Origin of the sequence: Haloferax chudinovii, assembly GCF_042663345.1 — an archaeon.
Lineage (GTDB): Archaea > Halobacteriota > Halobacteria > Halobacteriales > Haloferacaceae > Haloferax > Haloferax chudinovii.
This window is the reverse complement of record NZ_JBHTAB010000008.1, coordinates 111101-168771: the sequence shown is the minus strand read 5'-3', so window position 1 is coordinate 168771 and position 57671 is coordinate 111101. Positions and strand designations below refer to the sequence as shown.

At 55.4% G+C, this 57671-nt stretch carries 54 protein-coding genes, 1 tRNA gene and 4 pseudogenes (2 of these 59 running past the window's edge); 24 read left to right on the top strand and 35 right to left on the bottom strand.

All coding sequences use genetic code 11. The features are described from left to right. Nucleotides 1-810: the 5' portion of an ABC1 kinase family protein gene (locus ACFQI8_RS14665; protein WP_390246034.1), read on the bottom strand. Its footprint begins 606 nt before the window's first position; only the first 810 of its 1416 coding nucleotides appear in the window; the start codon lies at nt 808-810; its stop codon lies off the left edge, out of view. Nucleotides 811-1066: 256 nt separating this feature from the next. Between ACFQI8_RS14665 and ACFQI8_RS14660 the strand changes: the two genes are divergently transcribed. From ACFQI8_RS14660 to ACFQI8_RS14640, 5 genes and pseudogenes are all read left to right on the top strand, one after another. After that, complete coding sequence (locus ACFQI8_RS14660; RefSeq protein WP_390246032.1) at nt 1067-1210, top strand: YHS domain-containing protein; 144 nt, start codon at nt 1067-1069, stop codon at nt 1208-1210. Nucleotides 1211-1327: 117 nt separating this feature from the next. Next, nucleotides 1328-2374 (top strand): annotated as a pseudogene (locus ACFQI8_RS14655) (VIT1/CCC1 transporter family protein). Nucleotides 2375-2765: 391 nt separating this feature from the next. After that, entirely contained in the window at nt 2766-4355 is a 1590-nt protein-coding gene (locus tag ACFQI8_RS14650) for a transposase (protein ID WP_390246030.1), read from the top strand. Between the two features lie 445 nt (nt 4356-4800). Beyond that, nucleotides 4801-6036, top strand: a complete 1236-nt coding sequence (locus ACFQI8_RS14645) for a phage integrase SAM-like domain-containing protein (RefSeq protein WP_390246028.1) — start codon at nt 4801-4803, stop codon at nt 6034-6036. 398 nt (nt 6037-6434) lie between these two features. Further along, nucleotides 6435-6725, top strand: a complete 291-nt coding sequence (locus ACFQI8_RS14640) for a methyltransferase family protein (protein ID WP_390246059.1) — start codon at nt 6435-6437, stop codon at nt 6723-6725. Nucleotides 6726-6807: 82 nt separating this feature from the next. Here the strand turns inward: ACFQI8_RS14640 and ACFQI8_RS14635 are convergent, their stop codons facing one another. Then, nucleotides 6808-7620: a hypothetical protein gene (locus ACFQI8_RS14635; RefSeq protein WP_390246026.1), complete on the bottom strand. Its 813-nt coding sequence runs from the start codon at nt 7618-7620 to the stop codon at nt 6808-6810. 101 nt (nt 7621-7721) lie between these two features. Here ACFQI8_RS14635 and ACFQI8_RS14630 point away from each other — a divergent pair, with 101 nt between their 5' ends. Further along, on the top strand, nt 7722-8132 hold the full coding sequence (locus tag ACFQI8_RS14630; protein WP_390246024.1) for a CopG family ribbon-helix-helix protein: 411 nt from the start codon (nt 7722-7724) through the stop codon (nt 8130-8132). Between the two features lie 223 nt (nt 8133-8355). Here the strand turns inward: ACFQI8_RS14630 and ACFQI8_RS14625 are convergent, their stop codons facing one another. After that, nucleotides 8356-9474, bottom strand: coding sequence for a hypothetical protein (locus tag ACFQI8_RS14625; RefSeq protein ID WP_390246022.1), 1119 nt, complete (start codon nt 9472-9474; stop codon nt 8356-8358). Between the two features lie 169 nt (nt 9475-9643). Between ACFQI8_RS14625 and ACFQI8_RS14620 the strand changes: the two genes are divergently transcribed. Then, nucleotides 9644-9778: a hypothetical protein gene (locus tag ACFQI8_RS14620; protein WP_390246020.1), complete on the top strand. Its 135-nt coding sequence runs from the start codon at nt 9644-9646 to the stop codon at nt 9776-9778. A 15-nt stretch (nt 9779-9793) separates the two neighbouring features. Here ACFQI8_RS14620 and ACFQI8_RS19535 read toward each other — a convergent pair. From ACFQI8_RS19535 to ACFQI8_RS14605, 4 genes and pseudogenes are all read right to left on the bottom strand, one after another. Beyond that, nucleotides 9794-10114, bottom strand: a pseudogene (locus ACFQI8_RS19535) (hypothetical protein); the annotation flags it as partial. A 40-nt stretch (nt 10115-10154) separates the two neighbouring features. Continuing rightward, nucleotides 10155-10229, bottom strand: a tRNA-Glu gene (locus tag ACFQI8_RS14615). Between the two features lie 401 nt (nt 10230-10630). Continuing rightward, a complete protein-coding gene (gene cydB / locus ACFQI8_RS14610) occupies nt 10631-11635 on the bottom strand; it encodes a cytochrome d ubiquinol oxidase subunit II (RefSeq protein ID WP_390246018.1) in 1005 nt (334 codons plus the stop codon). Then, entirely contained in the window at nt 11628-13052 is a 1425-nt protein-coding gene (locus ACFQI8_RS14605) for a cytochrome ubiquinol oxidase subunit I (protein ID WP_390246016.1), read from the bottom strand. The genes cydB and ACFQI8_RS14605 overlap by 8 nt, the downstream gene beginning before the upstream one ends. Nucleotides 13053-13239: 187 nt before the next feature. On the opposite strand from ACFQI8_RS14605, the gene ACFQI8_RS14600 reads away from it, so the two are divergent. The 4 genes and pseudogenes from ACFQI8_RS14600 to ACFQI8_RS14585 form a co-directional block, all read left to right on the top strand. Continuing rightward, on the top strand, nt 13240-13491 hold the full coding sequence (locus ACFQI8_RS14600) for a hypothetical protein (protein WP_390246014.1): 252 nt from the start codon (nt 13240-13242) through the stop codon (nt 13489-13491). Beyond that, on the top strand, nt 13451-13828 hold the full coding sequence (locus ACFQI8_RS14595; RefSeq protein WP_390246057.1) for a plastocyanin/azurin family copper-binding protein: 378 nt from the start codon (nt 13451-13453) through the stop codon (nt 13826-13828). The genes ACFQI8_RS14600 and ACFQI8_RS14595 overlap by 41 nt, the downstream gene beginning before the upstream one ends. 59 nt (nt 13829-13887) lie before the next feature. After that, nucleotides 13888-15282, top strand: coding sequence for an arylsulfotransferase family protein (locus tag ACFQI8_RS14590; RefSeq protein ID WP_390246012.1), 1395 nt, complete (start codon nt 13888-13890; stop codon nt 15280-15282). A 179-nt stretch (nt 15283-15461) separates the two neighbouring features. Further along, nucleotides 15462-15730, top strand: a pseudogene (locus ACFQI8_RS14585) (zinc ribbon domain-containing protein); the annotation flags it as partial. A gap of 15 nt (nt 15731-15745) precedes the next feature. Here ACFQI8_RS14585 and ACFQI8_RS14580 read toward each other — a convergent pair. Then, nucleotides 15746-16393, bottom strand: coding sequence for a CPBP family intramembrane glutamic endopeptidase (locus tag ACFQI8_RS14580; protein ID WP_390246010.1), 648 nt, complete (start codon nt 16391-16393; stop codon nt 15746-15748). A 410-nt stretch (nt 16394-16803) separates the two neighbouring features. On the opposite strand from ACFQI8_RS14580, the gene ACFQI8_RS14575 reads away from it, so the two are divergent. The 3 genes from ACFQI8_RS14575 (at nt 16804) to ACFQI8_RS14565 (ending at nt 18869) form a co-directional block, all read left to right on the top strand. Next, nucleotides 16804-17766, top strand: a complete 963-nt coding sequence (locus ACFQI8_RS14575; RefSeq protein ID WP_390246008.1) for a transcription initiation factor IIB — start codon at nt 16804-16806, stop codon at nt 17764-17766. Between the two features lie 450 nt (nt 17767-18216). After that, a complete protein-coding gene (locus ACFQI8_RS14570; protein ID WP_390246006.1) occupies nt 18217-18594 on the top strand; it encodes a helix-turn-helix domain-containing protein in 378 nt (125 codons plus the stop codon). Beyond that, on the top strand, nt 18591-18869 hold the full coding sequence (locus tag ACFQI8_RS14565) for a DUF7521 family protein (protein ID WP_390246004.1): 279 nt from the start codon (nt 18591-18593) through the stop codon (nt 18867-18869). Before ACFQI8_RS14570 ends, ACFQI8_RS14565 begins: the two co-directional genes overlap by 4 nt. Before the next feature lie 337 nt (nt 18870-19206). Here ACFQI8_RS14565 and ACFQI8_RS14560 read toward each other — a convergent pair whose 3' ends face one another. Genes ACFQI8_RS14560 through ACFQI8_RS14550 form a run of 3 tightly spaced genes read right to left on the bottom strand, consistent with a single transcriptional unit; the run spans nt 19207 to nt 23290 of the window. Then, the gene (locus ACFQI8_RS14560; protein ID WP_390246002.1) at nt 19207-20142 is read right to left on the bottom strand and encodes a cation diffusion facilitator family transporter; all 936 of its coding nucleotides are present in this window, start codon (nt 20140-20142) and stop codon (nt 19207-19209) included. Nucleotides 20143-20163: 21 nt separating this feature from the next. Continuing rightward, entirely contained in the window at nt 20164-20601 is a 438-nt protein-coding gene (locus ACFQI8_RS14555) for a hypothetical protein (RefSeq protein ID WP_390246000.1), read from the bottom strand. 1 nt (nt 20602) lies between these two features. Further along, nucleotides 20603-23290 (bottom strand): heavy metal translocating P-type ATPase, encoded by a 2688-nt coding sequence (locus ACFQI8_RS14550; protein WP_390245998.1) that lies wholly within the window; start codon nt 23288-23290, stop codon nt 20603-20605. A 487-nt stretch (nt 23291-23777) separates the two neighbouring features. On the opposite strand from ACFQI8_RS14550, the gene ACFQI8_RS14545 reads away from it, so the two are divergent. Beyond that, nucleotides 23778-25046, top strand: a complete 1269-nt coding sequence (locus ACFQI8_RS14545; RefSeq protein WP_390245996.1) for an RNA-guided endonuclease InsQ/TnpB family protein — start codon at nt 23778-23780, stop codon at nt 25044-25046. A gap of 196 nt (nt 25047-25242) precedes the next feature. On the opposite strand, the gene ACFQI8_RS14540 is transcribed toward ACFQI8_RS14545, so the two are convergent. The 4 genes and pseudogenes from ACFQI8_RS14540 to ACFQI8_RS14530 form a co-directional block, all read right to left on the bottom strand. Next, entirely contained in the window at nt 25243-25446 is a 204-nt protein-coding gene (locus ACFQI8_RS14540; RefSeq protein ID WP_390245994.1) for a hypothetical protein, read from the bottom strand. 152 nt (nt 25447-25598) lie between these two features. Further along, nucleotides 25599-26890, bottom strand: a pseudogene (locus tag ACFQI8_RS14535) (RNA-guided endonuclease InsQ/TnpB family protein). A gap of 106 nt (nt 26891-26996) precedes the next feature. Then, nucleotides 26997-27188: a DUF7333 family protein gene (locus ACFQI8_RS19530; protein WP_465261723.1), complete on the bottom strand. Its 192-nt coding sequence runs from the start codon at nt 27186-27188 to the stop codon at nt 26997-26999. An 18-nt stretch (nt 27189-27206) separates the two neighbouring features. Continuing rightward, the gene (locus ACFQI8_RS14530) at nt 27207-27611 is read right to left on the bottom strand and encodes a DUF7541 family protein (protein ID WP_390246055.1); all 405 of its coding nucleotides are present in this window, start codon (nt 27609-27611) and stop codon (nt 27207-27209) included. Between the two features lie 309 nt (nt 27612-27920). Here ACFQI8_RS14530 and ACFQI8_RS14525 point away from each other — a divergent pair, with 309 nt between their 5' ends. Both ACFQI8_RS14525 and ACFQI8_RS14520 read left to right on the top strand, forming a co-directional pair. After that, a complete protein-coding gene (locus ACFQI8_RS14525; protein ID WP_390245992.1) occupies nt 27921-28181 on the top strand; it encodes a DUF7520 family protein in 261 nt (86 codons plus the stop codon). Between the two features lie 585 nt (nt 28182-28766). Then, nucleotides 28767-30278 carry a hypothetical protein gene (locus ACFQI8_RS14520; protein ID WP_390245990.1) on the top strand — a complete coding sequence of 504 codons (1512 nt, stop codon included), beginning with the start codon at nt 28767-28769 and terminating at the stop codon, nt 30276-30278. A gap of 63 nt (nt 30279-30341) precedes the next feature. On the opposite strand, the gene ACFQI8_RS14515 is transcribed toward ACFQI8_RS14520, so the two are convergent. From ACFQI8_RS14515 to ACFQI8_RS14505, 3 genes are all read right to left on the bottom strand, one after another. Further along, complete coding sequence (locus ACFQI8_RS14515) at nt 30342-31412, bottom strand: iron transporter (RefSeq protein WP_390245988.1); 1071 nt, start codon at nt 31410-31412, stop codon at nt 30342-30344. A gap of 221 nt (nt 31413-31633) precedes the next feature. After that, nucleotides 31634-32695 carry an iron transporter gene (locus ACFQI8_RS14510; RefSeq protein ID WP_390245986.1) on the bottom strand — a complete coding sequence of 354 codons (1062 nt, stop codon included), beginning with the start codon at nt 32693-32695 and terminating at the stop codon, nt 31634-31636. Further along, nucleotides 32682-33989: a DUF7405 family protein gene (locus tag ACFQI8_RS14505; protein WP_390245984.1), complete on the bottom strand. Its 1308-nt coding sequence runs from the start codon at nt 33987-33989 to the stop codon at nt 32682-32684. The genes ACFQI8_RS14510 and ACFQI8_RS14505 overlap by 14 nt, the downstream gene beginning before the upstream one ends. A 329-nt stretch (nt 33990-34318) precedes the next feature. On the opposite strand from ACFQI8_RS14505, the gene ACFQI8_RS14500 reads away from it, so the two are divergent. The 5 genes from ACFQI8_RS14500 to ACFQI8_RS14480 all read left to right on the top strand — a co-directional run bounded on the left by ACFQI8_RS14500 (nt 34319) and on the right by ACFQI8_RS14480 (nt 38273). After that, entirely contained in the window at nt 34319-35020 is a 702-nt protein-coding gene (locus ACFQI8_RS14500; protein WP_390245982.1) for a metal-dependent transcriptional regulator, read from the top strand. 3 nt (nt 35021-35023) lie between these two features. Next, entirely contained in the window at nt 35024-36286 is a 1263-nt protein-coding gene (locus ACFQI8_RS14495; protein WP_390245980.1) for a multicopper oxidase domain-containing protein, read from the top strand. Beyond that, nucleotides 36287-37522: a ZIP family metal transporter gene (locus tag ACFQI8_RS14490; RefSeq protein WP_390245978.1), complete on the top strand. Its 1236-nt coding sequence runs from the start codon at nt 36287-36289 to the stop codon at nt 37520-37522. A gap of 133 nt (nt 37523-37655) precedes the next feature. Beyond that, nucleotides 37656-37961, top strand: coding sequence for a plastocyanin/azurin family copper-binding protein (locus tag ACFQI8_RS14485; protein ID WP_390245976.1), 306 nt, complete (start codon nt 37656-37658; stop codon nt 37959-37961). Nucleotides 37962-38051: 90 nt separating this feature from the next. Beyond that, a complete protein-coding gene (locus ACFQI8_RS14480) occupies nt 38052-38273 on the top strand; it encodes a DUF8025 family protein (RefSeq protein ID WP_465261722.1) in 222 nt (73 codons plus the stop codon). A gap of 205 nt (nt 38274-38478) precedes the next feature. On the opposite strand, the gene ACFQI8_RS14475 is transcribed toward ACFQI8_RS14480, so the two are convergent. The 9 genes from ACFQI8_RS14475 to ACFQI8_RS14435 form a co-directional block, all read right to left on the bottom strand. Then, a complete protein-coding gene (locus ACFQI8_RS14475) occupies nt 38479-39045 on the bottom strand; it encodes a TATA-box-binding protein (protein ID WP_390245974.1) in 567 nt (188 codons plus the stop codon). Nucleotides 39046-39130: 85 nt separating this feature from the next. Next, nucleotides 39131-40078, bottom strand: coding sequence for an ArdC-like ssDNA-binding domain-containing protein (locus tag ACFQI8_RS14470; protein WP_390245972.1), 948 nt, complete (start codon nt 40076-40078; stop codon nt 39131-39133). A 141-nt stretch (nt 40079-40219) separates the two neighbouring features. Further along, on the bottom strand, nt 40220-40663 hold the full coding sequence (locus ACFQI8_RS14465) for a hypothetical protein (protein ID WP_390245970.1): 444 nt from the start codon (nt 40661-40663) through the stop codon (nt 40220-40222). Continuing rightward, complete coding sequence (locus ACFQI8_RS14460; protein ID WP_390245968.1) at nt 40660-41178, bottom strand: DUF7342 family protein; 519 nt, start codon at nt 41176-41178, stop codon at nt 40660-40662. The genes ACFQI8_RS14465 and ACFQI8_RS14460 overlap by 4 nt, the downstream gene beginning before the upstream one ends. A gap of 533 nt (nt 41179-41711) precedes the next feature. Further along, complete coding sequence (locus ACFQI8_RS14455) at nt 41712-41975, bottom strand: DUF7389 domain-containing protein (protein ID WP_390245966.1); 264 nt, start codon at nt 41973-41975, stop codon at nt 41712-41714. Nucleotides 41976-42143: 168 nt separating this feature from the next. After that, complete coding sequence (locus tag ACFQI8_RS14450; protein ID WP_390245965.1) at nt 42144-42635, bottom strand: hypothetical protein; 492 nt, start codon at nt 42633-42635, stop codon at nt 42144-42146. Nucleotides 42636-42804: 169 nt separating this feature from the next. Beyond that, nucleotides 42805-43743 (bottom strand): transcription initiation factor IIB, encoded by a 939-nt coding sequence (locus ACFQI8_RS14445; RefSeq protein ID WP_390245963.1) that lies wholly within the window; start codon nt 43741-43743, stop codon nt 42805-42807. Nucleotides 43744-44265: 522 nt separating this feature from the next. Continuing rightward, complete coding sequence (locus ACFQI8_RS14440) at nt 44266-44694, bottom strand: SWIM zinc finger family protein (RefSeq protein ID WP_390245961.1); 429 nt, start codon at nt 44692-44694, stop codon at nt 44266-44268. Nucleotides 44695-44956: 262 nt separating this feature from the next. Beyond that, nucleotides 44957-45427, bottom strand: coding sequence for a hypothetical protein (locus tag ACFQI8_RS14435; protein ID WP_390245959.1), 471 nt, complete (start codon nt 45425-45427; stop codon nt 44957-44959). Nucleotides 45428-46195: 768 nt separating this feature from the next. Here ACFQI8_RS14435 and ACFQI8_RS14430 point away from each other — a divergent pair. Further along, the gene (locus ACFQI8_RS14430; protein ID WP_390245957.1) at nt 46196-47518 is read left to right on the top strand and encodes a hypothetical protein; all 1323 of its coding nucleotides are present in this window, start codon (nt 46196-46198) and stop codon (nt 47516-47518) included. Nucleotides 47519-48257: 739 nt separating this feature from the next. Here ACFQI8_RS14430 and ACFQI8_RS14425 read toward each other — a convergent pair. From ACFQI8_RS14425 to ACFQI8_RS14405, 5 genes are all read right to left on the bottom strand, one after another. After that, nucleotides 48258-49109, bottom strand: coding sequence for a DNA-binding protein (locus ACFQI8_RS14425; RefSeq protein WP_390245955.1), 852 nt, complete (start codon nt 49107-49109; stop codon nt 48258-48260). A 462-nt stretch (nt 49110-49571) separates the two neighbouring features. After that, the gene (locus ACFQI8_RS14420; protein WP_390245953.1) at nt 49572-50954 is read right to left on the bottom strand and encodes an ATP-binding protein; all 1383 of its coding nucleotides are present in this window, start codon (nt 50952-50954) and stop codon (nt 49572-49574) included. Nucleotides 50955-51343: 389 nt separating this feature from the next. Next, nucleotides 51344-51679 (bottom strand): DUF8158 family protein, encoded by a 336-nt coding sequence (locus ACFQI8_RS19525; RefSeq protein ID WP_465261721.1) that lies wholly within the window; start codon nt 51677-51679, stop codon nt 51344-51346. Between the two features lie 4 nt (nt 51680-51683). Then, entirely contained in the window at nt 51684-52043 is a 360-nt protein-coding gene (locus ACFQI8_RS14410) for a DUF8105 family protein (protein WP_465261720.1), read from the bottom strand. 138 nt (nt 52044-52181) lie between these two features. Next, on the bottom strand, nt 52182-52433 hold the full coding sequence (locus ACFQI8_RS14405) for a hypothetical protein (protein WP_390245947.1): 252 nt from the start codon (nt 52431-52433) through the stop codon (nt 52182-52184). 1434 nt (nt 52434-53867) lie between these two features. Here ACFQI8_RS14405 and ACFQI8_RS14400 point away from each other — a divergent pair. After that, nucleotides 53868-54419 (top strand): hypothetical protein, encoded by a 552-nt coding sequence (locus ACFQI8_RS14400; protein WP_390245945.1) that lies wholly within the window; start codon nt 53868-53870, stop codon nt 54417-54419. Between the two features lie 181 nt (nt 54420-54600). Here ACFQI8_RS14400 and ACFQI8_RS19520 read toward each other — a convergent pair whose 3' ends face one another. From ACFQI8_RS19520 to ACFQI8_RS14390, 3 genes are all read right to left on the bottom strand, one after another. Continuing rightward, entirely contained in the window at nt 54601-55035 is a 435-nt protein-coding gene (locus ACFQI8_RS19520; RefSeq protein WP_465261719.1) for a DUF8030 family protein, read from the bottom strand. Between the two features lie 73 nt (nt 55036-55108). Continuing rightward, complete coding sequence (locus ACFQI8_RS14395; RefSeq protein ID WP_390245943.1) at nt 55109-56365, bottom strand: phage NrS-1 polymerase family protein; 1257 nt, start codon at nt 56363-56365, stop codon at nt 55109-55111. Nucleotides 56366-56699: 334 nt separating this feature from the next. Then, nucleotides 56700-57671, bottom strand: partial view of a conjugal transfer protein gene (locus ACFQI8_RS14390; protein ID WP_390245941.1) — the 3' end only. 3003 nt of this gene lie beyond the right edge of the window; 972 of the gene's 3975 nt are visible here — the last part of the coding sequence; its start codon lies beyond the right edge, outside the window — the gene reads right to left on this strand; its stop codon occupies nt 56700-56702.

The following is a 57671-nucleotide window of genomic DNA, read 5'->3' as shown; positions in this document are numbered from 1 at the left end:
ATCGACGTTCCGATTGACAGCAGCGAGATAGAGATTCACGACGCTGTTCTGCATCGCCGGCGTGAATCGACCACTCATCCCGAAGTCGTAGAAAACGATACGTCCCTCCTCGTCGACGGCGAGGTTGCCGGGATGGGGATCCCCGTGGTACACACCGTGTTCGAGCCCCATCGTGAAGTACGCGTTCGCCACGTCTCGAGCGACCTCGCTCGGGTCGTGTCCCTCGGCTTCGAGTTCGTCGACATCGGTGACCTTCGTCCCCTTAACGTAGGCCATGGTGAGAACGCGCTCCGAGGACACGTCGTGATAGACACGGGGGACGACGACCGTCTCGTTCTCGTCGGCTTCGAAGTTTGCCCGAATCTCTGCCATCATTCGAGCTTCGCGCTCAAAGTCGAGTTCCTCTAGAATGATGCGCTCGAAGTCGTCAGCCATGTTTCGGAGCGAAAACTGGAGGCGCTCCGGGGCAAGCAGCATTACCAGCGGGATGAGGCGGCGGATGATGCGAAGGTCAGTCTCGATGAGATCGTTGATGCCAGGTCGTCGAACCTTCACGACGACGTGATTGCCCTGATACGTCGCTCGATAGACCTGCGCCAGCGACCCACCCGCAATCGGTTCCGGATCGAAGTCATCGTAGGAGTGATAGCCGACATCATCTGCAAGCGCAGGGATCATCTCGCGATACGGCCCCGTTGGGACCGCATCCTGCAGCGTAACGAACTCCTCGGCGTACACTGGTGGAACGACGTCGGGGCGAGTCGAGAGGACCTGTCCGATTTTCACGAACGTTGGCCCGAGATCTAGCATTACGTCGCGAAGCTTGCGAGCCCGCTGTTCGTGCGCCTCACGAGAGATCGAACGGGAACGTCCGAAGAGCAAAAACCGACGCCGGTCGCGGAGGAAGAGAATCACAAACGGAACGAGTTTGCCTAGGATCCGGCAGAGTCGAAGAGAAAATCGAACCATCAGAGTCACCAGCGAATTCGCTCGTCGTTCCCTAATAGATACGTGTTGGAGGCGTTCCGAAATCATCATTCGGATGGGGGCCAAACCGGTCGCTTAGATGCCGATTGATCCGGTCTGTGGGATGGAACTCTCGCCTAGCGATGCAGTCTCTACTGTCCAGCACGGCAGGACGACGTACTATTTCTGTAGCGAAGAGTGTCAGCAACGGTTTGAAGAACAGCCAACAATATACACGGAGTAATCCAGCTACTGCTCGCGCTTTCGGTCGGACGGAAGCCGCAGTCTCACAAACAATTCTGAAGCCTGTACTGTTTCGACCCCTAGTATCACTAAGACTCTCTACATCGAAATCTGGACAATGAGCGCACGTGACGATGTTACGCGGTATCGTCGAAATATACAGGACGAAATAGACAGTGCGACCGTCTACGAGGCCATGGCCACAGCGGAATCTCAACCGCAGCTCGCCGACGTGTATCGACGCTTGGCGGCGACCGAGCGTGAACACGCGGAGTTCTGGGTCGAGAAACTTCGCGAGGCTGGCACCGATATGTCTACTCCACGACCGTCTTGGAGAGCTCGTGTTCTCGCGTGGCTCGCCCGACGGTTCGGTCCTGACGTCGTCGCCCCGACGATGCGTGCCGGAGAAGCAACTGGTGGTGCAGGATACGCCACGCAACCGGAAGTCGAAGAAACGGGGATGGTGGCTGACGAACGATCCCACGATCGCCTGCTTACAGCAATCGCCGAGGCACCCGGCCGTGGCGCAGAAGGGGACGTCCTCGCCCGCCTCGAAGGGCGACATCGCGCAACGAGTGGTAACGCCCTCAGGGCGGCCGTTCTCGGTGCGAACGACGGCCTCGTGTCGAACCTGAGTCTCGTGATGGGTGTCGCAGGGGCCGCTCTCAACGCGACAGCCATCCTCATCACTGGATTAGCCGGGCTCCTCGCCGGTTCCGGGTCGATGGCGATGGGCGAGTGGCTCTCCGTCCAGAGTTCGCGGGAATTCTACTAGCGCCAGATCGACATCGAGGCCACTGAACTCGCTGAAGTTCCCGAAGAGGAGGCAGAAGAGCTGGCGCTTATCTACGAAGCGAAAGGCCTCTCCAGAGAGCACGCAGAGCAACTCGCAGAGCGACTGGTAGCAGACGAGGCCACAGCGCTCGATACACTTGCTCGTGAGGAGTTAGGCATCGATCCCGAAGAATTGGGCGGGTCTGCCTGGGAGGCTGCAGGTGCGTCATTCATCCTCTTCGCACTGGGAGCGATCATCCCCGTCACCCCGTTTTTCGCATTCACCGGAATCACTGGCTGTCGGGGCGTACCTGCCAGCGTTCACGGCGATAATCCTCATTGCGATGGGTATTGGATTCATCCTATAAATCTTCTAATAGGCTGGTTCTGAGCCATCCTATAATCATGTTGGAGAAGTCTCACTCGTTATGCGGGCAGTCCAGAAAGCTATGGTGAGATACCTACGAGAGTGGAGATCTCAACCGTCTTCATAGTATCCCAACTCCACGTGACTCCTTTTCAGTGGAGTCCAAACTCTCGGTCAGAGAGGACACTACCTCGAGCGAAACAGCACTTCCCTCGAAATGCCAGTTTTCACTACGAATCAGAACTAAACAATCGATAAAGTAACCACTCTCGCTAGTTACATGTGAGCTCTATGTCCTTATGATTTACTCTTGAGTATGAGGTGTCGTTGATCAATGTCACGAGAGAGCTAAGCCCATGGGAAGTAAAAGAAAGAACCATCACTGCCGTTGATTATCTCTCGATAAGACGATTTGATGGAACAGCGTGGCCGCCGATTGACCGACGCATTTGTTGCTGCTCTCGAACTCCGCAAGCACCTCCGTAAAGGAACAGCGTTCTGCGGTGCGCTCACCGACCTCAAGCTCCAGATCGAGACGTTGGATGACGGTTACCCGGAGTGGCACCCCGCACCGTATCCATTCCATGGGATGCTTAAGCTCTTCATCTATCTGGAAGTCACTGGGGACAGCTATCGGTCCCTCACCCGCCACCCAGAACTGGCTGACGTATTCGGGCTTGACCGCATTCCTGATGAATCAGTCCTCTCTCGGACGTGGCGCAACCGCTTTGATGACGATATTCGAGGGTATATCACCGCCAGTGCACACTGTTTAGTCAAGGAGGTCCACAACGAGGATCTCTCTGTTCCCGAAGTTCGACCACTGGAGGAGGTGAAACAATCGTCCGAAGACGCATCTGAAGTTCCTGAGGGTCCTACCGAGTTCTCCGATGAAGAGATCTACCAAACCACCCGCCTCGCTCGTGAGCATGGCTTCAGCCCGTTTGATTCTAAAAGAGCGCAAAACGCGACCTACGAAGATACGCGGTTCTTCGAACTCCAGACGTTCATCGGAATGGTCGGGTGTGGTACTCCACAGGGTGCGGCCCGGTTCAAGTTCCGTCGCGGGAAGGAGTACGGTCCCCACGGAGACACCCACCTTCGAGCTGTCAAGAAATTTGATCCTGAGAGCCTACTTGATGGATTTCAACAGGCGACAGAACGGTTGCTTTCGGTGATTCAATCGGACTCCTCGTTTCGTCGCCCAGTCACTGTCGCGATCGACATCACAACCATCGGCTACTTCGGTGACGTGGAAGGAATGCCGATGGTGAGCGGGACGAAGGACAGCGAAGGAAGAGCGTTCAAGTTCGCCACTCTCTCGATTGTCGGATGGAACATCCCGCTGATTCTCGCTGTCGAACCTGTCCGTGAGAGTTCGCCGTGGGACCAGAACCCACCGAATCGGGTCCATCGTATAGTCCGACGGCTCGTTCGACGCGCACAGGAGCACGTGCCGATTGAAATGGTGCTGTGCGACCGGGAGTTTGACTCGAAAGCGGTGTATCAGACGCTTTCGAACCTCAACGTAAACTACCTCATTCCGAAGCGGATTCACAGTGCTGAGCGAGGGGCTATTGAGGCAATGAACGAAGACAGGCAAGAAGTCGCTACTGAGTCAGCAACTGTTCACGTCGATCACGGTTCGCACGCGATGCAGTTTCTCTACGTGCCCTCGACGAAAGGAGAGGGGACAGCGGTCTTTGCGACGAACCTCTCAGTCGGCCCCAAGGAAGCTGAGACGTTCTGCCGCCGCTACAGTCGTCGCTGGCAGATCGAGAACGAGTACAAGAGCATCAAGAACGACTTCTTGGCGAAGACCTCCTCGAAAGATTACCGAGTGCGGTTGTTCTACTTCGTGTTCGCCGTCCTCCTCTACAACATCTGGCGGCTCACGGACTTCCTCTTGAAAGCGGGCGTCGATGGTGAGATGGACTACGCGCCGGTCCTGACCGCGGGCGAGTGTGTCGAGATCGTCGCCTCGGGATTGATACCGCCTGACTGAGCGACCGATTTCCTATTGGGTTCGCCGCTTGGGAGTGGCGACGCTCTGTAGGAGCACCCAAATCCGCTCAATATCCCATGGTCGCTCGATTATCTCGTTCAGCATAGGCAGAAATCGAGCACTTCGTTGGGAGATGGACCCGAACCGGCGGAGATCCCACCCGAAACTGGCCTATCCTCCGAAACTGTGAACTCCCACCGGCTCAGTTTTAGTATAGCGGAATATGGTTTATTAATTGGATTTCTTGGCTATTAGCACTGCTACTACCGGAATTCGGCACTTCGGGCAGATATCCAGTTGGACGTGATTACACTGGTAATCACGACCACTTTCAAGTACCCCGACGCCGTCGGTGAAGCACGAATGCTGCAACCGCCTCAGGACGGCGCTTCCCCCGGGGTAGAGGCACCGAGACCGGGCCCGCAGGACGGTGGAGGGCCGGTGAATGCCTGATCGAGCGCTTTCGACGCCGCTCGACGATAGCTTCGAGCGTTACCTCCAGGACAAGGGGAAAGGCCGCGGTGGGGACGGTGGGAACTATCGACGCAACGCAGCCCGCGAGCTCGAGCGGTTCGCCGAGTGGGCCGCCGGCGACCGCGGCGACGACGACTGGACCGGGATCGTCCCCGACGACGTCGACCGCGAACCGACCTTCGACGATCTCGACGAACGCGTGTTCCGGGAGTACGCCCGGCATCTTGGTGGGGATCGAGGACTCAAGCAGAATACGGTACAAACCTATTACCGCTATATCTCTGCGTGGTGCGGGTGGTGCGTCAACGAGGGATATCTCGAGGCGCATTACGCGCAGCGGGCGAGTGCGATGGCGCCGCTGCCGGAGGACGACGGCCGCAAGCCCGGTGACCAGCAGGCCTGGACGTCGGAACAGCGCCACGCCCTCACCCGTCACGTCGACGAACGGGCCCGCGACGCCATCGAGACGTACACGACACTCCCGGAGGATACTGACCCCCTCGACAAGCAGCGAGCCCGCTACGCGGCGTTGAAAGCCGCTCGTGACCGCGCCCTCGTATTCGTCCTCGCGTACACAGCTGTCCGCGTTGGCGAACTCCTTCGAGACCCGAATGACCCGCGCCGGCGCGGCGTCCGCTGGGAGGACCTCTCGCTCGACGACGGGAGTATGGACGTCTACCGGAAGAAACAGCAGTGGGACGCTGCTAGCCTCCCCGATCCGGTGATCTCGCCGCTGCGGAGCTACCGGAAGCTGATGGCCCCCCCAGCCGAGCGCTGGCCGGTGTTCCCGACATTCGACCAGCGGACGCTCGCGGAACTCGTGCAGGAGGAGCTAGCCGACCGGGGAGAGCGGCCAGCTGCGATTGATGAACGACGTAATGAGTACGCTCGCGACCTCCTGCTGGCACTCGATGAGGATATCCGCCCGCCGTCGATCACGACGGACGGCGCCCGGTCGATTCTCCAGCGACTCACTGAAGCCGCAGAGATCGACATCGACCACCCGAAACACGACTATCTTGCACCGCACGGTGGTCGACGAGGAATGGGAGAGGTCCTCGTCAGAGCGTTCGGCTACACGGTTGCAGCTCGATATCTCGACAACTCGGAGGAAATGGTTCGCGAGCGGTACTCACATATTGAGGCTGGGGAACTCGGGGATGTGGCGACTGAGGCCCTCCAAGAAGTGGATAGTATCGTAGGCTAATGCCTTTGGGATCCTTAGCCAGTTCGTGAGCTGCCGAGACCTGTGTTACTCTCACCAACTGGGTGGGATTTCATCTGGCTCTTTGCAAAACAGTCGACTATGTCCTCGCGTGCAGATCGCGCTCTCCTCGCGATCATTATCGCGGATGCCAGCCTAATCGTCTGATACATGGTGAGTGCCCTCCGCCCCGACGACCGCGTGTGGCCGATCGGAGAACATTCGTGGAGATGGTGGTTCAATTGGTCTGCACTCTCGGTCGTGTTTGCTGGGTTCCCCGTGCTGACTATTCTTGACCGTGATTCGTTCGTGTTCGATAGTATTCGAAGCAAGCTCGCTGGAGGAGCCATCGCAACGCTCGGGATAGGTTTGCCCTCTCCGCGCTCTTGGAACTCGGATGGATGGAGAGCAGCGGGCGGGAAGGTGAGCTCCGAACTGACGGGATTTATGGGTACACCCGAAATCCGCAGAGTGTAGGGTTCATCCCGTTCGTCGTCGGCACAATTATCGCGACGAACTCGCGAAAACTCGCCATCCACGGCATATTGACCATCATCATCATCTACGTATTGTTCCCGTTCGCTGAAGAGCCATGGCTGCGTGAACAATACGGCGAGACCTATGACGAATTCTGTGAACAGACGCCTCGGTTCTTCAGTCTGGAGTCGCTGAAAGAGCTTCTTCGCTCGTAGGGACCGTTAGTGTAGGGAGAGATCTATCTCGACGTGAGTAATCTGGGTCCCCGATACCTGGAACGTGAATGCTCTCTGCTGGTTAGAAGACGCCCAGAATGAACCCGAATCCCATAACGATGAGAATTGTTGCGGTGAACGCTGGCAGGTACTCTGCGTAGTCTTCAAGGCGGTCTTCGTATCGCTGGTACCCAGCCACGAGTAACAGCGTCACACCGACGAGTGACGTGATGACGGCCAGTGAGTAGAGGAGCATCAATTCGAGACAATAGGTTGAGCCGGTGCAGATAGCGATGATATCGAATTCCTCGTTGTGCGTGAACCCGAGAGCAAACGCGAGAGCTGCCATTCCGTAGAGTCCACGATCCGGCGTCTCGTCGAGGTGATCGTGAGAATGTGAATGGTCGGAGTGGCCCACGAACGGAACTATTCGCCGGACTCGAGCAACCCATCCTTGGCTCTCGTCGCCGTGGTTGTGATGGTGGTCGGAGGCGTGATCATCGTCGTGACTGTGATGGGTGTGATCGTGATCGTGGCCATCGTGTTCGTGATGCCCACTGTGGTCGTCACCGTGATTCGGCGTGGTGTGGTCGTGCCCATTGAAGTATTGCCAGATACCCAATGCAATGAGTAGTATCCCGGCGACGTAGTTCATCCAGGGAATCTGGGTAATATCGAAATACGAGAGCGCCCAGAAGTACACGACCACCATCGCGATGCTACTGATAAGGTGGCCGACACCGAGAATAAGGCTCGATGCGGCGGCATAGAACCATTTGTTTTGTTTGTCGAGCGCATAACTCGCCGCGATTGCCCATCCGTGCCCCGGGGCGAGGCCGTGGGTGAGACCGAGAGCAGTTGCCCCGAGTGCAAGCCCGAGAATTCCGGTCGCCATATACTCGATAGGGGTACTGGATGGCTCATAGGGGTTGTTATGACCCGATTCGGGAGTTCGTAATAATCACGCTCTTGAGGGCTGCCGTCTATGGCTTGCGTATGAGAACGAGTTTGAACATTCCGCAAGAGGTCCTCGAGTCGTTCGATGCGACGTGGCAAGACGAAGGATTGGAATCACGTTCCCGTGCTGTCCGTGAGGCGATTCACGAATACATCGAGCGTCACACGGAACTCGAAGGATTGGAAGGCCCTGCCGTCGCAGCGCTGGCGTTCGATTACGAGCACACACTCGTCATTGGTGAACTCCATACCGTCCAGCATGAGTTCGAGGATGTCATCAGTACCACCCAACATATGCACCACGGGGAGTGGTGTCTGGAGACGCTCTTTTGCCAGGGCTCTGCAGCACGAATTCGGGAGTTGGTATACCATCTCCGAGATTTCGATGCCGTGGGACGTGTAAACGTTATGTTTCTCCAACCGGAACCCTCAGAGCACACTGAGGATTGAGTTAGTTCCACCGACCGGGAGAAGTCTCAATACAGCTCTACTGCCAGTGGTGGCCGTTCGACTGAGGTCGGAGCCCACCCCGTAGTCAGAGTTGAACCTCGCTTCGCCCCTGTGATACGCTGTATACCGCCATTAGTCGAAAAAAAAACGCCTTGGCAACAGTTGTTCTTCAAATATTGGATGTCGGCCCCGCAGCTATCACGTTTTCACGGAGGAGATGACTTCAGTCGGCCGGGATGATAGACGACGATTGCTCGGGCTGTCGAGCAGCTTGGACCGAGTAGATTAGGCTCCCAGTGAAGAGGAGGAAGCTCACAACGATGAATACTGCACTGAGTGGCGAAGCCGAATCAACGAATACCCAGTAGAGGGGTGCAGCAATCGATGGTCCGGCAGCAAGCACCGCTATCTTCGCAACGAGTGGCCCACAGCACCCACAGGTACACGTCCCGACGATTGCAGCACTCCCGGCGGTCCCTTCGGTCATACCGGCTCGTTCCTCAACGCGCCAGTGACGGGCAATGAGAGCAGCGTTCAACCCGATGAGAGCGCTCAGCATCCCGACGACGATGACCTGGCCAGGTGACAGGGCCAGGAAGAACGGGATATGTACGAACGGGAGATGCGGAATCGCGATTTCGAGCGTCGGCCACGATACCAGCTGATAGATTGCGGGCAGAACGACGACCGTCACCTCCTCGGGGAAGCCTTCTTCGGGGAAAAACGAGAGGTAGCCCGTCACGGTAACAAAAAAGAGTGCTAACACGACACCGACGCCGATGCCGAAGCGACGCGCAACCGGATCACGCATGACTGCGCGAATGACACTCCCAGCATCCTTCCAGATGACATAGCCGATCAGGATTGGCGTGCCAAGGACGATAGCGTACCCGAGTGGATGCGTATCGCTTGCCAGACCTGGAAGGAGGTAGGGGTACGAGATCCACAATCCCATGAGAATGCCGAGGAACGTGTACCGTGGTCGCGATGGCCAGCGAAGCCACCCAACGACGAAGCTCGCGACCATGATGCCCAAGCCACTCAGCAGCGCCAGTGGCTGATACCACGCACGGGGAAACGGCATCGAGCTCGCGGTATATGTCGGATCCGGCGAGAGTCCTTCGAAGAGAACAGCTCCGAGTGCAGTGATTGCGATCCCGACGAATACACCGTAAAGAGCGGTTGTCGGCGTGACTCGATCGAACCGTTTGAGGAGGACGAATCCGCCGAGGATAACGGCACCGACGAGAGCAAGAATGAAACCGTGTCCTTGCGAGAGTCCACCGCTTCCGGTTGTCCCGTGGGCGGACGCAACGGGAACCTGAGTGAGCGTAACAATCACTGCGAGAAGTACAGAGAGTGGCCGAATAGATCCGATTCGAGAGGTCTGTCCACGGGGGGTTTCCTCCCGAGGTGGACGCTCTTCCGGAGACATTATTCAGTCTTGGACAGGGAGCCACTTCTACCTGACTGATTCACCTCTCTATCCTGGATTTGACTGTCGTTGGATCATGCTGGGTGTGGAAATATCCTCCTCCGAACGTATGACCGGCACGGTGAATTCACTCGCCGTCCAGAAACACGAGGAACTGTATATGCTTGAGGAACCAGACTGGAAGAACGGCCCCAACCCCTACAGCGAGTAGGAGATTATTCGACACTGTCCACACGATTTGCCCGAGGACGGTGCCAATAATCAAGACGCCGTTGTATGCGATCGCATTCACCGCTAAATCGCCTCTCGACTCAGGCCGGGGCCACTTGATGAGACTGAGCTTGACCGCTGATGTCCGGCCGGAAGCTATTGCGACAAGCAGTCCGAGTAAGCCGGATACAAACCATCCGAGTACAGCCGGTGGCCAGCTATATACGACCGTGGCGGCGGCAAGAACAAACAGACACGGGCTAGTGAGTGTACCGATCTCTACGGAGACATAGCGGGTCAAAATGTGTTCCCCGGTTTCTTGTTGTGAGGTGGCCATCTGTGACAGTTATGAGTAGAGCAGTGGAACGGATCAGGGATGCTCCGTCGAGGAGTTGAACCCCGGTCCTCGACGAGAGATGCCGAGATGATTGGCCGGGCTACACTAACGGAGCATCTTGAACTCGCTGGTCACTCCTGTTAGGCCTGACCACTTCATCAAACGGTTCGACATACTCAGACGACTACGTGGTATCTGCATTACAGATCACCCATTCACCCATTGTTTGATGAACTCGTTCACGTTGTAAAAGAGAATTCCAACCGAGACGAGGGTTGTGACAAAATATATAATCAATCCTGGCGGGCCACCAATCGATGTGCCAATTGCACCTCCACCGAATCCGACAACTGTGAGTTCGACCCACGTCACTACGATACGAGACAGCAATCGGGGTTCCGAATTGGACTGTGTTGATGGCATCGTCTCAGGTCACCACATTCACGAACTGATGTTGATTTCTCATTGGACTCTATCTCCACAACTCAACGACACGATGTTGCCTGATTGTGCGTTTCATCCGTATGCTTCCTCAGTATCGACGGGACCACTGAACGCTGAATAGAGCACGGCGAAGTAGCCGAGCACGATTGGAAGCAGAACACTCGCCATGATCGACATGAGATTGAGCGGAAGCGTCGAGATGATCGCCTCTCGGATGGTGAGTCCTGCGGTCCGATCGACGAAGGGAAACAGAAGGATCGCAACGAGCCCTACGAGTCCGAAGACGAGTGCGGCTGTCGCCGCGAACGCGGCGTAATACCGACGTCTGCGGAGCGCGACGACGTAGATACCCGTCAGGGTAGCAGTGAGAACCACAAGTGCGACGATGAGTGGTGATCGGAATGAGGAGCGCAGCCCTGGTTCAGTCACGTATATCGCTCCAAGAGTGATGATCGCTCCACCAAGATAGCCCCCGGCAGCTCGGACACCGTAGTTCCGCATCTCGTCTCGCAGCGCGCCACGGGTTTTCAGCCCGAGGAACGCCGCCCCGTCGACGATCGTGAGGACGAGGACTGTGAGACCACCGAGGACCCCCACTGGGGTGATGAGGCCGGTCGCTCCGGTCAGCCAGTTCATGACGAACAGCCCCAGCAGAAACGGCGTACCGGTACTCCCGATGACGAACGAGTAGCCCCAGAGTGTCCGCCACCGGTCGTCTTCACGTTCTTCGTACATTTCTGGGGCGAGTCCTCGGAGCCCGAGTGCGGCCAAAATCGCGAACATCAACAGATAGTACCGACTAAAGAGATTCGCGTACACGGACGGAAATGCCGCGAATAGCGCTCCACCGAATACGACGAGCCAGACCTCGTTCCCGTCCCAGAACGGCCCGACAGCCGCTAACAGCTGTTCTTTTTCGTGATCATCGTTACGGGTCGCAAATAGGACGCCCACGCCGAAGTCGAAGCCGTCGAGAAAGAGGAACATCCCGAAGATGAAAAACAGCAGCGCGAACCAGAGCTCGGCAAGTGGTAATCCGAATAGCGGCTTCGTGGCCAGCGATTCCACGTTAGTCACCGGACGTCACCTCCGATTCTGAGATGCGGGCAGAATTGCTCTGCCTGAGCTCGTCTTTCGATGGCGGCCCCGCTCGAATAATACGACTAACGACGTATGTGTAGAGACCCAGTAACAGGATGTACCCGGTGACGAATCCGAGGAGTGTGAACGTTGCTTCGGCGCCTGTGAGATTTGGAGAGACGCCGGCACTCGTCTTCATTACCCCCTGAATGACCCACGGTTGTCGCCCGACCTCGGTGACGATCCAGCCCACCTCCACGGCGAGGAACCCCAAGAGAGACGAGGCCATCAACGCCTTGTGTAACAGATCGTCCTCGAAGAGTTCGCCGCGCCACCATCGATAGACACCCCAGACGGCCAGCAGGATGAACCAGAAGCCGAGCGCGACCATGATTCGGAACGCCCAGAAGACGATCGCCACTGGTGGGGCTTTCGTCGAGAAGGATTCGAGTCCACGTATCGTTGCCTGTGGGTTTCCGCCACTCGCGAGCCAAGATGCTCCACCCGGGATTCCGATACCGAAGAGCTCCTTCGTCCGTGGGTTCAGCAGGTCGTTGACGTCCGTCGGGAACGCGACGATATACTCGGGAACGTAGGAGTCGGTTTCCCAGACGGCTTCCATCGCGGCGAATTTCTGGGGTTGAGTTTCAGAGACGTGGCGGGCATACTCATCGCCCTGAATCACCTGCAGTGGGGCCGTGATGAGCAGGACGACGAGCGCGATTTTGAGCGTCTTCTCCCAGACATCGATGTGTTCAATCGGGTAGCCCCAGACGTGGTGCCGGAACACGTAGTAGGCAGCAACGCCGGCCATGAAGAGCGCGACCGACTCGACAGCCGCGTTCTGCATATGGATGAACATATAGGAGAACCTCGGATTGAGGTAGGCTGCGAGCGGGTCGGTAAGCTTCACAATTCGCTGGCCGTTCTCGACGACGATTTCGAACCCACGCGGTGTCTGCATCCACGAGTTCGCGATGAGGATCCAGACGGCCGAGAGCCACGTACCGAGCCCGACGGCAATACTCGACAAGAAGTAGAGCCGGTCTGAGACCCGGTCGCGGCCGAAGACGAAGATGCCGAGGAACGTGGCTTCGAGCATGAACGCCATCATCCCTTCGAGGGCGAGCGGTCCGCCGAACAGCTCCCCGGCGGTCGTCGAGAACGCGGCGAAGTTCGTTCCGAATTCGAATTCGAGGACGAGCCCGGTCACTGTGCCAACGACGAAGCTGACCGCAAAGATGCGGGTCCAGAACCGGCGCAGTTGTTCGTACACTGGCTGTTTGGTGCGAATCTCTTTCCATGTGAAATAGATGAGAAACGGTGCAAGTCCCATACTCATCACTGGGAAGATAATGTGAACGATTGTGGTGAGCGCAAACTGGAGTCGGCTCGCAAGAACGGGATCAACCACCGGTCTCACCTCGACAGATGTCGATAGTGGTCTGAACGATGATTCGCAGATTGGGTGAAAAATGGCCCGTCCTCGGATAGAATGCCATCACCCCAACTTTGCGACTGCGGTACGTCAAACGAAGGCGGTGTCCTATGTATTGGGAATCCGCCCTCGGCCCTTATACCGGGGGGTTTGATATGTGGGTATGGAGCGTCGACAGGTCCTAAAGACAGCTGGAATTCTCGCAACAGGCGGCGTGACCAGTCTCGCAGGATGTAGTAGTTCAGGAAACGGTGATGGTAGCGGTGAGCCGACTACGACCGAGACAGAGGAGACAACTGGCGATTCGGGAGAGGAGACAACCGACGGCTCGGGGGGGTCGAATACGGTCATGATGGTCACCGAGGGTAGCGAGTATTATTTCGATCCGATCGGTCTTTTTCGTCGAATCTGGTGATACCGTCACGTTTGAAATCCAGAGTGGGAGCCACTCGGCGACCGCTTACAAAGAAGGAACGAGCACAGCCTCGGTAAATCGGATTCCCGAGGGAGCAGAACCGTTCAATAGCGAAATTCTAAGCGAACAAGGCGCGACCTACGAACACACGTTCGAAACCACGGGGACGTACGATTACTTCTGTATCCCGCATAAGACCCTGGGGATGGTCGGTCGGATCGTTGTCGGCGAACCCGGCGGTCCCGCGGAGGGGAGTATGCCGCCGGACGGAGACGTTCCTGAAAGCCAGACTATCGTCGACCAAGGCAGCGTCTCGTACAGTGAGTTCACGGAATAATACTGCCTCGAATTCTTAGCATCCGTATAACCAACTAGAATCTGTTCAGAGATTCTACCGTGACAACCAAGGCCTATCTCCGTGTGTTTTTCGTCATCATTATCGGTTTATCTAGTATTGGCCTAGCCTACGGATACACAGTTGGGGCAACCAACGATACCTTCGAGAGCCACCTCACGAACCAAGGGGTTGCGAACCCACAGCAACAGGCCGCCGAACCTCGCGGCAACATCACGGTTATCGCGACCGATTCGAATTCGTGGCGAGGCGAGGCGAGTAGTGGGCCTCGTGCCCGAGCGGAACTCGTCGCGTTCAACCCGGACGGAAGCATCCTCTACTACAACGACTCACACACGCGGTATTGGGATGTCGATCCGGTACCTGAAACGAGAACCACCGTTGAGTATATGTTCGCGGACCACCTCGAGCCGTCGGCATGTCCGGACACCAGTAACTTCGCCCAGCGCCGAGTTGACGAGGGGGTCTGGAACGAATACGAGGCTGCTCGCTCGACCAACGCCTGTACGCGCAACGGATATGAGCGAGTCAACTTGACGACCGGCGAGGTGACGCGCGTCTGGAGCGAAACCACTCCTGGGAAAGAAGCAACACGCTACCATGATGCCGACCGGCTCAACGAGACACACTTGGCTGTCGCGGATATCTACCTCGACCGGGTATTCGTCGTGAACACCACCTCCGGCCAGACCGAGTGGACGTGGAACGCCAGCAACGGGTTTGTCCGGGATACGGGTGGTCCGTACCCCGAGGACTGGACGCACATCAACGACATCGAGGTACTCGAGGATGGCCGACTCATGGTGAGCGCCCGTAACCAGGACCGGGTCGTGTTCCTCAACCGGAGTGGACTCATCGACGAGTGGACGCTCGGTGCGGAGGACGACTACAGTATCCTCTACGAACAGCACAACCCGGACTACATCCCTGAAGCCAACGGCGGCCCCGCGGTCCTGGTCGGGGATTCGGAAAACAACCGCGTCGTCGAGTACCAACGGACGGAAGACAGGTGGGAACAGTCGTGGGTGTGGCGAGACGCGCGGATGCAGTGGCCACGGGACGCCGACCGACTTCCAAATGGTCACACCTTGGTAACAGATTCGAACGGGAATCGTGTATTCGAAGTTGACAAACAAGGAGAGGTTGTCTGGAGCGTCAATATCGCCTTCCCATACGAGGCGGAACGTCTCGGGACTGGAGACGAGAGTGCAGGTGGCCCAAGTGCGACGCAAGCAAGTCTTGACTCACGGACGGGCAGTTTGAGTGACCGTGTCCTGACTTTCGGTAAACAACTCATCCCCGGGAAGTACTTGAATGGACTTATGTACATCACACCGGTCTGGATGGGATTCGTAGAAGTGTTTGAACTCATGATGCTCCTCGGTACTGGCCTCCTCTGGGGTGGAGTTGAGGTAGTCTGGAGACGCCAGGGCTGATACTCAGGTGTCTCCCTCGGTCACAGTGAGAAGGCGAACGTTCATGTCCTCAATGAGGCATTCCGAGTGGTGGCTACGCGGAGTCGCCGGCGTACTCCATAAGCGGGTTGAAGATATCCGTATCCATGACGGACCGATAGACTACGCCGATTCGTAGCCTTCGGAACCAACTCGGTAGGACGACCAAGGAGTACGCCGCGTGTGGCACTTCGGTGGAGAAGCCGTTGTGGGCCCGCAAACATTCCTGTCCGTCTTGTGGATTCGAAGCGGACAGAGATGCGAACGCGACTTGGAACATCCTTTCTTGCGGTTTCGATGAAGTAGGAGTGGGACACTCCTGATCAAAGCCTGTGGAGACTGCGCTCCCTGTGGGCACGCCCGTATCTGCAAAGCGTGTCGTGGAAGCAGAAGCCCTACCCTCAAGGAACGAACGGCGTCAGCCGTTACGAGTAGGGTGGGTAGTTCACAGTCCGCCCGTCGCCGTCAGATAGGCTCCTGCAAACTGCACCGCGTTATACGTCCCGTGAATCACAGCCGGTACTGCGAGATTGTCCGTGTACTCATATGCTGCACCCAGTACTAGGGCCAAGACAAATGCGATACCGATGTACACCAGTTTGCCGTCCCCTGACAACGAGAAGAGATGGATCGACGCAAACAGAGCACTTGCCAGAATAATTGCACGGGCTGGATGGAGATTTTCACGTAGGGTGCCTTGGACGAGTCCCCGAAACAACAGTTCTTCTCCTGGACCGACCAGCAGGAATTGGAGGGGGATCAGAACAAGGAATACACTCGGGTTTTGCTGTCCGACCTCGGCGATCTGGTTCTGGGCCGAATTCAGACCAAGGGCCGTGATTACAGAGGACGCCACAAAGAGCAGGCCCAAGAGCGCAATACACCCCCCGACAATCACTGCCCCATCACGTTTGTCAGGTAGACGAACTGGAACGAATCCGAATCCGAGATCACGGCCTTTGAGGTAGAGGACGGCAATGCCGCCAAACGCCACCCCTTGGAGGAAGAACGTGCTCAAAATCACCCTGAGGGCTGGACGCGACGCGAGGTCGACTCCGAACAGCCTGATGACCGCCGCGACAGCAAAGATCACGATACCCCCCGCGGCGTATGGTCCGTACGTGAGACCAATAGCCGAGGCGACAGATTGGAAGCGAGATGTCGACGACATTAATCAGACGTGGTTGTAGGGCTCTACCCTACAAGTTGGCTTCGATAGGTCGATTCCGGCGCTATTCATTCCAAGATATCTCCCGGTAGTGATTTTGTTCATGGCTGACGTTCAGGTTCGACGAGGTACGATCCAGCGAGGACTGTAAGCTTGAAAAATGTAATTTGGATAGGGACTCCAACTCACGGTGTGCCGAGTTGATGTCTCGGAGACAAAGCGTTAGGCCGGATTCCCAGTGAGTGGGACTCCGCCAACTATTCATTGAGGAGCCGTCCCACGGCACTATTAAGATGGCCCATGGTTTGTAGGGAAAACCTCTATACGCCGATAGTATGATGGCTCAAGAACATACCCAGGAACGATCAATAGATGAACGCGACTGTGAGGTGAAGTCTGCTAACGACAACATATGTCCCGAGTGTCAGGGACATATTATCCTGAACAGCGATAGACATGAAGCAACCTGCGAAAGCTGTGGGTTGGTTTTTGAAGACGACCCCATCGACCACGGCCCGGAATGGCGTGCATTCACGTCGGATGAACGCGATGAAAAGAGTCGGGTCGGTGCTCCGACGACGCAGCTGATGCACGACAAGGGGCTGAGTACGACTATCGGCTGGCAGGACAAGGACGCCTACGGACAGGCCATATCCGGTCGCAAACGTGCTCAATTACAGCGCCTTCGGACGTGGGACGAGCGGTTCCGGACGAAAGATGCTCACGAGCGGAATCTCAAGCAAGCGCTTGGAGAGGTCAGCCGCATGGCGTCCGCTCTCGGGCTTCCGGAATCGGTACGGGAAACAGCCGGTGTTCTGTATAGGCGTGCTGTGGAGAAGAGTCTGCTACCTGGTCGATCGATCGAGGGAATGTCAACGGCGTCGTTGTATGCAGCTGCCCGACAGCACGGAATACCCCGGCCGCTGACTGAGTTCGCCGACGTGAGCCGTGTCGAAAAAATTCGGATTCAGCGAGCATACCGATATCTGTCCCGTGAACTCGGTTTAGAAATCGAGCCGGAAAATCCCACTCAATATATTCCACAATTTGCGTCGTCGCTTGATGTGAGCGACGAAGCAGAACGGCGTTCTCGGGAACTTCTTGAGGTGGCAACAAATAATGCTGTCCACAGTGGGAAGAGTCCGGCAGGAATGGCGGCCGCCGCTCTGTATGCTGCGACTCATCTCACGAACGAACAGCTCACACAGGAGACGGTGAGTGAGGTGGCCCACGTCAGTCAAGTAACGATTCGAAACCGATATCAGGAACTTCTCGAGGTGTACGCGGAGCATGACTGACCGGGCGGCCTCTGCGGACGGAGTACAGCTACTAATTCACCTATGACCCGACTTCAACTATGAGCAAGTACTCGATACAGACCGAGATGGATGTATTAGAAACGCTTGCTGATCGGTCACCTCTTCATGTGATGGAAATCGCTAACGCGGTCGATGGGCATCCGATCACTGTTGACCAGACCTGTGCCCACCTCAATAGTGACGAGTGTATCCGTCCATTTGGCCGAGGCCTCTACGAAATCACTGAAGAGGGAGAACAACGGCTCGAAACTCAACGTCGGCCATAATACCCCGCTACCAGTGTCACTATGTTAATGCTCGTCTTGCGGTTTTTTCGACTGCGCGTTCGTTATGATCTAAGTGTTGTACTCTGCCTTGAATTTGTACTGTCGAGAGAACTCTCGAAGGACAATCGGACATCATATCCCGACGAACACGTATAATCAAATAATGGGAGACAATTCAGTGTCGTCCGAGGACACACCGGCGTTACAGGACGTCCTTGATGCACTGGATGATCCCGAGTGCCGGGCCATTCTCAGCAAAACCGTTGAACCCATGACAGCGAACGAACTCATTGACGCCTGTGACATCCCTAAGTCGACGATGTATCGCAAATTAGAACTGCTTAGTTGCGCGTCTCTCGTGCAAGAGCGGGATACGATCAACCCGGGTGGGGGACGAGTCACCCACTACGAACGGTCGTTCGATGACGTAATGATCTCTATGGACGACACAGGCGAGTTTTCCGTGAGTGTCGAACGACCACCGCAGTCTACTGATAAACGACTTGCAGACATTTGGTCGATGATGGGAGACGAGGTATGAACGGAGTCATAACCGCGATTGCGGTGGTTAAGTTCGCCATCCTACTTCTCGGGGGTGGAATTACCTACATCGCGTTCAAAGCCTATCGTCGAACGGGTGAGAAATCGCTCCGGCTTTTGGGTATCGGATTCGGTGTCATTACACTCGGCGCACTACTGACAGGCGTGGCTAATCAATTCTTTTCCGTCTCGCTAGCACACGGTGTACTCATTAACAGCGTATTCGTCGCGCTTGGCCTTGCAGTTATTATGTACTCTCTCCGCATCCAGAAATGACACAGGGTTCGGGTTTCGTTATATTTGATGCTTGCCGTGGTAGCTACCTGACTCTTCTGGGAGTGCTTCTTCTTTTAATAACACTCCTCCCTCGGTAGGGTTGACCGTAGTCGAAATTAATCAATTCCCCGTACCTTTCTCGACCACGTCCTTGAAGTATTCCAACTCGACGAGAGTGTGTTCGTAGGCTTCCCGTTCGATGTCCCCATAGAGAGCCAGCACCCTTTCAGCGACTTTCCCCAGTACTGTCGGTGGCACGCGGGCCCAAACGCAATGAGGTTCTCGTTCGTCTCGTCCAACACCTTGAACATTTGATCGGGTGCTGTGTGGGACATCGTTAGTGGGAGTGATTCGTCGTACCGACAGAGTCAGTTTCGGTGTCGGTATGTCCGACGAGCTCAACGGTCGCGTGATCGATCCCTCGATCCGTGAGATGGTCGTGGACCCGCGACCGGGTCGCCCGTTGCTCTTCGAGTGTGGCCGCCGTGTCTGTCAGCCGGACGGTCGCAACGGTGAGCTGACTACAGATCTGCCAGACGTGAAGATCCTCAATCTGGTCGACGCCGTCGAGTGCAGTCAATTCCTCTCGGAGTTCTCCGGACGACACCGGGCTCCGTTCAAGCAGGATAGAGGTGCTTTCTCGGAGGACGTTGCCAGCCGATGCCAGCACCAGCAGTCCGATGAGTACTGCTGCGACCGGGTCTGCGATAGGGAGGTCGAAAATTGCGACGGCAGCGGTCGAGACGATTACCGCAACAGAGCCACCGGCGTCACCGAGCAAGTGGTAGAACGCGCCCCGTTCGTTGAGGCTCATTTCGTCACCCTGCAACACGTACACGGAACCGACGTTGACCAGGAGACCACCCGTCGCGATGATTAACGTGAGTACCGGATCGATTGCGACCGGGTCGAGGAATCGCTGATAGGACTCCCAGAGGATGTACCCGACCATCGGCAACAGTAGCACGCCGTTTAGAAATGCGGCGACCGGCTCCAGTCGGTGCAGTCCGTAGGGCCACGACTCGCCGCCTTCGAAGCGTTCGGCGGTGTAGCTCGCACCGAACGCCATCGCGTACGCGAGCATATCGAACAGCATGTGGAGCGCGTCGCTGATGAGCGCCACCGACCCGAACAGGAGCCCACCAGCCAGCTCGACCACGAATCCGAGGAAATTGACGACCGCGACGAGCGCAAGTCGGCGCGTACTGCCACCTGTTTCAGACGGAGGTTCGTGCTCTGCCGGATCCTCTTGTGTATGTTCGTAGAGGGTCATGAGTTCACATTAGAGGGGGTGCTATTTCGAATCTGAGGACTCTGGGTGTTCCTGGGTAGACTCCTGTGCGCTGTCTTCGGTCGCCAACGTCGAATCCAGTGCCGAGGATTCAGCACTATCCAGTGGTTCAGACTCACTCTCGCGTTCCTCAGGTGCTGTTTCGGACTGCTCCGATTCCTCGGTGAGCGATGTATCCTGGGCGGAGGGTCCAACGAGGTCAAGCGGACGAAACCAGATGAACCAAACGACAAAAATGGTTGTGCCATAGCCAACGATCCACACGAGGTCAGCTACGGTAGAGAGGTTCGCCTGTTCGAGGGTGGATACTAGTAAACCGGGACCGATGAGCCCAACGAGCACAAGGAGGACGGCAAACTGTGGAGACGAGAGCCCGAACGGGTATCTTTGCTGATCTGACTCCGTATGGGATGTTGCGTTTCCCTCGTTCTCTGCACCCATCTTACCCCTCCAAAGCGTTAGTTTCGGTATCTGTACCCGGCGTGATACGAGAGAGGCGCATCGCGTTCCCGGTGACACCGAGCGTCATCCCCGCGTCCCCGACGAGAACAGCTGCCCAGATAGGCACAAGGCCAAAGGGAACGCCCACTGCGAGGAGCCCCTTGGCGCCGAGGCTCGTCCAGATGTTCTGCCGAATCACGCTGTTTGCGTCGTGAGAGAGTTCATATAGATACGGCAGCTTCGAGAGGTCGTCGCTCATGAGCGCGATATCTGCCGTTTCAAGCGCGGTATCCGTTCCGGCCGCGCCCATCGCGACGCCCACGGTCGCCGTCGCGAGGGCTGGCGCATCGTTGACGCCGTCGCCGATCATCGCAACCCCGTCGTACTGTTCGTCGAGTTTCTTGATTGCCTCGACCTTCTCATCAGGCAGGAGTTCCGCCCGGAACTCGTCGACACCAACTTCGTCGGCGATCGCTCGTGCGGTCCGTTCGTTGTCTCCAGTGAGCATGATGATGTGCTCGACACCGAGGTCGTGGAGTCGCTGGATCGACTGCTTCGCTGCGGGCCGTATCTCATCGGCCACGGCGATTACGCCCTCGAGTTCGTCCTCGGTGCCAACGAGCACGACGGTCTTGCCCTGTGACTGGAGTTCGGGGACAGTCTCCTCGAGGAGGTCGAGACAGCCATTGCGCTCGCACATTTGACGGCTCTTCGTGGTGACGACACCGCCATCGGTCGTGGCGTGGACGTGCGCGAGGTCGAAGCCCAGTTCTTTGAAGAGACCAGGCTTGCCCGCGTAGTGCTTATCGCCGTCGAGGTCGGCCTCGACGCCCTTTCCGGTGATACTCTCGAAGTCGTCGACTGTTGGTGTCCCGATGTCGCTCTCCTCGGCAAATTCGACGATCGCTTCACCGATGGGATGTTCCGACCGCGATTCCAGCCCTCGGGCACATCGGAGGACGTCCCCCTCGCTGTTGCCATTGAGCGGGACGATGTCCGTGACCGTCAACTCGCCTTTCGTGATCGTCCCGGTCTTGTCCATCGCGATCGCTTCGACCGCGCCCATCGCTTCGAGGTGGTTCCCGCCTTTGATGAGGACACCGTTCTTTGCGGCACTGGTGATCCCCGAGACGACCGAGACGGGCGTCGAGATGACGAACGCGCACGGACACGCAAGCACGAGCAGAGTAAGCCCGTAGACGATGAACGTTGGCCACGACGCGCCGAATAGGAGGGGCGGGATAACCGCCACCAAGATCGCGAAGCCGACGACGACCGGCGTGTAGTACGAGGAGAACCGCTCGACGAACTGCTCGCGTTCGGTTTTGTTCGCCTGGGCGTCTTCGACCATCTGGACGATACGGGACAGCGTGTTGTCGCCCGCCTCAGAGGTAACCTCGACCTCGAGATACCCCTGTTCGTTAATCGTGCCGGCGTATACCTCGTCCCCCGGCGTCTTGTCGACGGGTACACTCTCGCCGGTAATGGGGGCCTGGTTGACGGCACTTTCACCATCGAGCACGTCTCCGTCCATCGGGATCTTTTCACCTGGACGCACGACGACGATGTCACCGGTATCCACGTCGTCGACGGGAACCGTCACCTCTTCGCCGTCCCGTTTCACCGTCGCTTCGTCCGGAGACAGATCCATCAACTCTCTAAGGGAGTTGCGTGCGCGGTCCATCGAATAGCGTTCGAGGAGTTCAGCAATACTAAACAGGAACGCGAGCGTGGCGGCCTCGAAGTAGAGCGACTCGCCGAAGACGAGGCTGGCGATGATGGCACCGCTGATGGCGATGCTCATCAACAAGTCGATGTCGAGGTTACGGTTTAGCGCAGAGTAGTAGCCATTACGGAAGATTACCTGGCCAGCGGTTCCAACGGCGACGAGGAAGAGGACATCTGCGATGAGTAGCTCGCGGCCGACGATTTCAGCCACGAGGATGTTCTGGCCGGTGGCGAAGAACTCAAAGAGGAGTCCAAGCGCGACGAATCCACCGCTAATCCACGTTTTGATCGCCCGCGAGCTGGTCCAGATACTCTCGCGGTCGTCAGTGGAATCGCTTTCAGTGCCCGTGTCGGTCGCGGTCGAGTCGGTCACATCGTAGCCAGCGCCCTCAATCGCACTGACGATATCAGATGGTGAGAGCGACGTCCCATCGTACGTGACGAGTACTTTCCCAGTCGTCGGCTGGGTATCGTAGCTCGAAATGTCGGCGAGAGCATCGAGGGCGTTCTCTATTTTTCCAGCACAGGAGGGACAGTCCATCTCGGGGACTGAGAACGCCGCGGTCCTTTTTCCTTGGTCCTCAACCGTGTATCCGGCTTTTTCGACACGCTCGGCAATCGTATCTGGCGTCGTTTTCCCCCTGTCGTAGGACACAGAGAGGGTTCCTGTCGTCACTTGCGGATCGACGCTATCGATTCCATCCAGCTTTTCGACGCTGTTTTCGACCTTTCCTGCACAGGATGGACAGTCCATCTCCGGGACGGAGAACTGTGCAACGTCTCCCTCGTCTATCGATGGGACAACGTCATCCTCTTTTTGTCCTGTGTGCTGAACGTGTTCGTGATCATCGTGATTGTGATCATGTGTATGACCATGGTCGTGAGAATCCTCTTCGTGGTCGTGGGTGTGATCCGGTGGTTCGCCACTTCCGTCGTGGGATTCCTCGTCAGGTGAGGTCATTACATTCCGCTATCCACTACAGACTTATTAAATCGGCTGCTATCAGACGGCATTGTAATGGCAACAGTTAATAAAACCATGAGATTAAATTATTATTCTTGGCATTGGTTCGGTCTATTCCCGGACCTACGTCCGGGTTACTCGATACTCAACGTGTTTTAATCCCGAGGAGGAACGTAAGGATTCCAAACAGGATGAAACCGACGCTTACCATCATCAACGTACTGGTACTCATCGGGCCATCCTTGTCTCCCCAATTCTGGTGGCGAGTAGGAGGTACGAACGCGACCTTTCTTGTTATAACGAATTTTATTGAAGAAAAGCACCGTCGCTTATCGAAGTTACAAGGCTAAAACCCCGCCCTTCAGCGCGGGATACAGCCGACAATCCCTACACAACCCACCGTCGATGGCACTACCGGATATTCCCCACCCCAGTCGTTGCTTTTAATACTCAATTTCTCATAAGTGCTTATGAACACAGTCCAATGCTGGAAACCACCCGTACATATCGAGCAAAAATCGTCAATCATCAACAGGTGAGTGACGACCTCGATGACTGCGGACACTCAGCATCCAAACTGTGGAACGTCGCCCGCTACCACATCCAACAAGAATGGGATGATACCGACGAGATCCCGTCCGAAGCCGACCTCAAGCGCGAATTGAAAGACCACGAACGATATAGTGACCTCCATTCTCAGTCAAGTCAGCGCGTTCTCGAAGAACTCGCTGAGTCGTTCAACGGTTGGTTCAAAAAACGCAAGAACGGCGACACAGACGCAAATCCGCCCGGCTACCGAAAGCGAGGCGACAACCACCCACGCTCCACCGTGACGTGGAAACAGAACGGAATCAAGCACGACTCCAAGCACAACCAACTCCGTCTGAGCAAAGGGTTCAACCTGAAGAACCACCGCTCTGATTTCATCCTCGCAGAGTACGAAACGCGACCGGACGTGACCGTGGAGAACATCCAGCAGGTTCGAGCCGTGTGGAACGACGACTGTTGGGAACTTCACCTCGTCTGCAAGGTCGAAATCCCCGTCGAGGACGTACCCGGCGACAACACTGCTGGAATTGACCTCGGCATTAAGAACTACCTCGCTATCGCCTACGACGACGGTGATGCGGAGTTGTATCCGGGGAACGTGTTGAAACAGGACAAGCACTACTTCACCCGCGACGAGTATGACACGGAGGGCGAGAACGGCCCGTCAGGCCGTGCCTTTCGTGCCCGACAGAAGTTGTCTCGGCGCAAAGACCACTTCCTACACGCCCTCGCCAAGCACATCGTTGAGCAGTGTATCGACCACGAGGTCGGTCGCATCGCCATCGGTGACTTGAGCAAGATTCGTGAGGACGAGAACGGTGACTCTCGGAACTGGGGCAAGCGTGGGAACAAGAAACTCCACGGGTGGGAGTTCGACCGCTTCACGACGCTATTGGAGTACAAAGCAGAGGAACACGGTATCCTCGTTGACCGCATTTCAGAGCGAGATACGTCGAAGACGTGTTCGTGCTGTGGGCGGAAGCGTGATGCGAACCGTGTGGAGCGTGGCTTGTACGTCTGTGAATCGTGCGGGGCGACGATGAATGCAGACGTGAATGGTGCAGTCAACATTCGAAGAAAGATAACTCAGAGTCCTCCGACGGAGGATATGAGTAACGGTCGTTTGGCACGGCCAGCAGTTTACCTGTTCAATCAAACTTCGGGGCGTTTCGCACCGAGCGAACAGGTGGGTTGCAAACCCTAATATCCCAACGCTCGGGAATCCTCGCCCTTTAGGGCGGGGAGGATGTCAAAATGAGTAAGGAGAATACCCATGCCTTTAGGAGCGGAATGAATCCGACACTCTGTCCGACAACCTACCGACGACACTCTAGCTGGATATTCCTTCCTCTCAGTCGAAAATCTGCTACTGATTCATCGTCGTGCTGCTTGGTGGTTGACTAGTGTGTGCCGAAATCAGCGTCCTTCATCACCATCCCAACGAGAGTGATGGTGAGGATGATGATAGCCCCAAGAGAACCATTAACAATCAAACTCGACGTCGGCGATCCTGCCGGGTCTGGGTTCAATACATACGGGATGTACATCATTAACAGCAAGAGTAGCATTGCCACGACTATTGCGTTGCCAAGTACCTTGTTCATACGCTGAGAGATTGTTCCGTGGGGTATAATTCAACCGAATCATGCCAGCCAGTTCGGTTCCCATTTGACCTAGTAAACTACCCCACCCTACTCCCTCAGTGCATACGCGCCTCGGTCCTTGAGGGTGGGGCTTTGATGTGGACTCCCGGCAATCAGTCGCCAGCGACAGGCCGGTAACTCTTGCCGTTCAACGTCCCACCATTTATACGCAGGTCTACTTCTGCGTCTCCGTTCCCCGACTTGGGCGACGAACGGAGTCTGTGTGTCCGCTTTCGGGCGTAGCGTATCCCAATGTTCTTCGCGGCGTTGTAGTCTGCGTTCACTTCGTACCCACACTTCTGGCACTCAAAGTGTTCTCCGTAGCGGTTGTTCGGATGCGTGAACCCACAGTTCGTTCGAGAACACCGTTGGGACGTGTGGTTCGGCTCAACCTGCTCCACGGAGACACCCTGTTCTGGGGCCTTGTAGGAGACGTACTCGTAGAGGCGTCGGAACGCCCAAACGTGGTGCCACTTTGCGTGGGGAAGCCGCTCTCGAATGTCGGTTAAGTCCTCGAACGCGATTACGTTACAGTCGTGTTCGACGGCTTCCGCGACAAGCTCGTTGGCGACGGTGTGGATGTACTGTTTCCGCCATGCGTCTTCGCGCTTCCCGAGTCGAAGTAAGGTGTTGTGCGCGGCTTGAGTGCCGCGTTGTTGCATCTCTCCTCGTCGTTTCTCGAGCTCGCGGCACCAGTGGTCGTAGTCGTCTCCCTGCCAGTACGTGCCGGTGGAGGAAACGGCGAGTGAGTTGACGCCGAGGTCGATACCGAGGACCGTTTGGTCGGGGTGCCCGGTATCTGTCGGAACCTCTGCGTCGACGTCCCCAGAACGCTCTGCGTTCTGGTGTGCGGACGAGACGTTCGTCTCGTCAACGCCGTCAATCCGCCGGGTTGAGATGTTGAGGTAGAACTCATCTGTCGCCGCGTCGTACCGGAGTGTACTCTCGCGGAACTCGTAGTCCTCGGAGAGGACGTACCGCTCGTAGGGCGTCGGGCTGTCTGCCGGGAGAACGAACGAGGGTTCGACCCGGCCCTCAACAGTTGTCAGCGACACCTTGTTGCGGTAGAAGGTCGCACTCCGCGTGTCGTAACCCATCGTTTCGGCGGTGAACGTGGGACAAGAGACGCGCTGTCCCTTCTTCCAGCGTTCGACACTACCTTTGACGGCTTCGACGGCCCGTTTGATGGCGGCTTGGACGAGTTGTGCCTGTAGGTCTGTCTCCCCTCGAAGATCGGAGTACAGCGCGTCACGAACCTGCCGTTTGTTGATCTTGCACTCGGTGTACGAAGTACCGGACCAACAGTAGTCGGGGTTCGGTGGAGGGCGTCGCGTTGCTCGTCGGAAATGGTGAGTTTCACGACGGCAGTTCGACCGGTCGCAGTACGTCGGTTGTGTCGTACCATGTCGGTTTCCTCTCCGGCCTACTCGCTTCCTTCGCTACACTTCGGTCGCTCCTTGAGGAAGGGGGCTTAGCGCCCTCTCTTTCAGCTAAACAAGGCTTATGATGCATTATCGGTCGTGACTTGCCCGATATTCTCCGTGTTTGATGCCAAGGGCGAGCGACAGGACACCGAAGACGACGAGGCTGATGCTCACCATCGCAACGGTACTCGTACTCATCGGACTCATTGCCGTACCGCCGACAAGAACGGCGAGCAGGATGATGAATGCGACCGCGGTTGTTGTCGTTTTAAATTCCATTTGTATCAGGTAGTGGAGTCAATCGGATGTCGTGTCTGTCTTTTTAATCGTCGCCATCGAATCTCGAACACGTGTCCGAATGAATCCCACCCAGAGCAGTGCACCGAGGAGGCTGAGGACGCCTGCGATGGCAATCGACTGTCCGCGAACCGTCGTCCCGGTCTGATTCTGAAGTACCAACGTAATCCCAATGCCGACTAGTGCGACTCCTTGCACCCCAGCCGCACGCGCAGGTCGAGAGACGTACCCTGCTTCAGTCAGGATGCCGGCAACCGACCCGACGAACAGCAGCAGTCCCGCGACGGATACTGGACGAAGTCCGAGGACAACACCAACCTCAGAGAGTGCTAAGCCGAGGGCAACGAAGAGCGGCCACGGGCTCGCTCCGGTGTAGGTTGAATTGGTGTCGGACTCGTCACTCATTGTCGGGTAGTAACGGGAGTTCACTTGCTTCTCTGAGTCCTCTCTTCTGATTACGTCCATTCCGAGACGCCATCGGCCGTCTCCAGGGGACACCCGCTGCAGACATCCGTTGGCACACTCCTGGCGATTGGATGTGGGCGTGGTGACTCTCAAATTGAGTGGCCATTACCGAAGCTACGGCCACGAACATAATAAACCGACTGTTATCGCGTCGCCCTATTTTTCCTGATGAAATCATTTCGAACGCTATCAATTAATAACCCAAGCCGAACAAGAGCGTTCTTACACTATCGGCTACAACCAACCAATATGGGCGATACGGTACGTACTCTGAGTGGAAAGCGAATCTTTGGACTCGTCATACTCGTCGGGATCGCCGTCGGCGCTGGGCTCGGATTAATTATTGGAACGAGCTCAAAGATTCAGCACATTTCCGTTCTTGACATCGTTCTCTTTCATCCGACACCGCCGGGTATGGCACTCTATGGGGCAACAGCAGCGACAATCGGGCTCGGTGTGATTCTTGGTATCGTACTAGTTCTTTCTCGCTTTGACGAATCAAAAGTGTAGTTCCACGTTATCTCTTATGCTGTCGTCAAGCGGTTTTTTACAGTTGCTCTGCTTGTTCTCTCCAATGTGCATCTACTGCGACGCCTACGAAGAAGACCGTGAAGAGGAGAGTCAGCCATCGGCTGAGCACAACCACTCAGAACCAAAGTCCACCTCCCCGCCGTCAAAAGGAGTGCTTGGACAACTTCGGTCCTCAATAGCAGATCTGTTGTAATCGAAGATCTTCGACTATTGGTGGCGCCACGTAGCTCAATGATCGATGGAAAAGTCCGAACGTCAAACCAGAACGGTTTCAACGCTGAATGGCATACGGCCGAACAACAGCGTTCGAGCTTATGTCATACGAAGGCACTACTATTCCACGGAGCGAATCACCCGCGAGTAGGTGCGATTACTGTGGACACCCGTTTCCAACGACTGATCGTCTCGTCCTCCACAAAGGCTTAGAACATCCCCAGCAGCTGGATGCTGACGAGAAGGACACATATCTCTTTGCTCGATCAGACGAAGAAGACGAGTTACGCACACTACGGATAAAAGCACTCGGAGCCCTCGTGCTCCTGTATTTCGGTCTTCTAAATACGTATGCCATCTTTGCCTGACCCAGACACGAACTACGAGGGGTGCAGCGAGGGACACACACAGTCCTGTCCAGAGTCGAGACTTTGGAATTGGTTCCTATCGAATACTAAGCTTAGACTTCTCGTCTTGTTTGTAACGTGGGTCACGATACTGATACTATTCACTGAAACAGTCGCTGCTGGGAACGGAATGACGCTCTCGAAGCAGTCACGGGATACCCTTGCTATCCCCCGATGGTTGTATCTTGCCACTGGAGGCGCCACTATCGGAGCCTCTGCCCTACTTACGAGCTTCGTCACTGATCGGGCGTTTATCCGCTATCTCCACAACTGGTCGCTCCCCGGCCCGACAGTCAACGATTGGTGGACGCCGTTAGTATGGGTCGGTCGTGGGCTCGGAATCCTCGTCCTCGGACTGGCAGTATATCTCGGAGTGACGGGACCACAGCTTCCGACAGCAAGCTTCACCATCCTCGTCACGTTCGTTGTCGTTCGGGCAGGCTTGCCAATGCTCACGTATCTCGGGGGTAATCTCTGGCCGGTGCTGAACCCGTGGCGAGGGATTGTCTCGCTGCTCCCAACTGGATACCGAACGTATCCAGAAGAATTAGGCCGCTGGCCAGCAGTTGGTGGCCTATTACTCCTCGTATGGGTTGAGGTAATCTTTCCCGTCAGCACGGTTCCGACAGTACTATCCATTGCTATTCTCGGCTACAGTGCAGTCACTATCGCAGGCGCTGTACTCTTTGGCCCCGACGCGTGGTTCGAGAACGTAGATCCGATATCTGTCCTGTTCCGGTTCTTCGGGGCAGTCGCTCCTGTAAAACGGCGGGACGGGAAGCTCACCGTAAAACTGCCTGGTAGCGACCTGACGGACTCCGACTTAATTACAGATACGTCCGATGTTGCGTTCGTCATTGGGCTAATCTGGGAGCTCACGTACAGTGGCTTCATCACGACCGGGACGGGTGCAGCAACTATCGAGACATTCGTCAGCCTCTCCAATATTGGAGTGGGCGCCGTACAGACCCGTGCCATCCTCATCTACACACTCCTTTTCGTCAGTGGCTACGTCGTTTTCTTCGGCGCGTATTGGTATGCGGGCGTACTCTCTCGGCGACGGACCGGGACATACATCACAGCGAAACGCATCGCCTTTCGGTTTGCACCCTCGCTATTGGCCATCGCAGCGGGATATCACCTCGCTCACTACACCGGACTGGCCGTGTCCCTCAGTCCGGCACTGTGGATGGCGATTGTCTCCCCACTGTCGCCCCCAGCCAACCCCCTGACATTGTCTCCACCGGGATGGTTCGAGGGCTTGAGTATCGCCTACGTGCTCGTCGGGCATCTCCTCACCATCTGGGCAGCGCACGCGACCGCCTACGAACTCTTCTCGAGTCGTCTCGTCGCAATCCGGAGCCAGTACCCGTTCGTTGTTGTGATGATCGGTTACACCGTCATTAGCCTCTGGATTCTCTCACTTCCTGGTGCGACACCCCCATATCTATCCTGATTCTGGTGGTTTCGAGGATTCAGCCGGTCGCACACTGACTGACAGACACCGTCTCCCGGAACTTTACTCAACAGTGAATTCGATCGGCTCCATATCGATGAACGCGGTTTCGTAGCCATCGTGCCGCGCCAGTTGGGGTGGTGTCTCTACAGTGATTCTGACCGTATCACCCGAGTTAAGATCATCAATATCCATCCCATAGAAACTCCCAAGATCGGGATCGAGGGACGCCTGGAGTGTCCCTTGTGCGATTGTGTCCCCTCCTCGGTTGAGTGTTGCTGACAGAGCCATCCTCGGGAGCATCACCCGATTGTAAGGTGTTCGAGGAGAAACAATCAGGAATGGGCCTTCACTATCACTAAACCGATGGTCACCGTCAACGAGAGCAATGAGCATCGTCGCGTCACCGGATTGCCCTTCGTGGAGTAGTTGACCAGGAAGCTCGGATTTTGTCGGTACGACCGGTTCAGGGATCATTTCCATATCCATTAGATCGACTGTCCCGCGGGTGCCCGCTTTTTCCCCTAACCGACGAATCTCTAAATTGTACGTCTCATCGGTATCGAATGTGAACTGCATCGTGGCTGATTTTCCCTCAGTAAATCGCCTATCGAATGGATTCGTACGAGCTGTCTGCAGCGGGCCGATCTGGAGCGTTACATCGTACTGTCCCTCCCCTGGGAGAGCAATATTGTCGCCGTAGTGGAACCCCATATTCGGCGAAATCATCGGCCAGAGGTTGGTCGAGGACACTTGACCGTCGCTGTTACTGATTTCGACAGAGACGTCAACTGGGAGGATCGTCTCCGTCTCGGTGTCCCAGACACTCGCCATCAGATGCACCGAATCGTCGGATTGGACGACGACTTTCGTTTTGCGTGAGCCGGTGAGGTTCCAGAAACGGTGCGGGAACGAGTGCATCAGCGCAAATCCGATGTCACCGGCTGTCGTCGTCCCATACATTCCCATCCCTTCGATAATCGCGGGATAGTAAACGGCGGCAGGTCGATCCTCCACGAGCGGTGGGTCACGCCACGCAGACTGCGTCTCGAACCCGAGCCGACCCAGACAACCAGACAGCAGCAGTCCACCTGAAAGTGCGGCTCCCTGTCTGAGAAACGTTCGTCGATTCATCTTCTCATCTGTGATGTTATGTTTGGTTGGTCCATATCAATTCGCGCCCGCTGTCGTCAACCGGAAGTGCCTGTAACTGCCAATCTGTGAATCCTTACACCAGGCGAAGGACAAATCCAGCGAGTACCAGCAGTGAGACAACGCCAAGTAACGCCACCAGTAGCAGGTGCTTTTCTTCCATAGGTTTGACTTCGAATAGGATTCTAAAGACATCTTTGGAACTACAACGTCATCTGCACGTTTGGCATATCAACGAAGGCCGTCTCGTATCCTTCATGACGGGCCGTCTGCGGCGGTGAATTGACTTCAATTGTCAACTCATCTCCTGTCTGTACATCTGTGACCATCGCTCCGTAGTGATAGCGGAGTTCTGGATCGATGGTCGCCTGGAGAGTTCCGTTGAACACCGACGTGTCGTCACGTTGTAGTTTCGCCGAAAGCGACATCATCGGGAGCATCGTTCGATTGTAGGGGCTGCGTGGAGAAACAGCGAGGTACTTCTTCTCTTCGTTACCACCGAAACGCGACGCGTCATCGAGGATCGTAACCACAAACTTCGCGTCCCCGCTCGTCCCCGATCCACGGACGTCGCCGGGGAGTGCATCTGGCTTCGGCACCTGCGAACTCGGCAACATCGTCATATCCATTAGGTCGACGGCACCTTTCGTGCCTTCCTTATCGTCGGGGATGTCGGTATACGAGATCTCATCTAGCGTCGATTCGCTGAATCCGAACTCGAACGTGAACGATGCGTTCCCCTGGTTCTCGGCCAGCGATCCCGTCCGTCGCGTCGACGGCCCGCCGATGCTGACCTCGACAGTGTATGTTCCGTCGCCCTGGAGTTGTGCGTTATCGCCGAAGTGAAAGCCCATCGGCTGGGAGAGCATCGGCCACGGCGCGAACTGGTCGACTTGCTCGCCGTTCTGCGTGATCGTGAGCTGTGGATTGATGTCCGGTGGGATAATTCCGGTCTGAGTATCCCAAACGACCGGCATGAGATGGATCGAATTCTCGGGTTGAATCTCGACCTTTGTGAGCCCATTCGGCTTCATCAGCCAGAACCGGTGTGCATATGAGTACGTGAGCGCACACTTGTATCCGCTCTGTTCCTTCATTTCAGGCATCTTCATACCCTCCCAGTGACTCGGATAGTAAACTGCGTCCGGCCGATTCTCGGGAAGCGGCGGTGTTTGTGCCGATTGCGTCTCAAATAGGCCAGTACACCCCGCGAGCCCCACAAGTGACGTGCCCCCGATCGCCTGAAGCACCTCACGACGATTCATGCGTCACCTCCTGTGCGTTCTCAACCGGCTGTGCAGGCGGCAGCGCACGCAACGACCGCGGAGGGACGAGGAAGTTACCGCGACGTTCCGTACGGATGTACTGTAGGATGCCGTTGTTGTTCCGCTGACCGACGGCCGACTGCTCGGTGACATCAGTTCCGTTCATCGCTTCTCTCGTGTGGACGAAGTCGATGATCTGTCGCTGGAGCGCTAGGAAGTGGAGGCCAGCAGCGCCATCGTCGGTAGAATCGAAGTCACGTCGAAGGATGAGCGGTGAGTTATTATCATCGCGCGCACGGGCGGACTTTTGAGCGTGGCCGACGACGCCCATCTCACGGGCAGTTTTATCGGTCGGCCGACAGTCGTCGATTTTACTACTGTCGCCGAGATTGTCGCCTGCACCCTCAATGACGTCGTTCTCGGCGTGATATGGGCAGAACATCTTCGCCTCACGCTGCCAGCGGTCGTCCTGGTTGTACCACTGGTTGAGGTTGAGGTGGAGCTTGGAGATGTGTTGAGTTGTTCCACCGGCGAACGGGCCCGACTGGATCGTCACGCGGTCTTCACTGGCCTGGTTCTTTTTGAACCCCGATTTGAATCCCATAAACAGGGGTGCGTCTTCGGGGACTTTGTCGGCTGGAACCCCCTCAGCGTCACCTGCATTCTCCGCCGGTAACCCGTCCCCAATAAAGCCCGTCCGCCGGTCGACGATGGTAAAGACGTCGGTCAACGCCGCATCGGGTTGTTCGGTCCCGTTGAGCGTCGATCTGTTTCCTTTGAGGCCTTCTTCAGCACCGAGCACAACCTGTGCCGTGTTACTCGCGAGATGGACGACTGCGTCCGGCGTATCGAACTCAGGATCCTCGAACGGAGCAAGTGCTCCCGGATCGGGGAGGTCAACACCTTCGGGAAGTGATTCGTCGAATCGGTCGAAGTATGCAGGGGAATAGCTCACCGTGACCAATAACCCATCGCCGCTTCGCTCGTAGGCGTGTTCGATGCCACGGAGAGCTGTTTCAACCTTTTCACGGTCGTCTTCGTTCGGTTGCCCATCCCGTCGGTAATTCAGATAGAGAAGCACGCGATGGCTCGGAGCGACGACGTTCCCATGGTCGTCCCGTGGCAGGGCTTCATTCCAAGCGTGCTGTCCCTGTGGATACGACGAGAGATCATCCGGTCCCGTCGGGACATCAACCCCTTCACGGCCCAAACAGGCACTAAACGCCGCTGCACCTCCAATTGCGACGGCCGACTTGAGAAATTCTCTGCGAGGGATACCCCTCTCGTTTGTCATTGCCCGGTGCTAAGTAAGTCAGCCGAAAAACGATTCTGGTTAAGCTCTCGAATACGTCCGTGAGCTTGGTAATAGGCTATATGCCCACGGACTTCTTTAGTAGCCCTCGCCTTGAGCGATAGGTCCCTCAATAACCCGGTCCCTCGCAGCACGCTCTGACTCGAAGCCACTACTTGCAAAGTACGCAGCTTCGTCTGGAACTCGTCTTCCCACGTTTCGTCGTGCGGATCCTTCAGTGAGTATGAAAGTACAAATTGGGTAGTTGATAGTTTCTAAACAATAAGGCTATAATACGAAACTATTTATTTAGAGGTGTCAAAATCTCTCCCATGGTGACCCCAAAAGTCGAAGATTACCTGAAGGCAGTATACCGTCTTCAGGACAGAGACACCCCGGCCGCGTCATCCGAAATTGCGTCCGCGATAGGGGTCAAACCACCAACCGTGACAACGATGTTGCAGCGAATGGACGACGATGGTCTCGTACACTACGAGAGTTATCAGGGTGCTCGTCTCACCACGCTCGGTGAGAGGCAGGCGATCAAAGTGCTCCGCAACCATCGACTGCTCGAACTCTTCCTAACCGAGAAACTCGGATACGATTGGGCAGAAGTACACGACGAAGCAGACGTACTCGAGCATCATCTGAGCGAGAAGTTAGTCAAGCGAATCGAAGTGCTCCTTGGGTCGCCTGCAGTAGACCCACATGGAGAACCGATTCCTACAGCAGACCTCGAAATTCGAGAGTGCGAGACACAGCAATCGTTAGCGGAGTGTCAAGAGGGAACAGTTGCGATCGTTTCTGAAGTGCGAGAGAGCAGCGCAGACGTTCTGTCGTATCTTACGAACTCTGGAATCTCGCTTGGAACGGAACTCGAAGTGGTCGAGACTGCACCATTCGGGATGATCACATGCGAAGTGAGGACGACAGAGAAACCCCTCTCGCTCCCAACTGGCGTCGCTGCAGACATATACGTATCACGGCCTGCTGAACCGGCTGAAAACGAACGCAGACAGTACAACGAGGCGTAATACATGCCTTCACAAGATTATTCACAAGCAGCAAAGCTATCGGAGAGATTGGAGCAACGACTAGTTGATTCGCTCGAATCAGATTTCAAGACCACTCGACGGGCAGTTCTCGGGGGGCTAGGTCTTGCAGGGAGTGCCGCTCTCACTGGCGTCGGACGGGCAGACAGCAACGAGCAGCATGGTCCAGGAGAGGACTCACACGGGAACTTCGGTGCTGTCGGTGAGTACCGTGACCTCGATTTTGACCCACACGAGTTTCTCTATCAGTTCAACACGGGCCGTGGCGAGCAGGAGAACGTTCCACAAGACATCTACGAGGAGAACGGCCGGACCGTTCGCGAGTTCGAATTCACGGCCGTCGATACTACGGTCACCATCGCACCGGGTATCGAGTTCTCCGCGTGGGCGTACAACGGACAGGTTCCGGGGCCGACGATTCGGGCCGTCGAAGGTGACCTCATCCGGGTGAAGTTCACCAACCTCGGTCGTCACGCGCACACCATCCACCCGCACCTCCGGAATCTCAACCCCGAGATGGACGGCATCCCGACGAACGGGCCGGGCGTCCTCAACACGGGCGAATCGTTTACCTACGAGTGGATTGCCCAACCGGCGGGAACGCACTTCTACCACTGCCACTCGCTCCCGCTGAAAGAGCACATCCACCGTGGACTCTACGGGTCGATCATTATCGACCCGGACCCCGAGCGCGTCGCCGAGCGACCCGAGGAGTACTGCAACTTCCACCGGTCGCAGATAACCGACGAACTCCGCGCAGAACTCGTCGCGGAAGCGAAGAGCCGGAATCACGAGTACCCCGAAAACGACGCAGTCAACGAGATGGTGATGGTGATGAACGGGTTCGACACCAATTTCGACGGCGACAACGAAGTGTACGCCGTCAATACACGAGCGTTCGCCTACGGCGTCGGCGAGACCGACGGGCAAGGGAACTGGAAAGCAGGTGAGACTAAGCGCCCGATTCAACTCGACAAAAACCAGCGCCATCGGGTGTATCTCGTCAACGCGATTGAGTTCGACCTCATCAACTCCTTCCACACGCACTCGCAGTTCTTCGACTACTACGACCACGGGACTACGCTGACCCCGACGCTCCAAACTGTGGATACGGTCATGCAGTGTCAGGCACAGCGCGGTATCATCGAATTGGACTACTCCAACCACGACCCGGGACTGTACATGTTCCATGCCCACCAGTCAGAGTTCGCTGAACTCGGCTGGATGAGCTTCTTCGAGGTGATCTAAATGAGCAAACCAAACACCGACGGCGGTACGAACGTGAACAAATCTGAGCGCCCGCTGGGCCTACCCAAGTGGGTCGCTGCACTCCTCCCGATTATCCTCCTTGGACTCATCGCTGGTGGCTTCTTCGCGGCGACGCCGTTCGCATCGCTCGACACCGGTGGCGAACCCCTCCCCGACGTGACGGTGACGCACACGGCCCTCCCGAGTGACGAGACTGTCGTCGTCCACGTCACGAACAACGGGCCAAACGATGTAACCATCTCGCAAGTTCTCGTCGCCGACGCATACTGGAACTTCGACGTCGAAGGCGCGGGCGGAGACAACACACTTGCGCCGCGCGAGAGCGCACAGGTCGTCATCCCGTACCACTGGAATCCGGGTTGGGACCTCGACGTGGCCTTGATGCTCTCGGACGGCAGCACAGTCCACCACACCATCGTCGCGCCAAGCCAGTCACCGGGGCTGACAGGTGACCTCTTACTGACGATGGCCGTCATCGGGCTGTTCGTCGGCGTCATCCCGGTCGCACTCGGGATGCTGTGGTTCCCATTCCTGCAATCGATGAGTGACCGCTGGCTGCACGCGATTCTCGCCTTCTCGGCAGGTATCCTCGCCTTCCTCGCTATCGATGCCGGGTTCGAGGCATTCGAACTCGGTGAACAAGTGCCGGGCGCGTTCGAGGGGCCTGCACTCGTTGCACTCGGTATCATTGGCGCACTCCTCGCCGTACAGGCCGTCAGTGCATGGCGAAAAGGTCGGGCAGCCGCTGGCGACGAGCGTGCACAGAGCGGCCTGTGGGTGGCCTATCTGGTTGCACTCGGCATCGGTTTGCACAACCTCGCCGAAGGACTCGCCATCGGGAGTTCGTTCGCCCTCGGGCGTGTCTCACTCGGTGCGTTCCTCGTCATCGGCTTCATGCTTCACAACGTGACTGAAGGGCCAGCTGTCGTCGCACCCGTTGCACGTGGTGAGCGTCCGAACGTCCTCCACTTCGTCGGTCTGGGATTCATTGCAGGCGCTCCGGTCATCCTCGGTGGTTGGCTGGGCAGCCTTGCCTTCTCTCCGACGCTCGGGGCGTTCTTCCTCGCCGTTGGCGTGGGAGCGATCCTGCAGGTCATCTGGGAACTTCGAGAGATGGTCAGCCGGAATGGACGTGTCGGCTCTGCGCTGAATCTCGTGACGTTTCTCGTCGGACTTGTCGTGATGTACGTCACAGACCTCTTCGTCGCACTCTAAACCCCCCAGACTAACCATTATACAAGAGATGAATCGACGGCAAATGCTCAAACTCAGTGGAAGCACTCTTGTAGCAACGGCAATCGCGGGTTGTTCGTCCAACACCAACCCCGACGGGACGAGACGTGTCTCGATGAACGAAGACTTCGAATTCGACCCAAAGACGCTCACTGTAAGCGCCGGCACAACAGTGAGATGGGTGAACGATAGCGATGTCGGGCATACAGTGACGGCCTACGAGGACAGGATACCAACGCAGGCAGTGTATTTCGCTAGTGGAGGATTCGAGTCTGAAAGGTCCGCACGAAACGACGTGAGTGGAGGGCTGCTCGCTACCGGTGATACGTACGAACACACCTTTGACGTTACTGGGACGTACGAGTATGTGTGTATTCCACACGAAAGCTCGGGGATGACAGGCACTGTGACGGTCGAGTAGATCTCTGAGCGATCTTCCATCTGAGCAACAGGGTTTGTTTTTTGAGGCAGGGTGACTGAGCCCACCCAGGGCTTCGTGATTCAATGTCTAATGTTCACAGACGAGACCGAAACGCCTGTGAATGTGTTGACCGGCGAAACATCAGGTCATTCGCAACGGGTGTCGACGAAGCTCGAGCCTTCACCGCGGGAATCGACAGTGATACGCCGCACATCTCACTCCCAATCAGTCGAAGCGCAAGTCGAAACAGCAAGCAAACCGTACACAACTGCTGCCTTCTTCCATTTCAAGGCGACAGGGTCGCTCAAGTGAGATGGTGGTTCAATGATGTACTATTAACTGTCCCGGTGAGGGCGACAATGAGTGACGAGGTGGCAGAATTTCAGGCGGACTCTCATCACTGGGCGCGTCTGGATGATGTTCGCTTGGTTCGTTGACGTTCTGGCGGTAATTCCCCGAATAACCGCTGGTATCCGAACAACACACCCCACCGTTTCCGGAGAAAACGCTCCGGCGCTCAGCCGAGTAACCCAAGCGATTCAATCTCGTCGCTGACGACCTGAATCGCCTCACGTGCAAAGTCCACCTTCTTCGCGCCTGTGATGACAATCTTCCCCGATCCGAACATTAAGACCACTACTTTCGGTTCGTCGATCCGATAGACAAGGCCGGGGAATTGCTCGGGCTCGTATTCGACATTTTCGAGTCCAAGGCCAATCGCAAGTGCGTTCAGGTTGAGATTCGTTCCAAGGTCTGCACTCGAGACGATGTTTTGCACCGTTGCCTCTTCGCGGTCATCGATCGGGATTCCAAGACTTCCGAGCTCTTCAAACACCTGTTCTAACGCACGGTTGACCTCGTCGACGCTACTTGCCCCAGTGCACACGATTTTGCCAGACCGGAAGATCAGATTCGCTGCTCTGGGATCTTGGGTCCGGTAGACGAGTCCAGGGAAGTTATCGGGGTTGAACTCCGCTTCGGCGACGTCGTTCGAGAGCGATTCCAAATCCAACTCCTGACCGACAGCGCTCGATGCAACCACGTTTTGAATCTCGAGAGAACCGAGGCGTGCTTCGTGGGACATTATATTTGTATTTTAAATACGACTACTTAAGCGATTGTGCGAATCAAGAGTTTCTCGGAGGACAATCAAACGTGAGAAGAACCAACTACTGGGCTTCAGAAATGTCGTAGTTCTCGTGGATGTATTCGATGAGCGTTTGGCTCGTTCGACTAATCCGCTTGAGTCGCTCACGAATCACGTCTGCATCATCACGCTCCCAGGTGGCAAGGTAAAACGCCGAACCACCCATATCGAGACCAAAGTGCCTCCCCACAACGTATGCTACCGCTTCTGCTTCGACTTCACGCTTCGACCGTTCGGTATCATCATCGATGCCGACGTGGAGAAGCGCATGAGCGTACTCGTGGACTACCGTCGACGCCATTGCTGCGTCATTGTCCCGGCGAAGCACTTCGACAATTGGGAAGCCACCGTCTGGTGATTCACGACAAACGCCCTTCGCATCACCGTAGCTCCATTCTCCAGTCGAGACGAGTTCAACCTCGACACCAATTTCTTCAGCAGCGTCCAACACTGCCGGAAGAAGTGTTTCTGCGTCACCCTCCGCACTCGTATCGAGACTTGGGAGATCCTCACCTTCTGTCTGCGAGCTGTCGAAGACTGGAGCTGGTCGGAAACCGACCAAACCCTTGGACCATTCTTCGGGTGGGCTTTCGTCGTAATCACAGTCTATATTTTCGTGGTAGCTCGGGGAGTTCTCACATTCAGGACACTGTCTAGCGATGATTGGAACCCAAATCCAAATCGCGCTTTCGCCTTCCTTGACGTGACGGTCGAATTCGTTCTGCCACGTCCGATAGCCCGCGACTCTCGTCGCTTCCGGACACTGCTGTTTGATTAAGAGCGTGTTTCTGTACGAATAGTCGTGGAACTGCCGTTGGATATCAAGCCACGCCTGAAACTCTGCGCTCGCTTGTGCATCGTCGACGGATTCGACAAGGTCGTCGATCCACTGTTCGATGGTACTGTGCATCTCGTCACGTCGGGTGTCGGAGTCGTCGAACGACACCACAAGCTCATCAGTTGTTGACATCAGTTACTCACGAGACATCTCATAGGAAATGCCCCGCACCCAACAGGGGGATGATAAAATCTCAGTTGTCGTCTACCGCATAATCATTGAATCGACCACAGCGACACAAGCCGTGGATCAGCAGCTATTCTGAGATACTGACTAAAGGCCTGACGTATATGTGGGAATTACATCCTCGAAGAGTTCTTCACAACACTTCCAGAGAAGTTTCGGAGGAGACTCTGTCTCGAACACGACCCCCTCGTGGTGAGGTGTCTCCATCGAAGCGGTCTGATACTGGAAGTGCGCCGAACCGAGGTCATTGTGATCCTCGTCTTGGTGCCAACCGCAGTGGAAGTCCAAATTTGGATCAGCGTAGTCTATCCTGAACTCATCGTGTGGGGGTGTGAGCTTCCAATGGACCTCAAGCTTCGGGGGTTCGGGCCCACTTGATGGGACGACACGCTGTGGGTCGATCTCACAAGCCAGGTACCGTTTCTGGATTGCGTCCGGTTCGAACCAGACTGAAACGACCTCGGCTTGTCGCTCCAGGATGTCTTTGAGTGTTCGATAAAGAGCCGGGTTTTCTTCACCTGGTACACTCATGCGGAGGCAGAGCGTGGTTCCCCGGGGAATCGGTCGTATAGTCGAAGCGCATCTTCGACGAGACGGCGACGCGTCGCGAGGTGATCCCACTCGCGTGCAGCCCGACGGCGTTCGCGTTCGTCACCAACATCTTCTGCATCTCCGAGGCTTGCGCGTAATTGATTCGGCGTCTCGACGTCGTACTCTGACTTCCACGTACGAATCTGTTCGTTCATGTCCTCAAGACTCGAAGCCAGTTCATCGGGCGAATGGTTTTCATAGAGTTCGCGCATCTCGATGAGATACTGACCGACGGGGTCGGGCTCGTAGGTGGTTTGCTGACCTCGTGAGTCCGCAATCAATTTCCCGTCTTCTGTGAGTCGCTTAAGATACTTTGTGGCTGTCTCGTGGGCCACCTCAGCCTCTGCAGCGACCCAATTTGCCGTCCGAGGCTCACTTACGGTGAGCGCAACAGATTCGACACGCTCGGCCGCCGACAATACCTCGGTCCATTTTCGGCTCGAATTATCACTCATGACTACCTCTATACACCCAATATAGAAATAATTTGAGGTGGTTCAGATTATACCCAACTAAACGTGGTCGAAATCGGTCAGCGCGATCAGCTAGAATACAGTCTCGAAAGACGTCTAGTATCTGCAACCCTCTCGAAAGCAGATAATGAAGCCGAGGTTAAACACGTCGATAGCAAACGGGACGCGATGGAGAAACGCCACGTATTCGGTCTGTCGAGCGTCGGCGTAGGCATCTATCGCGCTGTCGCTGGTCGCTCCGGAGAAGTCGTGAATGGACACAGGGAGTCACCTGCGGGACTCTGCGGCCCCGCACCTCTCAGGGGCGAAAAAACACTGCTGCGGACGGTTAACCAACAAAATTGAATCAACTCCACTCTGTTGGTTAATCTCCGGACAAGCAGCGGACAGCCGCCTCGGTGCCGGCGAGCGTTTGCTGATTCTCGTCGATATCCGGCAAGAGCGTCGCCTGGTAGTTTGCTAAGTTAGATTGGGTCTCAATCCTCTGTGGCACAAAAACCAGCTCTCTGAGCGACCTATTCTGCTCCCTCGTCGGGTTGAATCTGCCGAACGTCCTCGGCGAGATCGTGCAGATACGCTCGCAGCGTGTCCATGTCTTCGCGGGCTTCTGCAAGCGTTTGTGCTTTGACCTTGGCCGTCAGTTCGTCTTGGTCTCTTGTCGCCGTCCCTCGCTTCAGTTTCACCGTCAATGAGACACCAACATCGCTGCGCTCGACGTATTCCGTCTGGGTTGCTTCCTCTCGATTCGATTCCGTCGCTGTTGGGTTGTCGTCAGTCATTGGTCTACTGCGAAGGTTCTCTGTCCCCCGCACCCCTCTGGGGGTGAAAAAATTCACTCGGAACTCACCGAGTCAGTAGGTCCGCCATCTACTTAACCAACAAATACGGCGGTGGCTGCGCTCTGTTGGTTAAGAGCGTAGTGCCTGTTCTGTCGGGCGTTTTTTAGTTTAGTAGTGGACGTCCGCCGGGATAATCCACATCTGCTCGTCGGACTCGAGGACACGATCGAGCTGGTCGCGATGACGAATCGCACTGCCGTACTCATCGTACAAGAAGAGTGACGGGCCACGGTACGCCCCAAGGTTGTAGCAAGCGTGCCGAATCAACTCCTTGTCGCGCATGATTGCCTCGGTGTTGAGGTCCTGAATGCCTTCCCGGACTCGCTCAAGGTTCCGTTCGAACTCCTGTTTCGTCGCCTCCCAGCCACGTTCAAGCAACTCTTGGCCACTGTCAGAATCGATTGATTCCGCGATGGGCAGTTCTCCCCAGCGTGCTTTCCCAGCAACATTCGTCGAATCGTCGTCGAACGTCACGTAGTAATCAAAAACAGCCCCGTATTCGGGCGAAGTTCCCACGAGTCGGTCGAAGACGCTTCGTCCCGCTGCGAGTGCTTCATCTGTCGTCGATGCCCCTACGAGCGCGTAGATTATCTGATGCATTCTTTGGTCCCTCGCTGGCGCACTCAGTCGTTCTCCAACTGTCTCACGACTCAACTGCGCCGGCACCCATCGCCGGCGCACACAAAACTAACAGATACGACACGGCTGTCGAGTAGACACGGTATGGAAAACGCCGAGACAAAGTTGCCAATCCAATTCTTGGGTTGGTTCACGAGTGTCGCCGAATCGTCTCCTGGATCGTATTTGAATGAGCCCTGATTGTTGGGACTGAAACCTCAGCCACTTGCGCAACTTCGACTTGCGTAAGCCGGAACGCTTCACCCAAAGACGCACGATACAGGCAGGCCCCTGCAAACCCAGACGGCTTGAGCCCCGTCGTGACACCCAGAGACTCCGACACCTCAGCCAAATCCAGCGCCTCTTGACGAACCGAGTTAGGGACAGCAAGTTCGGATGCGAGTCGCGGGATGAAATCACGAGGACGAACAGGCCGTGTTGGGAGTCCAATCTCCGTATTCAGCGTTTTGTACGCATTCACCACTCTTTGGTTCTCCACACGCGCCAAGTCAGCAACCTCCTGGAGTGTTCGCAGAAGCCCGTTGCACCGGCACACACCGTAGATACTCGCGGCTGCAATCGACTCAACTGACCGGCCACGAAGGAGATCTTTGTTCTGGGCACTGCGGAAGAGTCGACACGCTTGGTCACGAATCGAATCGGACAACGCGAGAGCGCCTGCAATCCGACGTACTTCACCCAATCCGAGAGCCAGATTCCGTTCAGCTTTCGACTGGAATCGCCCACGGGACTGTTCACGGCGCATCCGGGAAACCTGCTGTCGTTTCTTCCCGGAGAGCGTTCGTCCACCAGCGTCTCGTTTGTAACCGATTTCGGATGAGAGACCGCGGTCATGCCGAGTCGGCGTCAGTGGTGCTCCAGTTCTCCGTTGACTCTCCTCGTCACTCTCAGTGATTCGCCACTCTGGCCCATGGTCGATTTGATACTCGTTGATGACGAGTCCACACTCCTCGCAAAGAGTTTCGAGCGTGTTTGTTCTCACGCAACCGCCGCAATCTGGGCAGGCGTTGTTCGTGTTAGCCGGTACATCTTCGTCGAAACCACTCGCGTAGATATTTCTCGTTGCCATTGGTCATCTGCAAGGCACTCGTTGTTCGCCCCGCACCCCTCGGGGGTAAAAACAACTCACGGACCTCGAAGACTCAGACAGGAAGTTTGGACAGGTACCTTAGCAACGTGTGAACGGCGCGTATATTGACACCAACCGAATGAACAGGATATCTAGCGCCCAAGCCCTACGTCCGTAGGATTGTCTGTCTGGTCCTACGGTGCGGCAAACTCCCTACGGACAGAAACCAGCCAATCGCGTGCCAAAGACAGCCCCAATCCCCTGCCCCCGGGGCTGCCAACGTGATCGGCGAACCTTCAACTATCCCCTCTCCTCAGTTCTTCGGAGGCTCACAGAACAGAGCAAGGAAGTCACTCATCTCTTCCTTGACCGATACAGACTGTCGAGGTCCGAAACGAGAATGGCAGGTCAACACGAGATGTTGACCGTACCAATGGTGTGCCCCTGATAACGGCAAGTGTCAATAGTATCTAATTTGTAAAAGAGTTCTTATCAACTGCCACAGGTTGATTCTGCGTCCAGTCAGTTGGGAAGTTCGCGTCTGCCACTCTCAACACAAGCCCAACATGGGAAGTCGTCATCCAACATCTCACAGTCGCAATTTTGAGGTTTTGAACCGTCTTCCACCTCAGTCTTCGGTTGTTCGTTAGTGACCACACCACCGTCTGCGACCATCTGCATTTGCTCGACGGCATCGAGGACCGGACGTCGAATTGCGACGGCGACACGGTGTTTGCACGGTCCAGCGTACTTCTTGTCCGCTGGGCACTCACACGATGTTGGTAGGCCGTCGACGATTTGTACGTTGTATTCGTGGTTTTCGGGATCTGCGTGGCTCGCATTGCGTACAAGCACATCCCCGCCGAATAACGAGAATTCGAAGGCTTCGTACTGGGCTCGTTTCAGGACACGCTTCGTTGGGTCGAGTCTTGCTAGTAGGGGTTCAGACATGGTGTTTTCCGAAGCGCCCAGAAGAGAGCGCCTCGCCCATCGAGGCGCTAAGAAACCGAATTGAGGCTTACTGGTTATCGGATTTCACTTTCGTCGTTCCAAATACATTTCATTCGAGTGGCCGATATTTGAGGACTGAGGATCGACGTCAACGACAAGCCGCTCCCAGTGATGCGTTCTGGGTGGACGTTGTCTTTCGGGCGTGCGAAGAGACATTGGGAGAGTCGATGATCGACCGCCATGAACACCTGCAGAACCAGACCTAACGTCGTTCGATTAGATCGAAGGTGGCAGATAGCTCGTCGTTTCCGGCTGGTGTTTCGATTCGGACAATTCCTACTATCTCGTCGGGGTGGTCTGCCGGAAGCGTTGTATCGCCGCTGTAGCTGATTTCTCGGGGTGTGTTTCCTTCGAACGTGTGTAATCGATCGTGATTACGTTCCAAGCTGTGCAGATCTACGGTGTCGCCCATCTCGGGTTTGAGGACGACGCGGCTGACCGTAAACGGGTTGCGGCCTTTATTTTCGATCGACGCATGGAGTTCGAATCGTGCGTCGCGGCGGTCGTCGGGAAATTCGTTGTTGGGCCGTGTTCTGAATCCCGGCTCGTGGATGTCAGTAAGGGTGGGCTTGGCAGGGCGTGCCCGGTAGTCCTTAATCTGGTAGGCAGCGACAGAGAGAGATATGAGAAAGGCGAGGATTGTCAGAATTCCGTTCCATCCGAGCGGTAGCATAGGCTCCCATTGGTCATCTACCGGCAAATATTCTCGCCTACACCGTCTAGGATATTATCCCCTTCCGAAGGGAAAGAATAGACCATTTCTTGAGAAGAGCATTGAGCGAAACAGATTGAGCATAGTCACGATCCAAGGTGGACACCGATAGATTCACCGACCACCGGTGGGTTCAACGGTATCACACTCTCAAGTTGTACACTCGCTTCCTTAATTCGATTTACATCGCCGGAGGGCATATCGATGCTAACTCGTAATTGTACGAGTCGCATGAGATTATGCCCGATCTTCTCAAAGAAGTGGCCCTGGGCATCTGTTGCTGGGACAACATAAAGAGATACGCCGAGAAATAGTTGAAAATGGGGCGAGCGTTCAACCCCCGGACCAAACGGGTGTCTGGAACCGCATCACGTAGGCCACGAACGAGGTCGGAAGGAGCATTGTCCACATTACCAAGACCGTGAAGAGCGCGTCACGGAGCGAGAGCCAGTTGGACGATCAGAATTAGACGACTTCAACCTGCACGTCATTTGAGACTACAAGATACGGAATCAATTACTCGTCGACATCTTGTAGAAGAGAGGTGAGAGGGGGATTGTTGAAAAGCAAAATCGACAAATCAATTTATGTATAATTACGAACCTTTTTCATTTTTGAGAGGCACGAAGTTGATACGATGATTAACGTTTTGCAGACATTCCGAGAGGCTCTTTGTATTGGGTACGGAGCACACAGGAGACATTCTCTTGGATTTGTAAAGAGGTTCGTGTGCAGGGAGTAGATTTGATTCGTTCTATTTGGGATCTGGTTTCCTATTATCTGACTAGCCCCATCTGGGACTTCATTAGTCACAATCCTTTGGGTCTCGCAACATTGATTGGGGTTCTCATTTCGTATATCAGTCTCAATATTGGTCTCGCCGATTCGCCAACAGACAGACAAAGTTCACTTTATCAAAATTTCGTCCTTCGTGATGATGCAACAGAAACCGATGGGGTAGACATCGTTGACGCTAGGGTGAAAGAAAACGACTCTATAGTGTACCGGATATTGAAGCTGTTATCGCCGTTCCATACCTTCGCTGGAGCAGTAGTAATCGAATTCCAGGCAAATTATGATTTGCCAAGTGAACACCGAATAAAGCGGAAATTTTCAGCAAGCAGCAAAGAGATACTGGATGTCAAAGTTAACACATCATCGAGACAATTCAAAGTGGTCTTCAAGCAAACACAAACTGGAGAATTTGGTCCTGTCCTCTCTGATTTTTTATCCTCATTTGAACTGATTCGCGAGGAACACCCTATGGACCTCAAATTGGGAGATGGAAATCTTCAACCTCTTCAAATTGAATATTATCCTTCAAGATATCGTCTGGTAGAAATTATTGCCAATCTATTGACCTCCAATATCTCTGAACACACTGGGGCTAGTGGGCACATTGCAAATCGTGTAGTGGCTTTCTGGTCGCACGATTCCTCAAATACGTTCCAATCGTTCGGAATCCTCCCTCGGGTTGAAATCCTCAGACAAACACCCCACTCATTCAAGCATACTACGATGGACCCCGAGATGGTCTCCCCTCCAGAATTCTCAACACTACAATCTGAGGCGAGAGGGATATTTGCATCAAGAAAAGAATGGCAATCAATCATTAAGGAAATTAGTGGACTACGCCTTATTCCGATGGAGCAAGACTCCAAGAAATTCCTCTTAATAAAAGACGACGAACTTGACTCTGGTTTCACACTCCAAGTACCTCACATTTCGTGTGATTTCAATGGTGAAGACCCATTGAACCTATCTTTCATCGGGGTACGTAATTCGGTAATAAGGGCTTATTACGAAATTGAAGACAAGCGATTCGGGATGTTTGAGTGGGACAAAAGTACGAACCGCGTCCAGTACGAAACGGGAGAGATAGATCTTGCATCACTAATGCTGGACTATTTTAGTAATGAGCAACTTCAGGAAGAACGTTCTCCGAGTTCCGAAGATTTCAATCCGTCATTAGATTACTATAAATGTGTCTGGATATCTGACTGTTTTGAGGAAAAAGTTCACACTGCGGGGGCATTCAGTCCACCAGATTAAGACACGGGATAATCAATTCCTTGAATTCATAGTCATCACCAACAGTGATATTGTTAAACTGCTCAGCCTACGTACACTTTGGACTTTGCTCGGTCTCACTGGGAGGCATTTAGGTTTCCACATTGAATATCCATACAAAAGGCCCAATTGGAATCCTTAGAACCTGACAGAAGCCGTGTGACACAGACAGAGGTTGTGTCTTGCAGGGATGCTACCCACTTGTTCAGAAAGGGTCGAAGGCGGGAAATCGGAGACAGAACGGTTATCAAGAGAGTCTGTGTGCCTTTCTTTCGATAAGTTCGCTCATCAGCAAGTTAATTCGGCGGAAGAGAAGTAGAACGTTTCCAACTGTGAGAACCACAATAACCATCAACCCAAGGTTGAACCATACTCTCCATTGTAGTATGATAAAGACCAATAGACCGACCACAGTTATCGAACCACTCTCTCCAAGATACCAAGCGGCATGACGAAGGTAACCCATATGATAATCTTTTCACCAATCCTAATGTCATTATCGCATCAAGTATGACCGACTCGCGCCCTCTATTCAGCACGGCCTCAACAAACTATCAGCTACTGGGGGATTCAACAGAGCCAGTAGTACGAGTCAATTAGGTCGTGGCTGCGCGCACAGCGTCGGCGGCGACGCCGTCGCCGGCGCGAGCACGGAGCGGTGGGTGGGGAGGAGGGGCTGGGCAAGTGGAGTCACAAAAAAGAAAACAGCCGCTTGCGACGCCTACTCAGCCCACCACGCCTCGCGCTCTGGGAACGATATCTCCGACCATCCCGTCGCAGCCACTGAAACACGCCCACCGTACCAACTTTTCGCGACGTTCCGCATCGTCACACGCTCGCCTTCTCTCACAACCGATTGGTCCGACTTCGTCCAGGCAGTGAACTTTGTTCTCCCCGTCTCGTCCTCGATGAGTCCCACCTGCTGAATCGCCGAATTCGACGACTCCCAGAGTTGGGTCACAGTTCCAGAGATAGACACCTCTCGACGATTGACCTCACTGACCGCCGCAATCGGTATCACCCGTCCCGGTGCCTGCTGCAACTCTTCGAACACTCCGACCACCGCACTCATCATCGACTTCCCATCTGCGACTTGCTCAGCCAACCGCCGGCTGATCGCCGAGCGCGACCACCCATCGAGTTTCGTCTGTAACCGCGCCGCCTCCCGGTTCACTTCGCCCAATTCTTCAACTGAGAGTTGCTCACGCGGGTCTGCCTCATCGGGGTCGGCCCACCGATTCACACATCCGGCGCGCTTCTTGAACTCCCTCGTTGCTTCAGCGCTCATCTGTTCCACCGCCATCGCCGTCCGCTCCTCCCGGTTCGACGTCTGCCTCCGGTCCCACCGAGTTTTCGTCTGTTCGATTTCCCACTCACGCGCTTCCATCCGCTCTTCCTCTGCGAGGGTCAGTCCCCGTCCTTGAGTTTGAGAATTGTTCAGGTCAACTTTGGCTTGGATTTCGAGTTCAACTGTGGGGTGGAGTGCAGGCGTCTCATCAACCACGTCGTCAACGACTGCTTGGGGGTGTTCGTAGTGCGAAACTTCATTACCGATTTGCTTCTTAGTACTCATTGGAGTTCTCTGAAGGCGCCTACTCAGCGTCTTCTTCCGACACCACGACTCTCCAGCCGTGGCTCTCACCGACTCCAACCAACTCATTCTGCGCACGCCTTTCGCGCCTTCACGCGCGCCATCGGGGCGCGGAAGGCGTGCGCTCGACGATGGGATAACATCCAGCACCGCGCGCCATCTCACCGAACGGAGTGAGGTGAGGCTCGGGGCGCGAACATCGTGAGCGACCCGGTGGCCTGCCCGGAGCGAGCGGCCAGCACACAAGCCGGTTTCGCGTCCGACGACCGAGTCTACGAAGGGCGTTGTGACCGACACCGCGCTTGGTGCTGGCGCACCGGGAAGGTGCGAGTGAAGCGAGACGCGACTACCAGGAGCGGCTCGTCGCGAACAGCGAGCAACGCGAGTCGTGAGCACGGAGGGCACAGGGCGGCGAGCGGGGCGGGCCGCACGAGGAAAACAAACTTAGGATGTCTTTTCGAACAGCGCCAACACATCTGACGGGTCGAATAGATGGACATTCTCACGCTGTGCTGCACTCTCCACAAGTTCGTCCGTGAAGCCAGACCGCGAAAAGAGCCCGTACTCAACGTCCCGATCAGAACCTTGCCAACGCACGTCCGGTTCAGTCGCTTCGAGGTCGTCTAGGAGTGACTGACCAACGGAACTAGTGGTCCACTTGCATTCTCCGAGAAATAGCGTCTTGGTTTGCGGGTTCAACCCAACCACGTCGATTTCTTGCTCGCTGTACCACCAGCGGCCTACTCGGGAACTGGAAACTGGAAATGACGGTGCTCGGGCAGCTTGTCGACAGACTTCTTCAAACGCGAAGCTTGTGTGCGTCGGTAATGTCTCAGCAATCGATTCTCGGACGGGTTCGGTTCGACCTTGTTCGAGTGTTCCCCGATTCGGCGAGACGTAGCGGAACCAAAACCGGACGAATTGGTCAGTCAGTTTGTAGACACCACGTCCATCGGGATCTGTGACCGGTGTTTCACGCTCGACGAGCGCTAACTGAGTCAGGTTTTGGAGATACCGTGAGATGCCGCTTGCCTTCTTATCGATATTATTCGCGATATCGGTCACACGAGTTGCACCGTTGGCAATCGCTTCGAGAATCGCCATGTAGGTGGTCGGTTCCCGGAGTTCCTGTCGGAGGAGGAATTCAGGCTCTTCGTAGAGGAACTCACCCTTCGAGAGAATGTGCTGTTCGATGTTCGAAAAGAGGTCTTCAGTCCCGTCAAATTGCTCGAGGTAGGCTGGAACTCCACCGAGAACACTGTACGTCTGGATTGTTGCGTCAGCATCATACTGAGGGAAGAATTTCGATACGTCACCGATGGTGAGTGGTTCGAGTCGCCACTGTCCAGTTCGGCGTCCATAGAGCGGGCTCTCGTAACTCAACACACCTTCTTCCATCATCGATATCGACGAGCCTAGGAGGACGATTGAGATGTCTGTGTCAGCGAGCACCTCGTCGACGATGGTCTGGAATACCGATGGGATGGTCTCATCTTCCTCTACGAGGTAGGAGAATTCGTCTAATGCGACGACAAACGGCCCGTCAACCCGTCCCTTGAGATACCGAAACGCGTCCAGAAATGAATTCACATCGGGTGGAACATCATCGAAGTGCTCCGCACACTGTCGCCCAAATTGCGTTGCGTTGTGTTTCGGCCCTCGTTGGTCACAAAGGTAGTATTGGGTATCCTGCTCAAGCGAATCGAGTGCTGTCGTCACGAGCGTCGTTTTTCCGACTCGACGGCGGCCATACACAACGAGAAACTGCCGGTCATCTCGTCTGAGGTGTGAGGTCAGCCATTCCAATTCTCGCTCTCGGTTAATCATTATGCAGTAGATTATATTATCTTGTGCATAAGATTTGCGGTGGAGTTCGAATTTCGTGATTACAGGCCGGATCGGTCGCTCGCGAGCGGAATTAAAGGCTGTTGGGTCCACGGCGGATTAGACACAGACGTCCCGCGCCACCCGACGCGGGGTACTTCACCTGCTCGCATACGGGCTACTCGCCGGGGGAGAATACTGGCTCCGGGGACGAAATGTCGCCATACCTGTCCCACGGACTTGACTAACGGTGGTGAGTCCGTACGAGATACTTTATCACAATCTGTGACGAGGACGACATCCAATCGTGAGACAAATCGGGCAGACTACCACGCCAGGGGCTCGTGAAACAACGTTGCCGTGGCGGTAGAGGACACTGACACCGTCGTCAATCACACGGGGCTGTCCGTTGTGGCATTCAACTCCCCAAGAATCCACCGTGCGGTCGTGCCGATTCGGACGCCGTCAATCGAACGCATATCGAGGTCTGCTGCTGCAGTTCGGAACGAGACATCACCGGCAAGGATGAACTGGACGGCCTCTCGAACAGCCGCCTCACCGTAGCGGTCAACAACGTCAGCCATTGCGACGTCGAAATGTGCATCTTGGTGGTTAGATCGTGGATTGTCCGCCCGAGACACGAGTCGCTCGCAGACCTCGTCAATCGACGCGTGATCGGGTTTCTGCGTACAGTCACGAACGTTGTATCGGGCATCGGTGTCGGACATACTTCTAGGGCTTCTCGGTGTGTTCGTCAGTTGTCCCTGCTGTGTCAGCCTCCAGTTGCCGCTGGCGGCGAAGATCCGCGAGTGCATCACTGAGCGTTTCGAGACTGTCGATTGCTTCGAGTTCAGCTGTGATCTCGTCTACGAGTGCAGCCCGCTTGATGGTGTGAGCATCTCCAGTGGTCGTTTCGATTGAATCGATACGAACGACGCGTGTTTCCTGCCAGCCACACTCCCAACAATTCCGGGATAGTTCGAGTTGTTCCTCGGCGTCCGCAGCAAGTAGCGCCTTGGCCACGGATATTGAGGGCGGCCAATTGGGGCCGACCTCCATCGTGACGGGTCCATCACACGCAGGACACTTCATGTGATACCAGACACCTGCGATCGTTTTAATTGAGTGGTGACGGTGGGCTCTCCTGTTCAATCGTGGGAGAGCGTCGGGAGTGGGTGACAAGGGGTTCACCGAAACCGACGGTGGAACTCACATTAGCACCTGCAAGAATCACGCGCTCAGTCCCCAGCGGACGTCATCTTCAACGGCCTGTAATTCGCGCTCCGCACGCTTGACGCGGTCTCGACCAACGAGATCGATGGCCGTCTCTCGGTCGATTTCGTCATTCACGTATCGTGAGAGGACAAGGTCTACCCAGAGGTCCTGGACACCACGTTCCAACGCTTGTTTGAGGATCTCCGGCTCGGGGATCCCACGAGCTTCGGCGATTTCTTGCACCCGTTCAGTGAGATCCGTGGTCATGAATAGTCGATCACGCTGTGGCGCCTTAACCGTCCGTGCGTGCAGTCACACTTCGGAAATGTACCTGCCCACGGAGAAGCATGACTCTGGCGTGGCATCCCTTCTTCAACCTATTCGTCTGCTGCAATGAGTACTGCCTCGTCGTCAGTGTAATCGGCATGTACTGTTCGTCAATGAAAGCACGGGGTTGTACTCTGTTGAAATCACCAATCACTGATAGTTTGTTGGGACCGTGCTGAATAGAGAGCGCAAGTCGGTCAGCGATACCTCCCGAACGCCGTCACGGTGATACCGATTCCAATGAGAAAAACCGAAGGGAGAATTACGTTGGCACCCCCCTGTGTTGTCGCAGTTGAACCAGCAACAAGCCCCAATCCGATGAGTAGAACACCACCAGATTCTGTCCGATTCATATCTATTGATCTGCCTTTTCCAGACATAGCAAATTCATCCCTTAATTACCCAGGCTTTTTGTTGGGCTACCGTTCTGAACTTCCACTTTCGCCTTCATCTGCGCTCTCGTATCCCTCACGTATCCAACGGAGGAGATACCTTCCGAAGAAAGCAAAGAAGCCTAATAAGAACAAGATTGGCCAGAGCAATTCGAGAAAATCTGTCATACGCTACCCCTGTATTTCAGTCGCCATGAAATTTTTGACATTTACATATGGCTGTGCTGAATACAGCGCGCAAGTCGGCCACGTGACCCCTCGGCTATGGTGCTACATGCAACGAATATCTTCCTCTCACCAGATTACTTGCGCCCAATTTGGTGACGGAGTAACACTCCACCCACGTACCCGATACAGCCGAATAAACACCCCCACGAGGCGATGAGGAAATCGAGGTCGTGAAAGAAACCCAGTCGCTCTGAGACGGTGAACCCTCGGTATAGGAAGAACACTTCTACAAACCCTGTGGTGAAGAACACGAAGCAGGAACTGGCAAGACCCAAGACGAATCCTCGACGGACGTACGCGATTGCACTGGACGATACTATTGCGATGAGTGTCGCAACGAGCGGTGGGCTTGGGCCTCCCCACGGGGCGAACGAAGCAGAGCCGAAAACGCCTGTTAGATAACCGATTGCGACGACAAATGAGACGGCGAAAATCCCGACTATTGATGTCCTCAAATCCGCCTCGTTACTCCCAAAGAGAACTTCGGCCCAGTGTATTCCAAGCCTCAATTTCGCAACCTGTAATTGTAGGTTTTCTGTCTATGACTCGGCGTACCGAATGCCCACCGAGTGGGTGTTTCTTCGTTGATTGTCTGCTGAACTCACCCTCTGTATGTGTCACACACCTTCTGACAGCGTTCGGTGAGGTCTTTGCACTCGTGCTGAATACAGCGCGCGTATGTGGCACTCATGCCAACTTGTATTCCAATCTCAATCAGAATAAATTAATAAGAAATGGCATCTAACTGTGGTTCATGGTCTCCCGCAGAACTGTACTAAAATGGTGTATATTGGGGCTCAGCATGTCCTTTTCTGGATGCACTGAACAAAATGAGCCTGATACAACCTCTTCAGACACTGGGTCAGAAATTCCACCGAGCCCTTCTATGCCGAGTTGCGAATCTTCAAATTCTACTGGTGGACGACAAACCAAACCTCCCAGCAATAATTCAGCCACGCAGACAACCCAGACAATTTCATCTGACTCTGATGGAACTGGAACGCCTTACGGGACAAACACGGAAACCATTCTCGAAATTCGAAATTTCGATTCGGAACCCCACACTGTCTGGATTACAGTAGATGAGGGGGATGAACGTACATTTGAATCATGGGTTGCGCTATGTCCCGGCGAAGATAAGATTCTACTCTATCCAGAAGCCACAGAGCCCCTCACAATCTACGTAAAGGTTGCAAATGACGAAGAGTTCAGAGCCACGTGGGAAGTGAGCGGTAAAGGCGAGATTGGAGGCATTCTAATCGAGAACGATGGCGAAGTTCGGTTCCTCCCGTATTTCGAGGAATAAGTTCTGTATTCAAAACTCTCTAAGTGGTTCTCTTTGACCAATCCCTGCTGACCGATACATCCTCTGTCTGTGTCACGCGGTTCGTGTCACTGTCTGTGAAATTCAACTGAAGACAGTGATATGGTCGTCTTAACCAACAATTCCGAGATGTTGTCGCATCTGTTGGTTAAGGATGCCGAGTTTAGAGTTGTCGCACCGACTTCACACAGAACACGTCACTCGCCTCAACAGGAACGCTGTGACTACGGTCGGTCGCAAGCGGATCAGTCTGCGAAAGTCGGTCGATTAACTCGTTGCGTACGGATTCCCGGCTGACTGTCGTCTCATGCCACCCGAGGCGTTCGTCGTAGTGTCGCTTGCAGAACGTCTCTGCAACGTCATCAGCTGCGATGAACTGCGTCCGTTTTGTTCCCCACACGTTCGATGAGACGTACTCTGCACCGACGTCCTCGTGAGTAAGTTCGACGAGGACACACTCGACGAACGCGACAATCGAAGTGCGGTGGCGGTCGTTTGGGACAGTCAGTTCGAGGTTTGACCACGGAGAGTTGGATTGATTCGAACTACTCAGGGGTCTATCGTTGCTACGTGCGTGTTGCTGTTGCTCAGAATGCATACGTTATCACCAGGGCACACAAGTTGCCCCGTCACCCCTGACGGGGCTACAAAACGGAGACAGCTATCAGATACTACTCGGAGTTCCCGCTGAACAAGCGTCTCGTTCGGCCGAGTAGCGACGTCTTGTCTGATTTGTCTTCGGTGCCACCGGTTCGTTGTCCTTGTCCACGATCGTCCTCGTCGCTCTGGCCCGAAGGGTCGGCAACGAGGTCCTCAAGCTGGCTTTCGAGTTCTGCGATACGCTCGTCTTTCTGTTTAATCGTCGCCTCAAGCTCGCTCACACGGGTAGACAACAACTGGTTCTTCTCGACGAGATAGGCGTTGCGACGACCAGGTCCGTCAGTATCCACGTCGGTGGTCTCAGGCCCCGTTTCTAGCTTCGACTGCGTCGATTCTTCTCTTGGACTGGGATCGTAGTACTCCGATGTCGCCTCAACAGCCCGCTCGGTGGTCTTCTCGCCGTACGTCGACCCGTTGGCGTAGTGTACCTCGTCCCATTTCGCTCGGAGGAGCCCCGATTGTCGGAATAACGTGTCCATCTGTGTCGTGTCTCCACCGGTCCAAAAGGCCAGCAAACAACACAGCGCCATGTCTGCTTCAGAGTTGCTGTCGTAGCCGCCAGTGTTCCCGTTCCACAGGCGTTCGAACTTCGGGCCGTTCGAGGCGTTTTTCGCTTTCTTCAGTAACTCGTCGTCTTCGAGGTCGATTGTGGGTGTGGTTTTCGCGTCGTCCCTGACGCTCGTATGTTCGTCACGTTCGGGGTTTTCTTCCTCGGAGTGTAGTTGGACGTATTCACGATGGATCGCTTCGAGCGCGTCCTGTCGGCGTTTGACGTGTCCGGACGTGTCGTCGACGCGGTCGCCGGTGACAGTGAAGAATCGTGCTGTGTCGTACAATTCGATATGTCCACGTCGGTTCCGGCCTTCGGGGAGGTCTCCTTTGATGAGCACGTGATAGCCCGTTCCCGAGGGTGAGATTTCCGTGTAGGAATCGAGTCGGTCGATGATGTCCTGTGCGTCCTCGTCGACGTCGCCCGTCTCTGGGTCTCGGCAATCGTCCAGGTCTACACCGACGATTGGGTCGTCCTCGGTGAACACAAAGCCGATTCCATCTGCTCTCTCATTGGTCACGAAGTGGAGAGCTGTTTCGAAGTCTGACCATGTGGCTGGGTCCGTCGACGATGCAAACGAACCCTCGCCAGGGGCAACTGGAATCTTCGTTTTCTTCCCGCCTCGTTTCTCGCTTCGCCAGCACACCCACTGGTCTCGTTCGACGAGTTCTGGTGGGAGGTTCTCCTGTGTCACGAATGTGGTAGTTTCTTTCGTCATTGGTTCAGTTCCTTGGTGGCCGCGCCCCTTTTGGCGCCAGAAAAAATCCCCCCGCTGTTCGCTTCGCTCACTTGCACCGGCATACCCCCCATCTATACTAGTTGCTTTTTGCCGTAACAGAATCTCCAAATGAGCAATAGAGGTGCTGAGATGCGGGCGTACGCCATGTACGGCATTTTCTTGAATAGGGGCCAGTGTTACGGCATTCTTGGCTTTGCCGTAACGCCACGCTGTCTTGCGTTTTTGCGGATTCTCGCGAATCGCAACTGCCAGTTGGCGTAACGCCATCTCGAAATGCGATAGCGTGGCGTTTGAAGGCGTACACTCCCCGATTTCAGAATTCATCGTCGACACTCCGATTTGCGAGTGAAATACCCTTGTAGCACCGAATCGCCTCCCCGTCATGGCGCTCAGTTGCCCGTTCAAATGCTATCTGATTACTGAGACGTCGACTGAACCAACTCGGTGAATCGGGAGAGATTTCATGTTGCTTGGCCCACGTCTCATACGTCGAGTAGACGTCTGCAGCTGGGACCGAACTGCCCTCCTCTTCGACTAACCAATTGGAAACAAACTGCTGAACAACAGCATCGGAATCATCTTTCCAGTCTGCATTCTGAATCTCTTCAGACGCTACATCTGACTGCTCGGTACTCGCAAGGAGCGTCTCGAGTGGCTTCGTTGAACCCTCATCATAGACGACCGGCTCATCATTCTCACGGAGAATGACGACTGCGTAGCTGTCCGTGTCGTATGTCGGGTTCAGTAACTCCTCTGCTGGGATGAACGGTTTATTTATTTTCACCCACTCTGCCTCAAACGCGTCCTTTGACTCATAGGCGTGAATCTCCCCACGCTCATAGACGAGATACTCTTCAACTGGACGATCGTAGCTGTAGGTTGCTGGCACGCGATCTTTCGTCACTTCGTCCCACGTAGAGACACGGAGATGCTCTGTCCCAGTTCCATCTTGGAGGGCAATCTGGTCTCTCTCTTTTACCCATACAGAGCGCTTCGAGTCGTCACTCCCGTTCACTGGGCGAACAGCGGTTACGCCACCAAGTTCGGTTGCTCCCCCGTTGAACGTGAGCGGGACATCGTGGGTGTAGAATCGGGTCTCCCCGTTTGCGAGCTCACGAATCGGAGACGAGAGGACCCGGTCGAGTCGCTCGGCCCAGTAGGTCTCTGTCTCACCCGGTCGAACCACAAAGAGCGGAACTGCGTTCTCCTCTTGGGCCTTCTGGAGGTTCGTGAGTACCTTCGCTGGGTTCTTCGGGGTTGTCGTCTCGACCTCAATTGCGAGCGG

Excerpts from the sequence above, each read along its gene's own strand:
- ACFQI8_RS14660 (WP_390246032.1), top strand. The coding sequence starts at position 1,067 with ATGCCGATTGATCCGGTCTGTGGGATGGAACTCTCGCCTAGCGATGCA.
- ACFQI8_RS14650 (WP_390246030.1), top strand. The coding sequence starts at position 2,766 with ATGGAACAGCGTGGCCGCCGATTGACCGACGCATTTGTTGCTGCTCTC.
- ACFQI8_RS14645 (WP_390246028.1), top strand. The coding sequence starts at position 4,801 with ATGCCTGATCGAGCGCTTTCGACGCCGCTCGACGATAGCTTCGAGCGT.
- ACFQI8_RS14640 (WP_390246059.1), top strand. The coding sequence starts at position 6,435 with ATGGAGAGCAGCGGGCGGGAAGGTGAGCTCCGAACTGACGGGATTTAT.
- ACFQI8_RS14635 (WP_390246026.1), bottom strand. The coding sequence starts at position 7,620 with ATGGCGACCGGAATTCTCGGGCTTGCACTCGGGGCAACTGCTCTCGGT.
- ACFQI8_RS14630 (WP_390246024.1), top strand. The coding sequence starts at position 7,722 with ATGAGAACGAGTTTGAACATTCCGCAAGAGGTCCTCGAGTCGTTCGAT.
- ACFQI8_RS14620 (WP_390246020.1), top strand. The coding sequence starts at position 9,644 with ATGCTGGGTGTGGAAATATCCTCCTCCGAACGTATGACCGGCACGGTG.
- ACFQI8_RS14600 (WP_390246014.1), top strand. The coding sequence starts at position 13,240 with ATGGAGCGTCGACAGGTCCTAAAGACAGCTGGAATTCTCGCAACAGGC.
- ACFQI8_RS14575 (WP_390246008.1), top strand. The coding sequence starts at position 16,804 with ATGATGGCTCAAGAACATACCCAGGAACGATCAATAGATGAACGCGAC.
- ACFQI8_RS14570 (WP_390246006.1), top strand. The coding sequence starts at position 18,217 with ATGGGAGACAATTCAGTGTCGTCCGAGGACACACCGGCGTTACAGGAC.
- ACFQI8_RS14565 (WP_390246004.1), top strand. The coding sequence starts at position 18,591 with ATGAACGGAGTCATAACCGCGATTGCGGTGGTTAAGTTCGCCATCCTA.
- ACFQI8_RS14560 (WP_390246002.1), bottom strand. The coding sequence starts at position 20,142 with ATGACCCTCTACGAACATACACAAGAGGATCCGGCAGAGCACGAACCT.
- ACFQI8_RS14555 (WP_390246000.1), bottom strand. The coding sequence starts at position 20,601 with ATGGGTGCAGAGAACGAGGGAAACGCAACATCCCATACGGAGTCAGAT.
- ACFQI8_RS14550 (WP_390245998.1), bottom strand. The coding sequence starts at position 23,290 with ATGACCTCACCTGACGAGGAATCCCACGACGGAAGTGGCGAACCACCG.
- ACFQI8_RS14545 (WP_390245996.1), top strand. The coding sequence starts at position 23,778 with ATGCTGGAAACCACCCGTACATATCGAGCAAAAATCGTCAATCATCAA.
- ACFQI8_RS14540 (WP_390245994.1), bottom strand. The coding sequence starts at position 25,446 with ATGAACAAGGTACTTGGCAACGCAATAGTCGTGGCAATGCTACTCTTG.
- ACFQI8_RS19530 (WP_465261723.1), bottom strand. The coding sequence starts at position 27,188 with ATGGAATTTAAAACGACAACAACCGCGGTCGCATTCATCATCCTGCTC.
- ACFQI8_RS14530 (WP_390246055.1), bottom strand. The coding sequence starts at position 27,611 with ATGAGTGACGAGTCCGACACCAATTCAACCTACACCGGAGCGAGCCCG.
- ACFQI8_RS14525 (WP_390245992.1), top strand. The coding sequence starts at position 27,921 with ATGGGCGATACGGTACGTACTCTGAGTGGAAAGCGAATCTTTGGACTC.
- ACFQI8_RS14520 (WP_390245990.1), top strand. The coding sequence starts at position 28,767 with ATGCCATCTTTGCCTGACCCAGACACGAACTACGAGGGGTGCAGCGAG.
- ACFQI8_RS14515 (WP_390245988.1), bottom strand. The coding sequence starts at position 31,412 with ATGAATCGACGAACGTTTCTCAGACAGGGAGCCGCACTTTCAGGTGGA.
- ACFQI8_RS14510 (WP_390245986.1), bottom strand. The coding sequence starts at position 32,695 with ATGAATCGTCGTGAGGTGCTTCAGGCGATCGGGGGCACGTCACTTGTG.
- ACFQI8_RS14505 (WP_390245984.1), bottom strand. The coding sequence starts at position 33,989 with ATGACAAACGAGAGGGGTATCCCTCGCAGAGAATTTCTCAAGTCGGCC.
- ACFQI8_RS14500 (WP_390245982.1), top strand. The coding sequence starts at position 34,319 with ATGGTGACCCCAAAAGTCGAAGATTACCTGAAGGCAGTATACCGTCTT.
- ACFQI8_RS14495 (WP_390245980.1), top strand. The coding sequence starts at position 35,024 with ATGCCTTCACAAGATTATTCACAAGCAGCAAAGCTATCGGAGAGATTG.
- ACFQI8_RS14490 (WP_390245978.1), top strand. The coding sequence starts at position 36,287 with ATGAGCAAACCAAACACCGACGGCGGTACGAACGTGAACAAATCTGAG.
- ACFQI8_RS14485 (WP_390245976.1), top strand. The coding sequence starts at position 37,656 with ATGAACGAAGACTTCGAATTCGACCCAAAGACGCTCACTGTAAGCGCC.
- ACFQI8_RS14480 (WP_465261722.1), top strand. The coding sequence starts at position 38,052 with ATGTTCACAGACGAGACCGAAACGCCTGTGAATGTGTTGACCGGCGAA.
- ACFQI8_RS14475 (WP_390245974.1), bottom strand. The coding sequence starts at position 39,045 with ATGTCCCACGAAGCACGCCTCGGTTCTCTCGAGATTCAAAACGTGGTT.
- ACFQI8_RS14470 (WP_390245972.1), bottom strand. The coding sequence starts at position 40,078 with ATGTCAACAACTGATGAGCTTGTGGTGTCGTTCGACGACTCCGACACC.
- ACFQI8_RS14465 (WP_390245970.1), bottom strand. The coding sequence starts at position 40,663 with ATGAGTGTACCAGGTGAAGAAAACCCGGCTCTTTATCGAACACTCAAA.
- ACFQI8_RS14460 (WP_390245968.1), bottom strand. The coding sequence starts at position 41,178 with ATGAGTGATAATTCGAGCCGAAAATGGACCGAGGTATTGTCGGCGGCC.
- ACFQI8_RS14455 (WP_390245966.1), bottom strand. The coding sequence starts at position 41,975 with ATGACTGACGACAACCCAACAGCGACGGAATCGAATCGAGAGGAAGCA.
- ACFQI8_RS14450 (WP_390245965.1), bottom strand. The coding sequence starts at position 42,635 with ATGCATCAGATAATCTACGCGCTCGTAGGGGCATCGACGACAGATGAA.
- ACFQI8_RS14445 (WP_390245963.1), bottom strand. The coding sequence starts at position 43,743 with ATGGCAACGAGAAATATCTACGCGAGTGGTTTCGACGAAGATGTACCG.
- ACFQI8_RS14440 (WP_390245961.1), bottom strand. The coding sequence starts at position 44,694 with ATGTCTGAACCCCTACTAGCAAGACTCGACCCAACGAAGCGTGTCCTG.
- ACFQI8_RS14435 (WP_390245959.1), bottom strand. The coding sequence starts at position 45,427 with ATGCTACCGCTCGGATGGAACGGAATTCTGACAATCCTCGCCTTTCTC.
- ACFQI8_RS14425 (WP_390245955.1), bottom strand. The coding sequence starts at position 49,109 with ATGAGTACTAAGAAGCAAATCGGTAATGAAGTTTCGCACTACGAACAC.
- ACFQI8_RS14420 (WP_390245953.1), bottom strand. The coding sequence starts at position 50,954 with ATGATTAACCGAGAGCGAGAATTGGAATGGCTGACCTCACACCTCAGA.
- ACFQI8_RS19525 (WP_465261721.1), bottom strand. The coding sequence starts at position 51,679 with ATGTCCGACACCGATGCCCGATACAACGTTCGTGACTGTACGCAGAAA.
- ACFQI8_RS14410 (WP_465261720.1), bottom strand. The coding sequence starts at position 52,043 with ATGAAGTGTCCTGCGTGTGATGGACCCGTCACGATGGAGGTCGGCCCC.
- ACFQI8_RS14405 (WP_390245947.1), bottom strand. The coding sequence starts at position 52,433 with ATGACCACGGATCTCACTGAACGGGTGCAAGAAATCGCCGAAGCTCGT.
- ACFQI8_RS14400 (WP_390245945.1), top strand. The coding sequence starts at position 53,868 with ATGGTCTCCCGCAGAACTGTACTAAAATGGTGTATATTGGGGCTCAGC.
- ACFQI8_RS19520 (WP_465261719.1), bottom strand. The coding sequence starts at position 55,035 with ATGCATTCTGAGCAACAGCAACACGCACGTAGCAACGATAGACCCCTG.
- ACFQI8_RS14395 (WP_390245943.1), bottom strand. The coding sequence starts at position 56,365 with ATGACGAAAGAAACTACCACATTCGTGACACAGGAGAACCTCCCACCA.